The sequence below is a fragment of the Micromonospora sp. DT229 genome (assembly GCF_049844505.1).
Classification (GTDB): Bacteria; Actinomycetota; Actinomycetes; order Mycobacteriales; family Micromonosporaceae; genus Micromonospora.
Genome location: NZ_JBNCLD010000018.1, coordinates 1 through 57,671, shown reverse-complemented (window position 1 = coordinate 57,671; position 57,671 = coordinate 1). Strand labels below are relative to the sequence as shown.

Below are 57,671 nucleotides of genomic sequence, written 5' to 3'. Positions count from 1 at the left end.
TGGGGCGGGTAGCCCCCGGACCGGGCCCGTCAAGATAGCAAGGTGACCGCGCTCGTGGACTGGATCGCCCGCCGACCAACCCGTTGGCTCGCGGCCAGCGTGACCGTCGTCAGCACCGCAAAGACCTGCACCCGGCTGCGTACCACTCTGGCTGCCGTCGGGGTGCTCGCCGTACTGCTCGTGACCGGCTGCGCCGACGACCGGGCCGAACCACCTGGGGCCGGCGATGGGGTCGGTGGCGAGTTGACCGTGTTCGCGGCCGCCTCGCTGACGGAGTCGTTCACCCGCATCGGGGAGGACTTCGAGGCAGCCCGGGGGGTGAAGGTGATCTTCAGCTTCGCCGGTAGCTCCGCCCTGGCCGCCCAGATCAACCAGGGTGCCCCGGCCGATGTCTTCGCCGCCGCCGCGCCGGCCCCCATGGCCACCGTCGTCGAGGCCGGCAACGCCGCCGGTGAGCCGGTCACCTTCGTACGCAATCAGCTTGTCATCGCCGTACCCCAGGGGAACCCGGACGGGGTGACCAGCCTGCGCGATCTCACCGGGCCGGACCGGAAGGTGGCCCTCTGCGCCGAGCAGGTGCCCTGCGGGGCGGCGGCCCGCGCGGCGCTGGAGGCCGCCGGGGTGGCCCTGACCCCGGTCACCCTGACCCAGGACGTCAAGGCGGCGCTGGCCCAGGTACGGCTGGGTGAGGTCGACGCCGCCCTGGTCTACCGCACGGACGCCCGGGCCGCCGCCGAAGTCGAGCCTGTCGAGTTCCCGGAGTCGGCCGGGGCGGTCAACGACTACCCGGTAGTGGTGTTGACCGGCGCGGCCAACCCGACCGCCGCCCGCGCCTTCGTCGAACACCTCCGCTCCGAGGCGGGTAGCGCGGTGCTCGCCGCCGCCGGGTTCCAGGTGCCGTAGCCGGTGCGTCGACCCGACAGCCGCCACACCCGCCGGGTTCCGGTCGCCCTGCTGGTACCCGCCACGATCGGCCTGCTGTTTCTCCTGCTGCCCCTGATCGGGCTGCTGGCCCGTACCCCCTGGGCCACCCTGCCGCAGCGGCTCACCGAACCGGGGGTGCTCACCGCGCTGCGGCTGTCGGTGCAGACCGCCACCCTGGCCACCCTGCTCTGCCTGGTCCTCGGGGTGCCCCTGGCCTGGCTGCTGGCCCGGGTGCCGTTTCCCGGTCGCCGGCTGGTACGCGCCCTGGTCACCGTTCCGTTGGTGCTGCCACCGGTGGTCGGCGGGGTGGCGTTGCTGCTGGTCTTCGGCCGTCGCGGACTCGTCGGCTCCTGGCTGGACCAGACCTTCGGGGTCACCCTGCCGTTCACCACCACCGCGGTCGTCATGGCGCAGGCCTTCGTCGCCATGCCCTTCCTGATCATCGCGGTGGAGGGTGCGCTGCGCGGAGCCGACACCCGGTACGAGGAGGCCGCCGCCACCCTGGGAGCCGGTCGGTGGACCACCTTCACCCAGGTCACCCTGCCGATGGTGGCCCCCGGGGTGGCCGCCGGGGCGGTGCTGGGCTGGGCCCGCGCGCTCGGCGAGTTCGGGGCCACCATCACCTTCGCGGGCAACTATCCCGGGCGTACCCAGACCATGCCGGTGGCCGTCTACCTGGCCCTGGAGACCGACCTGGAGGCCGCCATCGTGCTCAGCCTCATCCTGCTCACCGTCTCCGTGGTGATCCTGGCCAGCCTGCGGGACCGGTGGGTGGGCACGCCATGACCCGGCTGCTGGACGCGCATCTGGTGGTCGACCGGGACGGTTTCCGACTGGACCTGCCGCTGACCATCGCCCCCGGGGAGGTGGTGGCCCTGCTCGGGCCCAACGGTGCCGGCAAGACCACCGCCCTGCGGGCCCTGGCCGGTCTGCACCCCCTCTCCGCCGGGCACCTGACCCTCGCCGGACGGGACCTGGACCGCCCAGAGTGCCGGGCCTGGGTTCCCACCGAGCGGCGGCCGATCGGGGTGGTCTTCCAGGACTACCTGCTCTTCCCCCACCTCAGCGCGCTGGACAATGTCGCCTTCGGGCCGCGTCGGCACGGCCTGGACCGGCGGCAGGCCCGGCAGCGGGCGGCCGGTTGGCTGGCCCGGATGGGCCTGACCGAGCAGGCCCGACGTAAGCCTCGCCAGCTCTCCGGTGGTCAGGCCCAGCGGGTCGCCTTGGCCCGTGCTCTGGCCGTCGAACCGGCGCTGCTGCTGCTCGACGAGCCGTTGGCCGCCCTGGACGCCCGTACCCGACTCGACACCCGAGCCCAACTGCACCAGCATCTGGCCGCCCACCCCGGAGCCACCCTGCTGGTCACCCACGATCCGCTGGACGCCCTGGTGCTCGCCGACCGGCTGGTGATCATCGAGGACGGCCGGGTGGTCCAGGAAGGCGATGCCGCCACCATCACGGCCGAACCCCGTACCGACTACGTGGCCCGCCTGGTGGGGCTCAACCTCTACCGGGGACACGCCACCGGCGGTCAGGTCCGGCTCGCCGAGGGGCAGGTCCTGACCACTGGCGACCCGTACGACGGGGAGGTCTTCGTGGCCTTCGCCCCGGCGGCGGTCGCGCTGTACCCGCACCGGCCGGACGGCAGCCCCCGCAACACCTGGCCGGCCACCATCATCGGCATCCAGCGGCACGGCGACAACCTGCGCATCCAACTGACCGGCCCGATCGAGGTGGCCGCCGACGTCACCCCGGCCGCCGCCGCCCACCTGAAACCGGCCCCGGGCCAACCGGTCTGGGCCGCCGTGCAGGCCGCCGAGACCCGGGCCTACCCGGTCGGAGGCTGACCTACTGCGGGCGTAGCCGGACCCGGCGCAGCAACTGGGCGTTGAGGGCCACCACGATCGTCGAGGCCGACATCAACACCGCCGCCAGCGCCGGGCTCAGCGCCACCCCGGCCCAGGCCAGCACACCGGCGGCCAGTGGCAGCGCGACCACGTTGTAGCCCGCCGCCCAGGCAAGATTCTGGATCATCTTCCGGTACGCGGCCCGCGACAGCCGGATCACCCCGGTCACCCCGCGCGGGTCGGAGGAGGCCAGCACCACCCCGGCGGACTCGATCGCCACATCGGTGCCGGCGCCGATCGCGATGCCGACATGGGCGCGGGCCAGCGCCGGGGCGTCGTTGACGCCGTCGCCGACCATCGCCACCCGCAGCCCTCGGCGTTGCAGGTCGGCCACCGTGTCGTCCTTGTCCGCCGGCAGCACCTCCGCGAACACCTCGTCCGCACCGGCCCGGAACCCCAGGTCGGCGGCGACGGCCTCGGCTACCGGACGGGCGTCCCCGGTGATCATTACGATCTTCCGTACCCCCTGACGGCGCAGGTCGGCGATGGCCTGCCGCGCCTCCGGCCGCACCTCGTCCTCCAGAGCCAGGGCACCGAGCACCTCCGCCCGACCGTCGTCCAGCCGCAGCAGGTGCAGGACGGCAGCGCCCCGCCGGGACCACTGCTCCTGCCGCCCGGCCAGCGTCTCGGGGAGGGTGACCTCGAACTCCCGCAGCAGGGCCGGCCCGCCCACGGCGTACCCGACCCCGTCGACCTCGGCGCGTACGCCCCGGCCGGTCAACGACCGGAAGCCCGTGGCCGTACGCCGCAGCCCCTGCGCCTGGGCGGCGGAGACGATGGCTCGGGCCAGCGGATGCTCGCTGTCTCCCTCCACCGCTGCCGCGATGGCCAGCACCGTCTGCTGCCCGCTGTCGTCCTGGCCGGGTCGCTCGGCGGTGGCGGCGACACCGGTGAGGGTGTGCGCGCCCCGGGTCAGGGTCCCGGTCTTGTCGAACAGCACCGTGTCGACCGTGCGCATCCGCTCCAGGGCCAGCCGGTCCTTGACCAGGATGCCGCCCTTGGCGGCCACCGCCGTGGACAGGGCGATCACCAGGGGGATGGCCAGGCCCAGGGCGTGCGGGCAGGCGATGACCAGCACGGTGACCGTACGCACCACCGCCTCGCGCGGGTCGCCGAGGAGGGTCCACACCAGCAGGGTGACCACGGCGGTAGCGGTGGCCAGGTAGAACAGCCAGGCGGCGAAGCGGTCCGCCAGCACCTGCGCCCGGCCACTGGACTGCTGGGCCTGCGCCACCAGCCGTTGAATGCCAGCCAGGGCGGTGTCGTCGCCGACCGCCTCGACGCGTACCCGCAGGGCCGCGTCCGTGGCGACCGTGCCGGCCACCACCCGGTCGCCGGTGGCCCGGGCCACCGGCCGGGACTCACCGGTGATCATCGACTCGTCCACCTCGGCCCGACCCTCGACGACCCGACCGTCCGCCGGCACCCGGCCACCGGGCCGCACCAGCAGGATGTCCCCGACCCGCAGGTCGGCCACCGACACCTGTTGGGCCTGACCGTCCGGGTCGAGCCGTTCCGCCTCGTCCGGCAACAACGCGGCCAGCGCCGACAGGGCACCCCGGGCCTGGCCGATCGCCTTCATCTCCTGCCAGTGCCCGAGCAGCATGATGGTGACCAGGGCGGCCAGTTCCCACCAGAAGTCCAGGTCGAACGCGCCGACCGCGGTGGCCAGGGACGCCAGGTAGGCGACGGAGATCGCCATCGCGATCAACAGCATCATGCCGGGGGCCCGGCCCCGGATCTCCCGCACCGCCCCCTGGAGGAAGGGCCATCCGCCGTACCCGAACACCACCGTGCCCAGCACCGGCCCCACCAGGCCGATCCCGGGGAAGTCCAGTTCGTAGCCGAACCAGTCCATCACCATGTGGCTGGTGACCACGATCGGTACGGTCAGGACCAGGCTCAGCCAGAACTTGCGCCGAAACGCCTCCGGATCGTGGCCGGCGTGCTTGTCGTGTCCACCGTGCTGGTCGCCGCTGGGACGGTGTGCGTCATGCGCCATCTCATCCCTCCTCTCCGCCACCATATACCGGGTGGGGGTATATGGTGGCGGATCTTGAGGGGTCTGGCCTTACTGGAGGTGGAACCGCTTGTCGACGGCCAGGGCCGCCAGTTGCGATTCGGAGAACGGCAGTTCGGTGCCGCCCTGCTGGTTGCTGCCACGGTTCATGGCCTGGGCGACGAAGACCACCACACCGTCCGGGTGGCGGTAGGCGGCCCACTGGTCGAACCGGTCCTCGCCACCGGGGCCGACCACCACCCCCACCTGTGCGGCGGCGACCGTCACCGGTTCGCAGTCGCCCTGCATGCCCCAGAACTGGCGGGCCAGGGCGCACGGCTCGGTCGCCAGTTGATTGCCGGCGGTGTGCACCTCGACCAGAATGTGGCCCGACCAGTCGCCCTTGGCCAGGGGCATGGAGGAGGTGTAGTTCCACACGTCGACTCCGTTGACGGTCTGGTCGTACTGCGCCTGGTGTGACGGAGCCTCCGGGGAGGTCGGCACGGTGTAGCCGGCCGGCACGACGGTGCGGAGCTGGTCGAGCAGTTCGGCTCCCCGGTCGTACCGGGTGCCGGCCCGCGCGGTGCGGTCCTCCTGCGGCAGACCGTCCGGCCCGGTCGGCCAGGGGGAGGCGGTGTCGTCCCCGGACGAGGGTCCTCCGATCAGGGGTGCGGCAGGGCTCCACCCGCCGCCCACACCCGGGCTGGCGAAGGTTCCGAAGAAGGCGACGGCCACGACCGCCGCCGCCGACCCCACACAGGCCTGGAAGGTACGGCGACGGGTGCGGGCCCGGCGGGCGGTGCCCAGCATGGCCTGCGTGCCCAGCGGCGGTGGCGAGGTGAGGCTCGTCATCTCGTCCCGCAACGCCTCGCGCAACTGTTGTCCGTCCATCATCGACCTTTCTCGGAGCCGCTGTACGTGGGTGACAGGAGGCCGCGCAGGGTGTCCAGGCCGCGTGCGGCCTGACTCTTGACCGTCCCGGGCGAGCAGCGCAGCAGGTTGGCGACCTCGTCGACCGGCAGGTCCTCCCAGTAGCGCAGGACCAGCACGGCCCGCTGGCGGGGCGGTACGGCGGCCAGGGCCTGGAGCAGCACCAGCCGGTTTTCCGGCGCCTCGGTGGGCCCCGCTCGCTCAGAGTGCGCCCCGTCCACCTGTTCCCGCCGCCACCAGCCCCGTCTTCGCTCGTCCAGGAAGGTGCGGACGATGATCTGGCGCAGGTAGGCGTCGAGGACCTCGTGCCGGGAGACCCGGTGCCAGGCCAGATACAGCTTGGTGAAAGCGGTCTGAACCAGGTCCTCCGCCCGGTGCCAGTCGCCGCAGAGCAGGTACGCGGTACTGCGCATCGCGGTGGACCTCGCCGCGAAGTACTCCGCGAACGCCGTGTCGCGATCGCCCATCCGTGCCTCCGATCCCTGAGTCGAGTTAGTCACGCCAGGTGCCGCTCGCGGGGTTGCATCACCTTGGCGAGTTGCCCGACTCGACCGGCGGCACCGCCGGTTGGGAGGGAGACGACACTGCGGTGCGTGGGGTGACGAATTCGGCCTCGGCCGATCGTCATCCGGGTGTAGACGCCCACCGGCACAACGGCAGCGAAGGAGAGCAGGATGCGTTACGCGCTGATGATTCATTACCCCGAGGCGGGGGAGGGGGAGCTTTCCGAGGAGGTCGTGGCGGAGGCGAAGATGGCCTTCGACGCGTACGGTCGGGCGCTGCGTGCGGCCGGGGTGCTGCTGTCGGCCGACATTCTGCAACCCGCCGCGGCGACGACCACCATCACCCGGAAGGACGGTGACCTGCGGGTGCAGGACGGGCCCTTCGCCGAGACCAGGGAGGCGCTGGCCGGGGTGTTCCTCCTGGAGGTACCCGACCTCGATGCCGCGATCGGCTGGGCGGAGAAGTGCCCGGCCGCGCAGTGGGGCACGATCGAGCTACGCCCGACCGCGACCGCCTTCGTCGACGGGGCCTGGACGAGTTGACCACCGGGGAGGCGGGGCGGGCAGCCGCAGCCGTCGCGGCCCGCGACAGCTACGGACGGCTGCTCGCTCTGCTGTCCACCTCGACCAGCGACATCGTCTGGGCCGAGGACGCCCTGGCCGATGCCTTCGAGCGGGCCCTGCGGACCTGGCCCGACCGGGGCGTACCCGACAACGCCGACGGGTGGCTGCTGACGGTCGCGCGCAACCGGCTGCGGGACCAGTGGAGGTCGGCGCAGTGGCGGCGCAGTGTCCCGCTCGACATCGAGCGGGACACCCCCGTACACCTCGACGACCTCGACCCCGAGGCGATTCCCGACCGGCGGCTGGAACTGATGCTCGTCTGTGCCCACCCGGCGATCGGACGCGCCGCGCACACCCCGCTGATGCTCAACACCGTGCTGGGCTTCACGGCCGACCAGATCGGCAGGGCCTTCTCGATACCCCCCACGACGATGGCCACCCGCCTGGTACGAGCCAAGCGGCGGATCAAGGCCGCCCGCATCCCCTTCCGCATCCCGGACCGCACCGACCTGCCCGGCCGGATGGCCGCCGTCCTCGAAGCGATCTACGGGGCGTACGTCATCGACTGGGCGACCACCGGCCCACAGGCCCGCCCGGTACCCACCGAGGCCCTGCACCTGGCCGAGGTGCTCACCACGGTGGTGCCCGAGGACCCCGAGGCCCACGGGCTGGCCGCCCTGGTCCAACTCTCCGCCGCCCGCCTGCCCGCCCGCTCCGACGCCCACGGGCGGTTCGTGCCACTGGCCGAGCAGGACCCGACGCGCTGGAACGATCACCTGATCCACCGGGCACACGAGCACCTGCGCACCGCCCACGCCGGTGGGCGACTCGGCCGCTTCCAACTCGAAGCCGCAGTCCAGGCCGTGCACTGCGCCCGGCGGCACACCGGCACCACCGACTGGCCGGCCCTGCTGGACCTGCACCGGGTACTGCACACGGTCGCACCCTCGCTCGGTGGCGACGTCGCCTTCGCCGTCGCCACCGCCGAGGTGCAGGGCCCGGCGGCCGGGCTGACCCGGCTGGACGAACTGACGAACCCGGCCGACGACCGGGCCCGACGATTCCAGCCCGCCAAGGCCGTCCGGGCCCACCTGCTGGAGCGACTCGGCCGCCACCGGGAGGCGGTGGCGGCGTACGACAGCGCCATCGACCTCACCCACGACCCCGCCGAACGGGAGTACCTGGCGCGCCGCCGAGCGCGGCTGACCCGGACACCCTGACCGGCCGGGTGCCCGGGACCCTCGCTCAGGCCGTCACGTCACGCCGACCCAGCACGGCCAGCGACACCCCGACCGCCAGCAGGCAGTAGCAGGTGAGGGTGAGCAGGGCACGGGTCACGCCGGGACCACCCGGCTCCGGATCCAGCAGGGACTCCAGCAGCAGGCCGGGAAACCAGTGGCCGGCCGGCACCCACGCCTCACCCAGCACCTGCTCCACCGGACCGGCCCAACCGACCGCGATGGCCAGCGCCACCGGCACCGAGGGGACCAGCACCCCCAGCGCGGTACCGAGCAGCGCCCAGCCGGTGACCGCCAGCAACACCCGGCCGTAGTCGGCGGCCATCGCACCCCAACCGGCGGAGGTGAACCAGGGTGCGGGGGAGACCTCCATGGTGCTCACGAAGACCGCCGAGGCGGCCACACTGGCCACCATCGTGACGGCGATCGCGATCGCCGCGAACAGCAGCAGTGCGGCCAGCTTCCCGGCGACGAGTCGCAGCCGACCCGGCTGCTGCATGAGCAGGGTGCGCAGGGTTCCCCGGGAGAACTCCGCACCCACCGCACCGGCGAAGACCGCCAACAGGAAGGCACCGGCGAAGGAAGCGGCCATGGTGAAGGCCAGCGTGCCCCCCTCCGGCCGGGCGAACCCCTCCAACACCGGACCCTCGGCCCCGGCGGCGGCGGGTTGGGCGTTCAGGATGCCGGCCGCAGCCGAACCCACCGCGAACAGCAGCCCCACCAGGCCGGTGGCCACCAGCAGCCGGGGCCGCAGGAGCTTGACGAGTTCGGCGCGGAAGGCCCGGATCATCCGGCACCCCCCAGCATCGACAGGAACTGGTCCTCCAGGCTGGCCCGGGTACGGTGCAGCTCCGCCAGGACGAGGCCATCGGCGTACGCCAGGCGGTTGATCCGGGCCCCCGCCGCCGGGCCGGTGTCGGCCTCCTCGGCGGGCACCTCCACCACCACCTCGCCGCCCTGCCGCCGCGCCCGGAGACCCTCGGCCACCAGGAGCGCCAGCAGCCGCTCGGTGTCGCCGGGATGTTCGGTGGCCACGGTCAGCCAGCACCCGGCGCGGGCGGTCAGCGCCCGGGTCGACCCCTGGTACCGCAGCACCCCACGGTCCAGCACCAGCAGCCAGTCGCACACCTGCTCAAGCTCACCGAGCAGATGGGAGGAGAGCAGGACGGTACGGCCCCCGGCGGCGATCTCCGCGACCAGTCGGCGGATCTCGGCCATCCCGGCCGGATCCAGGCCGTTGCTGGGCTCGTCCAGCACGACGAGTTCCGGATCCCCGAGCAGGGCGGCGGCGATACCCAGCCGCTGCTTCATGCCCAACGAGTACGCCCGGAAGCGGTCCCCGCCCCGCCCGGCCAGCCCGACCTGGTCGAGCACGAGCGGAATGCGTCCCTCGTCGTGACCGCCCAGCGCCGCCAGCACCCGCAGGTTCTCCACCCCGGTCAACGCCGGATAGAAGCCGGGCCCCTCGATGAGGGCACCCACCCGCCGCAGGTAGCGGGCGGGGTGGGTGACCGGCTGGCCGAGCACCCTGGCCGTACCGCCGGTGGGTCGCACCAGACCCAGCAGCATCGCCATCGCGGTCGTCTTACCGGCACCGTTCGGACCGACGAACCCCGCCACCGCCCCTCGGGGGATGTGCATGGTCAGCCGGTCCACCACCGTCCGGTCGCCGTACCGTTTGGTCAGCCCGTCAAGGACGACCGCGGCGTCGTCCGGCACCGCCGGTGCGCTCCCGTGAATGCTTGTTCTCATGACCTCCAGCCTCGGCTTCGGGCCGGATCATGTCGTCATTCCAGTGTGGAGACCGCCCTACCTCAGGTGTTCGGCCCGCCCCCGGCCGGCTCGACGCCGGAAGTACCAGGACCGGGGTGGACCAGGCCGCTCTGATAGGCGAAGACCACCAACTGGGCGCGGTCCCGTGCGTACAGCTTGGCCATCGCCCGGCTCACATGGGTGCGTACCGTGGTCGGGCTGACCACGAACTCCGCCGCGATCTCGTCGTTCGACAGGCCCGCCGCGACCCGCACCACCACCTGGCGTTCCCGCTCCGTCAGCGAGGCCATGCCGGCGGGGACCGAACCGGTCGCCTGGGCCGACTCGTCCACCGGCGTGGTTTCCACGTACGCCGCGATCAGCCGTCGGGTGACCCCGGGTGACAACAGGGCCTCACCGGCGGCCACCACCCGGACCGCCCGGACCAGCTCGTCCGGATGGGTGTGCTTGACCAGGAACCCGCTCGCCCCGGCCCGCAGCGCCGCGAAGACGTACTCGTCCAGGTCGAAGGTGGTCAGGATCAGCACCCGGACCCCGGCCAGCCGGTCATCGGCCACGATCTGGTCGGTGGCGGCCAGGCCGTCCACCCCCGGCATCCGGATGTCCATCAGAACCACATCCGGGACCGTACGCAGACACGTCTCCACCGCCGCCCGACCGTCATCGGCCTCACCCACCACCACGATGTCCGACTCAAGGGCCAGCAGGGCCCGGAAACCGGCCCGGACCAGCACCTGGTCATCGGCGAGTACGACCCGGATCACCCGAACCCCTCCGCACACTGCTCGGACCGTTCCGGCGACGCCGTACGCCCGCTCGGCCACTCGGCGGTGACCCGGAACCCACCCGTCGGGGTCGGCCCGGCCACCAGCGAGCCACCGGTGGCCACCGCCCGTTCCCGCATACCGGCGATGCCGACACCACCCCCCGGCACCGGCCGGGGCGAATCCGATCCGGTGTCCTCGACCACGACCCGCAACCCGGCCTCCTCCGCGTAGCTGACCGCGACCCGGGCGCTGGCCCCGCTCGCGTACCGGGCCACATTCGTCAGTGACTCCTGCACGATGCGGTACGCCGCCAACTGCGCCGGCCCCGGCACCCGACCAGGGGGTACGGCGAAATCCAACCGCACCGCCGTACCGGACTGCCGGGCGGAGCACACCAACTCGGGCAGATCCGACAGCCCCGGCGCCGGCCCGAACGGGGCACCCTCCTCCCCGGAACGCAGCACCCGGACCATCGCGTTCAACTCGTCCAGCACGGTCGCACTGACCGCCCGGACCACCTCCAACGCCTCCCGCGCCACCTCCGGCCGGCTGTCGATCACCCGCCCCGCCATGCCCGCCTGCACGTTGATCGTCGCCATCGCGTGGGCCACACTGTCGTGCAGATCCCGGGCGATACGCAGCCGCTGCTCGGCCAACCGCCGATCCGTCTCCCGCCGCCGTGCCTCAGCGCGCAGCCGCGCCCGCTCCCGCCGCCCCGCCCGCCGCTCCCGCACTCCCGTCAGCGCGTCGGCGGCGAACACCGCTGCGGCACACCAACCCACGAAGGCCAGGTCGACCACCCCCGGCCCACCGTCCACGACCGCCCCGGCCACCAACACGACGAGGGACATGCCGGCGGCGAACCCGTACCCGACCCACCGACTACGCGCCCCACCCAGTGCGAACAGCACCATCAGCCCCGCCAGCAGAACCGGCCCGTCGGGGAAGTTCCCCCCGACGTACCCGAGCAGAGCTACCGTCACCAGAACACCGGCCGGCACCGGCCACCACCACACCGCGACGGCGGCCACCCCGGCGCACCCGACGAGGAACCAGGCCACCAGATCGGCACCCCGCTCGGCACCATCGGGCGCGACCATCGCCGTACCGGCCACCATCGCCACCACGCCGAGCACCGACCCGCCGACCCCGGCGAGCCGAGGCAACCCGGTCGATCTCCGCGCGCTCGCCACGGGCTCATTCTCCCGGCGCGGCGGCACCCACCGCGTCAACACCACGTGGAGATCCGGACGATCGGCGTACGCACCGCGTCGAGATCAACCGGAGCCGGCGCACCGTCGCCGGAACTCGGCGAGCCATTCCCGCACCTGCGCATCATCGTGCAGGTACGGCTGATCCGGTCTGTGGCGAAGATCGAGGCCGGCGAGAACTCCCAGGGCCCACCACACCGCCTCGTCGACCTCCACGTCCGCCAGGTCCCGCCGGGCCCGCTCAGCCCAGCGATCCACCTCCGCACGAGAGCTGCCGCCGGACAGTACGGCCGCGAAGTGAACCTCCACCTCGACCCGGCTGGGTGGGAGCGGCTGCCCTGACGTCACGCCGGAATGCTCCCAGGTCGGCGTCCGGCAGACTCTGCCCCCACGGCTGCCGACTGTCAGGCGGACATACTGATCATGTGATCGAGAATGCCGAGTTGGCGATCGAGTCAGTACGACGCTACGCCGCAGCCCTGGAGCGCGTACGGTCGGACCTGCTCGACGCCTATCCGGATCTTGTTTGTGTCCTGGATCTGATGGTGGCAGTGAGGCATACGCGAACGTTGCCCCGGGAGGGCATGTCGAGCACAGGTATCGAGTACTCGGTTCACGGCGCCGGCTGCCGGATGACGGATCAGCAAGGCCGCGAGGTCGACGTCGACCTGGTCGACGGTGTCGAGGCATTCGACGCCTGGCGGATCAAATGGTTCCTCGACGAACAGTCGGACGCCCGACCGTCGATCGAGGAGCTGCGCACGGCATGCTCCTACCTTTCCCAGTTGGGCGAACTGCGAGAGGTCCAAGCCGGCCGGTGGTACGCCCTGCCGGCTAGCTGAACCGAGCCACCCAGCGCCCTTCCGGAAGATCATCTTGGTCGACCGGTCTGTCTCTGACCACTTGGACGAGAGCCGGCCGAAGGCAGCGAGGCGATTCGGTCTCGGAAGGCGAATCGGTGATCGGTGATCATGGCTGTGACCTGGTGCCCCCGGCAGGATTCGAACCTGCGACACACGGTTTAGGAAACCGATGCTCTATCCCCTGAGCTACGAGGGCGCGAGGGCCTAGTCTAGCGACCTGGGGGTTCACCTGGGGTGGCAGGGAGTGGCCCACGTTCACCCACGTCGTCGGAAACCCTGTTCCCGCAGCCCATGACCACCGCCCGACCACATCAACCCCGGTTTTCGACCGGCGGTGGGCCGCGGTGACCAAGATTGGCACGGGTTGACCCAGGGTGGTATCGGCTGGAGAGCACACGCCGCACACATCAGGAAGATCATCCTCGCCCTGGCTTGGTCCGGATCAAGACTGGTTCCGGCGGGTGTCTGGCGAGAGGTCGCGTGCTTGGGCGCGGCGCTGTCCCGGCCGAGTGGCCTTGAGGTCACGGCGAGCTTTTCGTTAGTCTATGGGCATTCTGTCCTATCCCCCTGATTTCGGATGACTTGTGTGGTAGGTCGTAGGTCGCCTCGGACAGTAAATTTTCTTGCTGAAAATTCTCTGAAGATCTCGTTGCGTGAAGGCGTTGGCTGGGCCGGTGGAGAGGTGGGCCCTTGATGCGCGCTTTATGACGGTATTCGGCGGCAGGTGTGATCTGGCGGCCCGCCTGATGGGTGCGTTCGGTGACCGTCCTTAACGGACGGTTGTCGATCATGCTCTTGTGTGGGCGTCGATGGGGTGTCTAGCGTGTCGATCAATTTCTTGGATCGACGGGGGGCGTTGTGATGCTTGCTGGCCGCCGTGGGGGCACTGCGTTTGACCGTTTTGGGGCGCGGGGGAGGGTCAGGGCGGGAGCCTTGGCGGTCGCGGTGTTGCTGGGGTTGTTGCCGGTGGTGCAGTTACGTGGCCCGGCGGTTGCGGCGGGGCCGGTGTTGGAGCCGGGTGATTCGACGTCGGTGGCGAGTGTGGGGGTGCGGCAGCAGGCGCAGGATCCGGATCCGGATGACGAGGTTACGGTGACTGATCCCCTTCCGGCGGGCACGTTTCCTGAGGGTGGTGAGGCGGTCCTCGACCTTCAGGGTGATGCCGGGGATCGGCAGGCGTTCGGGTTGACGGTCGAACCGGCCGGTGAGGCGCCCGCGGGTGAGGGTGTGGCAGGGCGTGGCCTGGCCGGTGGTGAGGTCGGGTCGGTGCGGGTGCGGTCGTTCGATCGGGCGACGTCGGTGGCGTTGGGTAACGCGGGCCCCCTGTATTCGCTTTCCCGTGCGGACGGGGCGGCTGGTGCGGGTGCGGTGCAGGTGGTGGTGGATTACTCGGATTTCGCGCAGGCGTATGGGGGTTCGTTCGCTGACCGGTTGACGTTGGTGCGGTTGCCGGGGTGTGCGGCGACGACGCCTGAGGTGCCGGAGTGTTCGGCGGATCCGGTGTGGGTGTCGGCTACCAACGATCCGCACGCGAAGACGTTGACGGCGGTGGTCGAGGTCGGCGGCGACGCGACGGCCGCCGGTAGTCGGACGGGTGTGTTCGAGGGTTTCGGTCCGGAGTCGGCGGTCGAGTCGACGGGTGTGTATGCGTTGGCGTCGTCGGCGTCGGGTGGGTCGACGGGTTCGTACACGGCCACGGATTTGAAGCCGTCGGGGTCGTGGCAGGTCGGGGAGAGCGCCGGGTCGTTCACGTATTCGTATCCGCTGCCGGAACCGCCGTTGCCGTACGGGCAGACCCTGGGCTTGGAGTTGTCGTACAGCTCGTCGTCGGTGGATGGGATGACGCACGGGACGAACAACCAGTCGGGTCCGGCGGGGTTGGGGTGGTCGTACTCGCCGGGTTATGTCGAGCGGACGTACAAGCCGTGTCGGACGCATAAGACGGAGATGTGTTGGGAGTCCCCGGATGGTGAGGACGGGGAGTCGGCGACGAATGATGCGGGGGCGTCGCATATCACGATCTCGTTGCAGGGGCAGTCGACGCAGATCGTGAAGACGACGGCGGGGGTGTGGAAGCCGGTCGATGATCTCGGGTGGCGGGTGGAGTTCCTGGCGGGTGGGGCCGAGGACGACGGTTATTGGAAGGTGTGGACGCAGGACGGTACGGAGTACCGGTTCGGGTTCGTGCGGGACTCGGTGTGGAAGATGTCGTTCCTCGGTGACGAGGCGGGCGAGCCCTGCTACGACGTGTATCCGGCGTCGTGTCGGGATCCGTGGCGGTGGAACCTGGACCGGGTTCGCGATGCCAACGAGAACGAAACGTATCTGCACTGGACGCGGGAGACGAACCATTACAAGCGGGCGTTGAGCGGGTCGATCCTGGAGTACGACCGCGGTGGGTATCTGTCGGAGATCGAGTACGCAAAGAACGTCACCGAGGCGGGCGCGGTTCCGGTCGGCCGGGTGGTGTTCGGGTGGGCGCACCGGTGTGTGGAGCGCACCGCCGAAGATGACCCGTTCAACAACGAGCCGGCGACCTGTCCGGCGTTGTCGTCGAACCCGAACTCCTACCCGGACGTGCCGGGTGACCTGGTCTGCGGGTCGTCGTCGTGTGGGAACTACACCCAGTCGTTCTTCACCAGCAGGATCCTGGACCGCGTCATCTCCTACCAGTGGAACGCCGGCACCGGAGAGTGGAACAACATCGCTCGGGTTCAGTTGCGGTACAAGGTGTCCAACCCCACCGGCCTGACCGAGCGGGCCTTCGTCCTGGACTACATACGCCCCAGCGGCCTGATCGGTGCGGACGCGAACAAGATCGACCTGCCGCCGGTGGACTTCGACTACGTCGACGGCGTGCAGCCGAACTTCCGCGACGGCCGCGTCGACTACGACGAGTCCGGACTCGGTGTGTCCGCGATGCGGATGCCCCGCCTGCTGGTGGTCCGTAACGGCTTCGGTCGGCGGACGGAGGTCACGTACGGGACGCAGAAGCCGTGCCCGCAGGGCGGGTCGAACCAGTCGGGCTACAACAGTTGGCACAACGGCAAGGTGGGTAACTGGGACGTCAACACCGAGGACTGCTACCCGATCTTCCACACCCCACCCGGCGCCGACCCCGGCTTCGGCATCTTCCACAAGTACCTGGTCAAAAAGGTGGTGGTGAAAGACCAGGTGGGTGGGTCACCGGACCAGGTCACCCAGTACGACTACACGGTCGGAAACCCAGCCTGGAAGAACCCCAACAACCCCCTCGTGCCCGACGAGTACGAGTCGTGGAGCACCTTCGCCGGCTACAACCGCGTCCGCGTGGTGCAAGGCTCCGGCACGGATCCGTCGAAGTACACGGTGTGGATGTCGAACTTCTTCCGCGGCATGTACCACGACATCTACGACCCCGGCAGCGGCGGCGGTATCAAACAAACCACCGTCACCGACTACGCCGGTGACACCTACGACGACCACTACGCCCGCACCGGCCGGACCCTGCAAACCCGCCACTACCGGATGACCACCTACAACGCCAACCCGGCCAACGCCTCCTACACCGAAGTCGCCAGCACCCGCTACGACCACGTCATCCAAGGCAGCTACAACGGCCCCGGCTACGCCAACCCCCGCCAAACCCGCACCGGCCTGGAGAACACCCGCGTCAAACTCGACGACGGCAGCTGGCGACACAGCGAAAAGAAGACGGTCTACGAGTCGACGTACGGGCTGCCGATCCGGCTTCATCAGTACAACCAGGTCGGCGTCGCGGACAACACCTGCACCTCGTACACCTACGCGCAACGTGACGCACCGAACTCCTACTACATGATCAGTTTCCCGGAGCGGGTGGAAACCTGGTCCGGCGACACCTGCGGATCGGGCACACTCCTCTCACGCGCGGTGACCTTCTACGACACCTACACCGTTGAAGGCTCCCAGACCCCGTTCGACGGTAACGTCGCCGAGACCCGCACCTACGCCAGCCCGACTGCCTACATTTCCAGTGGTCGCAGCACCTACGACAACATGGGCCGGATCCGCACCACGACTGACCCCGCAGGACTGACCACCACGACCAACTACAGTCCAGCGATCAACTGGCCCGACAACGGGATCACCAGTACCGCTGGCGGCGGCTTCAACCACACCGTAACCACTGTGATCGACCGGCACACCGGTCAACCGTCGAAGATCACCGACCTGAACGGCAAGGTCACCGACCTCGTCTACGACCCAGTCGGTCGCCTGGCAGAGGTGTACCTGCCAGGGCAGGCTAAGTCCTCCGAGGTGCCGTCGCTGCGGTTCAGCTACCAGATCATCTCAAGCGGCATCGGACAACCGACCGCCCCAGCACGCACCAAGACCGAGACACTTCAATCCCACATCGGCAGCCCTGTCTACCTAACCTCGTTCCAATACCTCGACGGCCTCGCCCGTATCAGGGAAGCGCAGCAGCCCGGCCCGAACGGCGGACGAATCGTCACCGCCACCACCTACGACGCACGCGGCAACATCGCCGCCACCACCGCCCCCTTCCACAACAGCTCCGCCGCCGGAGCCGGGCTCGTCAACCCCAACCTGGCCACCGTCCCCGCCATCCGCGAGACCAGCTACGACCACCTGAACCGGGCCACCACCCAGGTGGACAAGAAACTCGGAGCGGCGTGGCGACAAACGGCCACCACCTACCACGGCGACCGCATCACGGTCATTCCCCCGACCGGCGGCACCAAAACCGTCAGCCACACCGACGTCCGAGGCAACATCACCCGCCTGGACCAGTACACCTCGGCCACCAACCCGAACACCTACCAGAGCACCACCTACACCCATGACCTCCTCAACCAACTCACCAAAGCCGTAGACCCTGCCGGCAACATCTGGACCAACACCTACGACCTCGCTGGCCGCCCGACCCAGAAAGCCGACCCAGACTCCGGCACCACCACCACCCACTACGACCCTGCCGGCAGAATCGCCTACACCATCGATGGACGCGGACAAAAGGTTTCCGCCCAGTACGACGGCAAATCCCGCGTCGTCGGCCGCTGGGCCGGTGATGTCACCACAGGCACCAAACTCGCGAGCTACGTCTACGACACCATCGCGAAGGGACAGTTGACCTCCTCCACCCGCCACGACGTAGGCGGCAACTACACCACCGCCGTGACCGGCTACACCGATGCCTACCAACCCAGCGGCACCGCCGTGACCATCCCGGCGGCCGAAGGAGCACTCGCTGGCACCTACACCAGCACCCTCACCTACGACAAGGCCGGACACCTCACAAGCAGCAGCCAAGCAGCTGTAGGGGGCCTACCCGCCGAAACCATCACCTACGGCTACGACAACAACGGCTACCCCACCACCGTCACCGGCCTGGACACCTACGTCGCCGCCACCAGCTTCTACGCATACGGCCCCATCCACCAACTCCTTCTCGGTTCCGCCGGCAAGCGAGTCCGGCTGACCAACACCCTCGACCAGCAAACCGGTCGACTCGCCGCCAGCAGCATCGACCTGGAGAACACCCCCGGCTCCTTCACCCCCAAGTACGGCACCGCCTACCGCTACGACGCCATCGGCAACATCACCTCCATCCTCGGCAGCACCAACGGCACCGCCGACCAGATCGAATGCTTCCGCTACGACCCACTACGCCAACTCACCACCGCCTGGACCGGCAACACCCCATCCGCCACCGTCTGCGACCAGTCCCCCCAGCGAGGCGGCAACATCGACCCCTACTGGCGATCCTGGGAATTCGACACCGTCGGAAACCGCACCAAACAAACCGACCACAACCCCGTTGGCAACACCACCTGGACCTACACCCACCCCAACCCCGGCGCCAGCCGCCCCCACGCTCTCACCAGCGTCGCCGCAACTGGCCCCCTCGCCACCACACCAACCCGAACCTTCACCTACGACGCCAGCGGGAACACCCTCGCCCGTCACACCGAAATCGGCGCAGCGCAGCAACTGGCATGGGACGCCGAAGGCCGCCTCGACACCGTCACCGAAGGCACCGACGAAACCACGTACATCTACGACAGCGAGGGCAAACGGCTGATCAGCCGAGCCCCCGATAAAACCACCCTCTACCTGGGCGCTACCGAGCTCACCCTTGCCGCCGGCGCCACCCAAACCGACGGCACCCGCTACTACACCGCAGCCGGCCGCACCGTCGCCGTCCGTACCCACACCGGCCTCGTCTGGAGCGGGGGAGACCACCACGGCACCGAGCAAGTCCAGATCAACGCCGACAACCTGACAACGAACCGCAAGCGGCTCATGCCATACGGCGAAGACCGCACCACTCCTCCAAGCATCTTCCTCGGCACCCGCGGCTTCGTCGGCGGCACCCGCGACGACACCGGCCTCACCCACCTCGGCGCCCGCGAATACGACCCCACCCTCGGCCGCTTCATCAGCGTCGACCCCCTCCAAGACCTCACCGACCCCCAACAGTGGAACGCCTACAGCTACGCCAAGAACAACGCCACCACCTTCGCCGACCCCACCGGCTTCATCCCCTGCGAAGACAGCGACTGCAGACGAACCGCACCCAGAAACCCCCCGAGCGGCGGTGGCAACGGCGGCGGTGGTGGGAACGGCGGCGGAAACGGCGGTGGAAACGGCGGTGGCGGTGGCAATAGGGTCGACATTGGAAACTCCACCCTCGGCGGAGAGAACAGCGTTGCCAATCTGTTGACACCTAACTGGATTGCTTTCCAGGAGTTCAAGACCTACTTTGAGGATCTTCCGGCATTCGAACAGAGAAGAATATTCTCCAGGGTCTGGTGCAACAACAACCCGAAGGCCTGCGCAGCGTCTGATCCCGGTGGAATCGAAGCAGGAGCTGAATTCATCGCGCAAGTCAGCGGGTACGCCGACGTGCGAGACTGCACCCAAGGTAGCGCCTCGGGTTGCGCTTGGACGGCAGCGGGCCTTCTTGGGGGTGCAATCCTGAAGGGCGCATACAAGTTAATACGTGGCGCCGACAACGCCATTGACGGAGCGAGAGTCGCATGCAGCTTTAGCGCTGAGACTAGGGTCCTGATGGCGGACGGAACAACCAAGGCCCTCAGCGAACTCAAGGTTGGCGACGAAGTCCAAGCAAGTGACCCAGAGGCTGGCAAAAGCGGCAAACGTAAAGTCACGCACGTTTGGATCCACGAGGACGACCTGCGCTCCGTTGGTGTAGAAGGGATCACCCTCGCAACTACTGAGGACCACTCCTTCTGGAGTGAAAGTGATCGCCAATGGATGCGCGCCGACATGCTTCAACCAGGCGACCAGCTAGCCAACCCCGCTGGAGAACCCGTACAGGTCACTGAAGGTACCTCGAAGTTCTCCTGGCGCTCGCTCGCCTACAACCTCACGGTCGACGACATCCACACGTACTATGTGATCGTCGGCAACACGGCTGTCCTCGTCCACAACACGGGCGCGTGCCCGAGGACGTGGATAGATGGCAACAAGCTTCGCCACCATTACATGAGCAAGAACAACGATGGTCAAATGCATGCTGCTGATTTCGGAATCCTTGGCGACTTCAACAAAATTAACGGCGAGCGGTTTGTGGCCGCAGTTCAGAGTTTCGTCAAAGCGCCCGGCACCATATCGATGCGTGGAACTTTCCGCGGGCAGGATGCAATCCACTATGTGGATTCCAGGGGGCTCCATGCCTCATTCGCTGCAAGTGGACCTAATGCGGGGATGTATCTCGGTGGGTGGAGATCCGCGACGAACTCGGACCAGTTCGCCTACCTGATTAATGATGGTGTGCTGTAGGATCCAGCGGAAAGGCGATCGCATGGAGGAACAACCCACTGTTGAGCTTAGGCTCACAGTAGATGAGGCGCTTGTGATGTCCGACTGGATCCATCGCCTGCAGGAGCAAGGAATCCCGTTGAGTGACGAGGCGGTTTGGATGCCTTTGTATCGAATTGGCGGTGTGCTTGAAACAACGCTGCCGGAGATATTTGATCCAAGCTATCACGACCGAGTTCAAGCCGCGCGAATGCGACTTTTGGAGAAGCTTGGAATGATTGAAAGGCCAAGCGAGTAGGAGGGATTGTTCAAATAGCGGCTGATCGACCGATCAAGCGAAAGGCGCCAGATGACGACCCAGATCACCTTGGGCAGGAGCCGGCCGCTGGGCCGGTGTCATGGATGAGCAGGTGCTCGCGGTGCTGGTGGATCGAGCCCGTGGTGACAGGGTAAAGCTACGGGTACCTCAGCGTCGACAGCTACCCCCCGGCGTATCACCGTCAAGGTGACTCGGATCTTCGACTGGCCATCGCCGGGAGCACCCGAGCGGGAGGCAGGGGTGCCTTCCCCGGCAAGGCGCCCCTGCCTCCCGCTGTCCTTCCGACCGGCTACATGCTCCCGACGCCGCACTGCGCCCGACCAACCCTTTCAGTAGGGCCAGAAGCGGATACGCTCCCGGCCCTACGTGGTGGTGGAAAGCCGGATCCCGCGAGGGACCGCGCTGCGGCCTGGCGAAGAGCGAACTTGCCCGGTAGGTCGGACTCTGCGGCCGATAGTTCGCGATACACAGTACGGCGATGGGTAGCTGTCGATCCGGCCCTGATCGGCCATGGTCGGGGGTGCTCCGTGGGTGCTCGGACGTCGGGGGACTGGCCCGGACGGACTGGACTGGGCCGGATTTCCGACCCTAGTACTCCAGCCGGGGATGTTGACCTCGGCTGAGCTGCGGGTCAGTGTCGGTGCGGGGACGAGGGCAGCCACCGTCGATCATGGATAGTTGTGTGGACCAACCATGACGCAGCGGTGGCTGCCGGATACAGGGTAGACGCCCAGCGGTGGCGGGTGTTGTTCGACGACCTGATGCTGACGGTCGGGCAGCGTTTCCGCAGGCCGGAGCCTCGCCGCCGGGTGCGGGCCTTCGTGCGGGGCCTGCTGGCACCGTTGCCGCGGAAGAACTGCTGGACGATCGCGGAGCACGCCGGGGACGCCGGCCCGGACGGGATGCAGGACCTGCTGACTCGGGTGACGTGGGACGACACGGCCGTGCGTAGCGACGTGCGCGAGTTTGTCGGGCACCACCTCGGTGAGGTTGAGGCCGTGCTGGTCATCGACGAGACCGGTGACCTGAAGAAGGGACGGCACACCGTCGGCGTTCAGCGGCAGTATTCAGGCACCGCCGGGAAAATCGAGAACTGTCAGCTCGCGGTGCACCTGGTCTACGCCACCCAGCGTGCTCACGCGATGCTCGACACGGCCCTCTACCTGCCGAAGTCCTGGTGCGACGACCCCGAACGACGTGCTGAGGCCGGCATCCCGGATACCGTGCGGTTCGCGACCAAGCCGCAACTGGCAGCCCGGATGATCGAGGCCGCGGTCACCGCCGGACTGCCGTGCCGATGGGCGGCCGGCGACGAGGCTTACGGCAACGATCCGCGCCTGGCCGCCCGGCTCCGTCAGCTGCGACTGAGCTACGTCCTGGCCGTCGCCTGCTCGCACCAGGTGATCACCGGCATCGGCACCTACCGCGTCGACGCCCTCGCTGCGGAACTTCCCGCCACCGCGTGGCAACGGGTGTCCGCCGGCCCGGGCGTGAAAGGCCACCGCTACTACGACTGGTCCTTCACCGCCCTGCCTAACGCCACCGACGACCAGGGCGGGCACCACTGGCTGCTGATCCGCCGCAACCGCCGCACCGGTGAACTGGCCTTCTACCGCTGCTGGTCACCCCAGGCCGTCGCGCTCGGCACCCTCGTCGCGGTCGCTGGCCGCCGCTGGAAGATCGAGGAGTCGTTTCAGGCCGCGAAGACCGGACTCGGCCTGGACCAGCACCAACACCGCCGCTGGACGTCCTGGTACCGCTGGACCACCCTGACGATCCTCGCCCACGCCTTCCTCGCCGCCGCAACCTGCGGCCACCGCCACCGCTACCAGCCAGTCGGGCTGATCCCGCTGACCGTCAACGAGCTACGCCACCTGTTCCACATCCTGATCATCGAACCCACCCGCCGACGCTGCGACCCGCTGCTCTGGTCAATCCGCCGACGCCGACACCAAGCCCGCTCTATGACCAGCCACTACGCCCGACAAGCCCTCATCGAGCCGTGATCACGATCCCCGGCTGGAGTACTAGCCGGGGCGGGTCGGACAGGTTGCCTTATTCATCGAGGCATGTGACCGCGAATCAGAAGTTATGTGCCCAACTCGAATGGACCGAGCGGGGCCCTGAAAATCCTGCTCTTGATCCATCAACACCGACCAGGGCAAACGTCGATTGCTGATCTCCAACAAGAGACCACAGCAGCGCCCAAAGAGATAGGCCGATGTGGGGAAAGGCAGAAATCTGCAGGTAATCAGCCTGCAGAGCTGGCAGAGACCAGTCCTAGGAAGATCATCATGGTCGGGGCTCGGCCCGGATCAGATCGGTCCGGGCGGGTGTCTCATGAGAGGCCGCGTGGGCGCGGCGCTGTTCTGGCCGGGCGACTTTCAGGTGTTGGCCAGCTGCTCGTCATTGTCGCTGCTCAGGTGGTCTGGATTGTGGTGTGTTGACTGTCGCGGGCGGCTGTGAGGTGGTGTAGTTCCTCCAACGCTGAAGGCACCTGACTGGCGAGCTGCTCGGCTCGAATGAGGTTGGTCGCACCGGTGCGGCGGTAAGCGTCGTAGGCGTCGAGGAGCCGTGCAGCCTCAGTGCCGGGCCAGTGCTGGTCGAGGGTGGCCACAACGTCGGGCAAACGGAGCAATCCATGTGCGTCAACGGTGAGGGCGGTTTGGCGGGCAGCGCTGGATAGCACTGCCAGGGTGCGGCGGGCGCGATCGATGCGGTCGGTGTCGGCGGTGGGTGTCGCCGCCTGGCGTTGGTAGGAGAAGTCGCGTAGATGGCCGATATCGGCGGCCAGGTTGGCGGTGTGGGGCACTTCCGGCAGGGACGCTGCACGGGTGCCGGCCACGATCGGGACGTCGATGTGGGTTCGACGCAGAACAGCGTGCAGCTTCATGGTGTGCAGCCGTTCGAGCCCATCGGCACCGTCTCCGTCGGGGTGGGTGAGGTGGAGTGAGGTGCGGATGCCGGTTTGGTGGCTGACTTTGTCGGTGAGTTGGCGCAGGGCGATGGCGGGCGGGGATGCGGGTTCGAGTCCCCAGGCGACGAGGTCGAGGTCGCTCCAGCCTTCGATGAAGTCTCCGCGTGCGGCGGAGCCGCAGAGGGCGGCGCCAGCGCCGGGGTGCTTGGCTAACAGGGCGTTGGCAGGTTGGCTGAAGTTCCATACCGTTTGGCTGAGGGTGTCGCTGTAGTCGAGCGGGCCGCTGCGGCGCCAGGCGATGATTTCCTCGGCCCGTCGGACGTACTTGTGGAAGCTGGCGTGGCTCGCGGCGGTCAGCGCGTCGGATAGGTCGTGCCATTGAGCGGCGACGAACCCTTCGGTCTGCCGCGCGGTCGCGGTCGTGTCCGTGGTGGCGAACAGGAACCAGTCGACAGTCTTCTGCGCTGGCGTGCCGTGGTGGTCGGTGAAGCGGTATGCCTCCTGTCCGAGGTAGGCGACGTAGCGCATGTCGTGCAGTGCGGCCTCTTCCGATACTTCTCGGGCGGCGGCGATCAGCGGTGACTCGCCTGGCTCGATGCGCCCTTTCGGGGCGACTACCTGGCGCTCGCCGGTGGTACGGATCTGTTCCAACAGCAGCATCCGCGGATGTTGGAGGTCTGCGCAGACGACGATCGCGCCGGCGGAGGCGTACAGCCGTGTCATGAGGGTTCCGTTCTCGTGATGGAAGGGCAGGTCGCGGCGTAGACGTCGTCCAGCGTCGCCGTGAAGTGGGCGAGGTCGTGGCGATTGTCGATCCAGTGATCGGCGATCTGCCGCCAGCGGGACAGTTGCTCGTTCAAACGCTTTCAAGCGTCCTTGGCCTTGACGAGAGCGCGGGCCGCAGCGTGGTCGTCGTTGAAGGCAGCCGTCAGGCGTTTCACGCCGCCGACCCTCGCCAACCAGCGTCTGCTCATGATCATCGGGGAGATATATGGCCATCCACGGAGAGAACCCTGGCCATCAGCGGGGCGGTAAATGGCCGCCTATGGGGATCTTTCACTGGCCGCCGACGCCCTTCCGTGGCGTCGGCGGGCCTGTCCAGCGCCAACAGCTGCCGACGAAGCACGTAAGGCGTCTTTTGCGATCTCCACTGCGTTGTGGAGTGTTCGGAGGGTTGCCTCGGGCATTGAGCCGACCCTGAGCCCGGCTGTTGTCACGACGTGGGTGAGAGCCTGCTCATGTGGCTCTTTGAGGTGCAGGGTGGTGCGGTGGCCGAGGACTTCCCGGGCGGTATATCCGTCAGGCGCTTCGAGGGCCTCGGTTGCCACGTGGTGCAGGAGGTGTTGGGCTGTGGTTTCGTCGTGCGCGCTGGACAGCGTGGTGGCCGTGAGACCCCATCGGACTCGATAGACGGCGTATCCGGCGACGGGCTGGTGTGCGACGAACTGCTCGACCATGGCGGACACCTGTTGGCCGAACGTTCCCGGCGCTGCGCACATGGTCCTCAAACATGAGCCGACCTGCTGTTCCCACGGCTCGGTGATGGTGCTGTCATCGAGGACGCTGCGGGCGGTGTCGGTGTCTCCGTGCAGGAGGTGGGCGATGATCGTCGCTTGCCGTCCTTCCATGAGGTGACCACCGATGCCGTTAAGTGTGTTGGCGTGCGCGGCGGCGTCGTCCCAGCGGCCGGCGAGGGCGAAGACGCGGATGCCTTCGCTGAGGTGTTGTAGCCAGGTCCACCGGCGAAGCTTGCCGAGCTCATCACGCGTGCCGGCCAGGTTGGCCAGTGGCAGTCTCTGACCGTCGACGACCAGGTTGGTACCTGCGTTGATGGCCTGGTACATCGCTTTGAGCAGGTGGAGTGCGGGCTGGCCGTTGTCGGCGCGGATCTGGAGGCGGGCGAGGTTGAGGACGGGTTCGAGCAGGTAGCTGGCCTGTAAGGCGGTAAGCGAGGGCCGTTGGCGGTAGATGTTGATGTGCTGCCAGCACCATTGGCGGGCCAGGTCCGGCAGGCCGCAGTCGCTGGCGATCAGCGCGGCCAGGTTTAGGGCGTGTGCCGCGTCGGCCATGCCGTTGTCGTTCTGCGCGGCTGCGATCTCCGCGATCTCGGCGACTTCGGTGACGCGGTCGGTGAGGGCGGGGCATGCGGGTCGAGGTCGGCCGAGCAGGGGGAAGCGGCGGATGGCGGCGTGGATAGTGGTGGGCTGGACGCTGGTGTTCATGGTCAGCTCCGGGGCAGGAACGCTTCGAGTGCGGCGCGGGCAAGGATGCCCTGGGTGCGGGCGGGTAGCCCGAGCCGGTTCCAGTGGAAGATCACGATGTGGCTGATGACAGCTCGTAGCCCGCGGTGCAGGGTGCCGGCTGTTGCGGCGGCGGCGAGTGCGCGGCCGGCATGGGTGTACGCGGCGTGCCATGGAGCGGCGGAGGGCACCACACCGCCGGCTGCGAACAGGGCGTTGTCGGTGTCGGGCGCTATTGCGAGCAGTCCGCGCAGGCTGGCAGTGAGCGCGTGGATCCGGGTGTCGGTGATGTCGTCGATCGGGCGTAGCTGGGCGACTCGCGCGAATACGTCGCCGCGTTCGAACCAGTCCAGCCCGGCGGCCTGGAGGAGGCCGCCGAGCAGGAGGAGGGACAGTTCGCGGCGCCCGAGGGCTGGCTGTGGTTGGCGTAGGTAGGTGAGGACGCCGCGGCTGTCAGCACAGAAGAGGTCGTGCACGATTCGGATGCCGGATGTGCCGCCGAAGGCAGCACTCTCCGGCTCGTACAGGCTGGGCCACCACTTGGCGATCTCACCGGCTGCGGTGAGATCGTCGAGGACGTGGTTCACGGCGTCGACGTGCGCGTCGGCGAAGCGGATGCGCCAGCAGGGATATTTGCGGAGGAACCACCAGCCGCCGCACGCGCCCATGGTCACAAGGTGGTCGAGACCGGGCCCGAGCGAGGTGACCGCAGTCGTCTCCGCGGTGCTCCAATCAGTGAACTCGACGCGTACTTGGTACCACTGGCCGGCGGCGTGTTCCGCGAGCGCGGCGCGACCGGCACGGTGGTAGGTGTCGACGGCGTCAGCGAGGTCGGCGGGATCGATGGCCGCGGCTGCTGCGGCTGTCTGCACAGGGGTGCCGGCGAGCACGGTGAGCACGCTGGCGGCCAGTGCGGTGGTGGTCAGGTGATCAGCAGGCATGTGTCCCATCCCGTGCCGGTCGTGCCGTGTCGTGCGGTCTCGGCTGCCAAGTGGACGCCCGTATGGCCGGTCAACAGTCCGGCGTTGCCGTGCTGGTCATGGTTGTGGGCGGCCGTCTGTATGGCCGTGGCCAGGGCGGGCAGCTGTTGGGTGAGGGCGGGGTTCTGGGCGTCGGCGGCAGCCTGGTGTGCGGTGGCGTAGAGGCCGGCGAGGCCGTGGCAGAGGCCACGGTCGGTGAGCCGGTTGAGGTGAGCATCGGTGAGGCAGGCGGTGAGTGCGTGTTCGGCGTCCGCGCGGCGAGCCGGGTCGTCGGTGGCGATCGCGGCGAGCTGGAGTGCACGGGCGATGCCGGGCGTGCCGTAACACCACGAAGGCCGGCCCGGTGCGGACTGGCTTACGCGCCCGGCCCGTAGGTCGTCGAGCGTGAGCCACTGCGGCCACCAACTGCCGCCGTCGGCGTCGTGCTGGCGCCATCGGTCGAACCATTGGGTGAGCTGGTCGATGGCCTCGGCGTGGTGCTCCACGACGTGGCCGTGACGCATCGCGAGGGCAAACAGGGCGAGGATTCCCGCGGCCCCGTGCGCCATACCGAGGTTCGCGTGTCCACCCGGCGTCGGCAGCGTCGGGTCGGGGTCGTGGGCGGCCCACCAGCCGGGCAGCAGGAGGCCGTCCTGCTCGCGCGGGCGGACCAGAACCGTCAGGTAACGCAGCACATCGGCGAAGGTGTCGCTACGGGGCATGCGCTGCATCAGCAGGGCGCCGATGCCGGTGAGGCCGTAGAACAGGTCGTATTCGCCGAGCGAGCCGGTACCGCCGTGCTGCATGCGGGCGGTGGCGGCGGTGAGGCGGCGGCGGGTCAGCCGGGCCAGGTGGTGCTCGAGGGTCGCCGCGGCTGTCTCGTAGCGGTCGTCTGCCCTGGCGGCGCAGTGCAGGAGAAATGCGATGGCGGGGGTGCCGTAGTACAAGCCGGTGTGTGGGCCGCCATCGAGCGGCCCGGTCGCCGCTGCCCGGATCTGCGCATGCGCGTCTGCCCAGGATCCGGTACCGGCGACGGCGCGTTCGAGGTGTAGCAGGGCGATCCCCGCCGTGCCGGTGGCCAATGACTGGCGGACGGCATCCGGGCCGTTCATCGGCGGCGGTTCAGGACCGGCATTGGCCCTGGTGCTGGTCGCTGGCCTGTTCATTGCTGACCCGTCCGGGCCAGGGCGCGCAGCGCGGCGGCGCGGGCCAGACGGTTGGTGCTCTGTTCGAAGGTGGGATCGATGCCGAGTGCACGGATGTGGTGGTCGCGTAGCAGGGTTGGTAGGAGACCGGACGGGTCGCGCTGTGCGGTGAGGGCGCGGAAGTAGCGGCGTAGGGCGGTGTCGCGGATCGACCACGCGTTGACAAGCGCCTCCTCTACGATGTGCGGCTGCCGCATGTCGATAGATGGGTCGGCCAGTCGTAGCGTTTGCTCGCACAGTGCGCGGTCCAGCGGCCCGGTTCGTTGCGGCAGGCACCGCAGCAGGGCGCGATATCCCGCTTTTTCGTCGGTGGCGAACGCGGCGGCGAGCCGAGCCATGGACGCGGCGGCCAGCGCCTGCGCCGACAAGCCGAGATCGGCGGCGGCTGCTACCTGGGCGATCACGCAGGCGGTGTCGGCGGCGAATACGTCCTCGGCTGCGGCAAGCGCCTCGTCGCAGCCGTAGCGGCCGGGGTGGTCCTGGTGCGGTACGAGCGACAACTGGCCGGGCAGGCCGCGGGCGGTGAGCTCGGCGGCGAACGCGGCCAGGGCTGCGGTGACGGTCGGGTGGTGCTCGGGCGCGGCCAGTCGGAGTACGAGGATGAGGTGCTGGTCGGCGTCGATGCGGACCAGATCCCGCTGGCGGCGAATCCACCACCGGTGTACCTCGTCGCTCAGTGCCGCGGTGAATGGAGCGAGGTGCCGGATGATGTCGTCGAAGCGGGCCGGGTTGCCGGCCAGCCGCGCTTGCACCACGTCCGTGGTGCCGGGCACCTGAAGCCGACCGGGCGGCGCGAGGTGGGGCAACGGCCGGGGCGGTGGCGCGATGGCGAGCATTGGAATCAGCAGCTCGGCGGCACGGCCGACCCACCCGTGATCGCCGGGCGTGGCGTCCTCGTGCAGCTCCACCCGTCCGGCCTGTGCCAGACGGTGGCGCAGCAGCGTCCGGTCGAGGCGGTGGTCGAGATTCAAGGGCTGGCGGAACTCACCGTGACAGAGCACGACGTGGGCAGGGACTCGCCAGCGCCGCTGCCACGCCTGCAGCGCGGACTCCCAACCCTGCCCAGTCCCTGGCGACAGGTCGCGGGTGGTGAGCAGCCATCGGGCGGCAGCGAGCATCGTCCGGCGATACCGCACCCGTGGCAGGTACGGCAGTGTGCGGGCGGCACCGACGTCGAGCGGACCGAACACCGCGGTGCGCGCGTCGGCGACCTCGGCGAGAAAGCGTGCCAGCGGGGGGCTTTGCACGACGGTGTCGAGTGCGTGCGGGATGTGCGGGATGACGCGGCGGCCGGTGGAGATCTGCACCAGGTACATCTGGTCGGCGTCGGCGGTGACGGCCAGATCATCGAGGCTGATCGGATTACCGGTGGGATGCTCGGCGAGCGCGACGATGTCGGGCAGGAGCTGGGCAACCCGGGTCACGTTCTCGTTGTGCGGGCGGCGCGGCGGGAACGACAGCTGCACCGCCACCGCGTCGCCGCTGTCAGAGCCCGGCGCGCAGGCGGCAGCAAGCTGAGCCTGCTGATGCTCGTCGAAGAGGTAGATGAATCGGCCGGCCATGCTCGTCGGCATGCTTGGCGCCGCGGTGAAACGCAGCCGGAAGTCACCTCTGTCGAGGGCCTCGATCGACGCGGCGTGGACCGCCACGCCGAGTTCGATGCGTGCCGGCGGTACGACGTCTGCCGGTTCACCCACGGTCAACGCTTGGACGTCCGCGTCGGTCAGCGTGATCTCGCCGTGTCCGTCGAGCGCTGCCCGTTGCACCAGGGCGAGGAACGCCGCGTCGCGTTCGTTGACGCTGCGCCAGCTGGGATGGGCGCGAGGCGCACCGAGGTAGCCGGTGGGGTAGCCGAGCCCGGAGTCAGCGAGCAGGTCTCGCACCGTCACGAGCGCGCCTTGGCCGTAGCGGGCTCGGAATCGGGACCGGTAGTCCTGCCAGGCAGTCGTCCCGAACGGCTTCGTGCTGACCCGCAGCAGGACGTGTGCGGCGTCGACAGCTTCCGTCACCACCTCCTCGGGAACGCGGATCTGAGCATCGAGGTGGGTGTCGACGGCAAGCGTGTGCCGGCTGCCGGCAACGATCTGGCGCATTCGCTCCGCGACCGACGTCCGGGCTGCGGCCGCCTGCCGTAGGTCGTCGGTGTCGTTGTGCTGATTGATCAAGTGTCGGACGATCTGAAGATTGCGGAGCAAGGCCGCAACATCCCCGAACTGCTCGCCCTCGGCGGCTGTCACTGTCTCGATCACGTGCGTGAGGCCGTCGACAGCCGTCATCGGCGGCCGTAGAGCGCTGATGAGAGCGCCCTGCCGCAACAAGTCGTCGAGGACAGTGTTGATCTGTTCGGGCCGGGCCGTCGGGAACCGCTCGGCCAGCGTGGCGACGAGATCTTCATACCGGACGGGAACGGTGGCGCTGGCGAGCGCCGCCTGGACAGGCACCGTGTAGCGAACGGACGCGTCGCGCAGAGGTACCGCCTTGCCGTCGCCTGGGTCGGCACGGCGGGCGGTGATGAACCGGCCGTCACGAACAACGCCGGTGTTATCGGCAATTACGGGCAGTCGACGGCGCAGTTGCGGATGCTGCTCGAGTCGATCGATCACGGCCCTAAGCCATTCGCTGTCGACCCGTGCCACCGCGCGGTGTTGTCGTCCGACCGTAACGCTGCCCGTCCCGACGGCAGCGATCGTGACGCCGGCGAACAAACCGAACGGTGTGGTCCGCCGCTGCCACCGCAGCAGATAGCCGGCGACGGAGATGACGGCCCGGCGAACGACTTTGGCCGTGGCCGTGTCGGGGCTCGCGCCGACACGGTCGAGCTGATCGGCGAGAGTGGGGCTCGCCAGGGCCAGGGCATCACGAACGTCAGCGCGAGCCCACGTCTTCATCAGCCAGGGCAGGCCCTCCCGCAGCACGGCAGTGTCGCTGGCTAGGTCCAGGTGAGAAGGCACATTAAGGTCGCCGGGATCCGTTGTGGCGCGCACCATGATCACGCCGGAACTGCGGAAGATAGGCGGAGCTGGCACGGCGTACGTCTCCTCAACGGAAGGACCGCACCGTCGGCGCCCTGTTGGACGCCGACAGCATGGTCGGGATGAGGCCCGGATCAGACCGGGTCGCAGGATTTGGTCGTGCAGGCGCTCGTGCTGCAGCTACTGCCGCAGCCGTCGCTCGTGCTGCACATCATGATCACCAGTGGGGTCGTGGACTCCACGACTCGCATGTCGAGCACGAAGTCGTCGTCGGTGGTTGCGGTGGGGGCGTCCGTGCGCTCGAGTTCCAGCAGCGGGGCCATGGTCTTCACGCTCCTTGAGTAGGTCGAACAGGGGTGGGGTGCACCTGGCTGGGGCGGGCTAGCTCGCCGTCGGCCAGGAGATCGTGAGTAGTCCGTACGTCTTCGTCAGCGCCGCTACGTTGCCCGGCACAGGGTCAGCGCTGGTACCGGCCGGCCAGTAGGCGAACGTCGGTGCCGGCCTGTGGCGTGCCTTTTGATGCCAGGACTGGATTTGCTCTGTCATAGCCGCTGCGGCGTCCGTGCCATGGGCCCCGAAGGCGCGGGCCCCGAGCTCGGCGCCCGAGTCGCCGTCGGCCGAACGCCAGGCCAGGTAGGCGAACGAGTCACCGCGCACGACGCCGAACGGAAACCAGCGGGACTCGTCGGCCAGCTCGGTACCGTCGTCCGCCGCGAGCAGGCAGAAACCGGGCAGGAATCCGGCCAGCCACAGGTGCAGATCCGCGAAGGACTCGCTGTGCCCGACCGTGACCCCCGACCAGACCTCGCTGCGTTCGGTGTTCAGCACACCGTCCAGCTGACGGACGTCGTTTGGGACACCGACGTCGAATCGCAAGCTGACGAACCGCCCCTGCCGGTCGGGCAGCCGGAAGATCCGTTCGGGCCGCGCGCCCTCGCCCTGCAGGGGCACGAACCCCGCCACCTCACTTGAGGTGCTGGTCAAGTGGTCGCCGTCGCGGCGCAACGCGATCGTGCGGGTCACCCCGTTCATCCGCAGCGGCACCACGATCACTCCGTCCGGGGCGAGGTGAGCCAGCCAGGCCGGAGGGATGTCCCACGCACCGACCGTGACGAGGATTCGATCGAAAACGCCCTCGCCGGGCAGGCCGCGCACCGCGTCGGCCCGCAACACCCGCACCCGGTCGTCGTAGCCGGTCTCGCGCAGCAGCACCCTGGCCCGGTCGGTGATGTCGGCGTCGATGTCCACACTGACGACGTGGCCGTTCACCCCGACCACCTCGGCCAGCAGCGCCGCGTTGTAACCACCCGAACCGATCTCTAGGACCCGCATCCCGGGCCCGACACCGGCTTGCTCGATCATGCGGGCCTGGATGTACGCGGCGCTGACCGAGGACAGGTGCGCCCCGTACTCGTCCGTCTTCGTGATCACCGATCGGTCTACGTCGTAGACGACCTCGAGTGGTGTGCCAGCGGGCACGAAAGCATGCCGCGGGACCGTACGGAACGCCGCTTCCACGACCAAGGAAGTGATCATGCCGTCAGTCATAAGCCGATCGACGAGGGCATCTCGCAGGCTCCTGGCTTGTTCCGAGGACTCCGATGTGTCAGCTATGTGCGTCACTCTGCGTTCCAATCTCTGGGTTCTCTTGCCATTTGCTCGTGACAGGGTGCCGGGTGTAAGCAGCGCGCCACGCAGGGCAGGGCTGCACTCGGCCTACGGTCCGGAAGATCCCGCCTCGGGCAAAACGATCACCTGCTCGCCGGATGAAAACGGGACGCTGAAGGCCAGCGCCACGGCGCTGCGTGCTGAGGGTCTACCAACCGGTGCCGGTGGGAATGCCGACTCGTTGTCCGACCCTGTACGACCTGAAGCTGATCTGTGCTTCGGAAGCCATACCGTGTAGGCACACACCGGCCTGTACCAGGGCAGAGGGCCGGTGGACGGAGAGACCTTTGGGCAGGTGCTACGCAGGGTTCGCCGCGAGCGACGCTTGTCGCTGCTGTAGACCATGGCCTCGAAGTCGATCTCCGCGACTCCCCGTGGATTGCCCTCATCCTCCAACCCTCACTCGCCGGGTTGCCAGATTGAACGCGCAAGATGCGGACGGAATGGTTGTCCGCATACCCGCCTCCATCGACGTGCGCATCCGGCCCGACCCGCCCGGGCGATGATGGTTGCGCCCTACCGATCGCCGAGTGACCCTATGTCTGCACGGCTTCAAGGTGATCGGAAACAAGGGCCGGAGGAGGCGGTGTCATGGGCCAGACCCCACGGCCACTCGAGCCGTCCATGTCCGAGCGCCACTTCTTTGGCGCTGAGCTACGTCGTCTGCGTGAGCAAGCCAACCTTTCGCAGGCGCGGCTGGGCGCCATGATCCGATACAGTGCCGACCTGGTTCGCCGGGTCGAGACAGCAGACCGTTTTCCCTCTCGGGAATTCGTCGACGCGTGCGACAAGGCGCTGGCGACTGACGGTGCCTTGATGCGGCTGCTACCACTACTCGAAACCAGGCGGAACAGTGAGCGTAGGCCCTCAGCCGCAACACCGAGCAGCCATGTCGTTGCAGGTAGCCTGCTGCCGGTCCCCGCATCGGTGTCGCTGGCTGAGATGGTCATCCGCGTTCCGGTCCAGCCAGGTGTCCTCGACCGCGCTGCGTTGAGCTGGTTGAACAATCCGGCGACTCACTCGCGGTCCCGTACCGAGCAATCCAATCCGCTGCGTAACGTCACGGAGGAGAGGCTCTTGTCCGCCGAGACTGCGCTGATGATGTTTCGGCAGATGGACCACACCCACGGTGCCGGACGGGTCCATGCACAGGTACAGCGATACATCGAAGGCGAGCTGAACTGGCTGCTCGCGAACAGTTCAGCCTCAGAAGCCGCCGGCCGGCGCCTCTACACGCTCGCAACGGGGTTCTTCGAACTGTGCGGCTACCAGGCTGTTGATACCGGCGCACACGGTCTCGCCCAGCGCCGTTACCTACGCGCACTGCGGCTGACCCAGGCCGCCGCCGACCGCCTCTACGGAAGCTACCTGCTCGCGGTGAACATTGGCCACCTGGCGTTGCACTGCGGTTACCCCGAGTCGGCTCTGGGAGTGGCGCTTACAGCGGTGAGGGGAAGTGAAGCTCAGGCGACGCCAGCTGTGAGCGCCGCCCTGCACGCCGTCGTCGCACGCGCACACGCCCGACTGGGACGCGAGAGCGACTGCCTTGCCCACCTCGACATCGCAGAACAGCAACTGGACCAAAGTAGTCCTGATGGTGAGCCGTACTGGATCCACTACCTCACCCCGGCATATTTGGCTGATGAGATCGCCCACTGCTTCCACGATTTGGGTAGACCAAAGCAAACCCAACGGCACATCAGGGACGCTCTGGCCGCGTTGAGTTCCACCCACATCCGCCGACTCGCCATCGACACCGCACTCCTGGCGTCGTCGCTGGCTGCTGCCGGACAGATTGATGAGGCGTGCGCGACTGCACGGGAAGCAGTGGATTACGCCGCGAAGATCTCCTCGCACCGCTGCTTGCAGCGCATCGTCGAGGTGCAGACCGACCTCGAGCCCTACAGGTGCGAACCGGAGGTTCGCGAGTTCGGCGAGTACGTGCGGCATCAGTTGCCGCTGGCAGCGGTGTGATCCCTCAACTGGTCACTGCGGCCGTCATCACCGCACGGTAATGAGCCAGTTCCGCCTCCAACGCCGTGCCAGCCTCTGCGGACGTTGCCACAGAATGACCGACATCGGGAAGAAGTAGCAGTCGGTGGGGCACATCGCGCGCGGCCAACTGGTCGGCGAGTACGCGAACGTCCTCGACCACGGCCACGTCATCGGCGGTGCCGTGAATGAACAGCACAGGTCGTTGGACATTGGAGGCCCGAACCCGGCCGGCCCCGCCTCGCAGCCGCATGGCATGGGCGCGTTGGAACCGTGGCACCGTCTCGGCCCACCGATCTGGATCCACGATCGCCGACACGGCAGTGGCAGCGGCGAACGGGCCATTCTGCGTAGCCGCATGCAGTGCGGTATAGCCTCCAGCGCTGGCACCACGGATGAAAATCCGGCCTGGCAGTGCCCGCCCTGCCGCCAGCAGGTGAGCAGCCACTGCCGCGCAGTCATCGACATCGTCCAGACCCCACCGGCCATACAGCGATTCCCGAAAAGCACGGCCGTAGCCGGTGCTGCCGAGGTAGTCGACGTCAACGACAGCGAACCCCCGGCTGGTGAAAAACTGCGCCTGCCAATCCAATCGCAGGAGGCAGGAGGCGGTCGGTCCAGGATGAGCACGAACGATGACGGGTGCCCGCCAGTCCGCTGTCGAGCCCGTCGGTGGATACACCAGGGCCGACACCTCGCGCCCACGTGCGGCCTGGACCCGCAGCTCCGTGGGCGTCGACACCTGTGCTCCGGAGAGTTCGGCGTGCTCTGACTTGGCGAGCACTTCCACCCGAGGCTCGTCATCAGACAGGTTCACCAGCGCGACCTGCGAGGCCGCCGTCGGCGATGAGCCAATCAGCGCCACGGTCGTTCCTTGCGTCGCCAGGTAGGGCTTGATTGATGTGTAAGGGAGATCGACAGGACGAACTGAGCCATGAGGGCCGATAAGGACCAGACGATGTCGTGGACCTTCCTGTACCGCCACGACGATCCGGCCATCGTCAAGAAAGGCATAGGAGGCGTATCCCAGCTCCCACGGCTCCGCAGCGCACTCACCCGCGATAGGCGCCACCGCCTTGACCTCACGGCCATCCCACCGGAACAGGTTCCACCAGCCGCCGCGATCCGACACGAAGTACAACGATCCGTCGGGCCCCCACCTGGGTTCAACCGCCGACTCGTCCCAGCCGCCGGCGACCTTTACCGGGCTCTCGATGTGCCCCTGAGACGAATACGAACCGACCCACAGCTCACACGCGTCCCACGGCATGTCTTGCTCGCTCCAAGCAGACCAGGCGAACAAGCTCGGGCCTTGCCGAGGTGCACTCAGGAACCCACTGCTCCGAGTGACCGTGCGCAGCCGCCGTGAACCGGAGAGCGGCATCGCTACCAACTCGTCTCCGCGCTCTGTCTCCCGCACTGCTAGCAACTCACCGTTCCCGACGGTTAGGTCTCCCACCGATGCTGGACTGACCAGCACAAGTTCATCGCCCCGATAGCGACTCCGGTAAAGGCCACCTGCGCCGACGCACCAGATCGCCCCATCCGCGATAGCAAACGATCCGCCACCGTATGCGTGAATGTCGTTAGTGACATCGAAACCTGCGGGGCTGATGTCGCGCGTGCCCTCGTCGCGTCTCCACTGGGTCAGCGTCGCGACCCCACCTGCGTCGGGACGTTTCTCCAGCCAATACAGCGCGCCGTCGTAGGCGCGGAGCTGGTCATAGCTCACTGAGGCGCGGACGGCGTCCGCCACCGCGACTGAGGGGATGCTGTCCGCCAGCCTCACACGCGCCTCCTTGGATCCATTACGTGTCGTGGCGCTACCGCCAGCGGTCCACGTCAAACTGGCCTCCTTGCTGCGATGGCAAGGGAAGCCTCCGGGGCCGCGCGTGGGGAACCAATGCGGGGACCCAGCGTACGGCCGACTGTACGCCAACCCTCGCGCTCTTCCGCTTGGCGTCATCCCCCTCCCATAGAGATGCCCTACTTGCACGACAAGGTCGATGCGGACAAACCCCTCCGTCCGCATCACTGGTGTCGACCCGTGCGTGTAATCCGAGCGACCATTCCGAGGCGGGAAGACCACCTTCGCTTTGATTGACTCCGCTCAGCGTGGGGCGATTGAGCGCCACCTCGGGTGGGCTGAGCAATATCACGTTCTGCGGGGTCGGGACCGCGCCATTAATGGTCAGGTCAGTGCCGCTGCACCTTGACCATATCTGGAGAGGAATGTTGTGCCTGTTGCCCGGAGGTTGGCGTGGTTGCTGGCTATTCCGCTGTCCGCGACTGTGCTTTTTGCTGCGTGGGGTGTGACGTCGACGGCGCGGCAGGCGGTGAGTGCTGATCGTCTTCAGGTGTTGGTGGCGGTGTCGTCTGCTGTCGGTGAGGTGCTGTACGAGCTTGATCGGGAGCGTCAGGTCGCGGTGTCGGTGGTCTCGGATGCCGGTGGCGGGTTGAACGCGGTGCTGGAGCAGAGCGCGGTGTCCGACCGTGCGATTGACGCCTACCGGCAGCGCCGTGCGGAGCTCGACATGTCGCAGCCTGCGGTTGGGCGGCTGGTCGGTCCGTTGGATGAGCAGTTGCGGCTGCTGCCGGCGTTGCGGGAACAGGTCAAGGCACGGTCGACGTCGTTGACGGCGGTACTGGTGCGGTACCGGGCGGTGATCGCGTGTGGCTTGGCGGTGCGGGAGGCCGTGGGTCAGGTGGGCGGCGCGGATGGTGTGCTCGCCGACCATTTGCGGGTGGCTGCGGCGTTGTCGCAGGCATCGGAGTACGCGGGTGTCCAGCAGGCGGCGGTGGTGGCGGGTAGTGGCCGGGTGGTGTCGCAGGCGGTGCAACGGGACCTGGCGGCGACGCGGGCCGGGTTCGACGAGGCGCTGCTGGTGGTGTCGCAGCGTTCGCCGACGCGGTGGCGGGCATGGCTGGATCAGGCGTTGACCGGCGAGCAGGTGCTCACCGCGCAGCGTATCGATGACGGGATCGCGAGGACGCAGGTCGGTCAGCGTCTGCGGGTCGCGCCTGGCCGCTGGGCGGCCGCCAGCGGTGAGCGCCGGGACCGGTTGCACCAGGTGCAGTCTCGTATCGATGACGACATCCTGGCCGAGGTCGGGCGGCAGCGGACGCGGCAGTGGGTGACCAGCGGCGTGCTGTCCGGGGTGGCGGTGGTGCTGCTCGCGGTGGCGGCGGTGTTCGCGTGGTGGCAGGGCCGGGTGTTGGCGCGGCGGCTGCGTGGAGTGCGTGACGCCGTCACCGGGATGGCCCGGGATGAGCTGCCCGCTCTGGTGCGCCGGGTGGAGTCGGCTGACCCCACCGATCCGGGCTCGGTGCCGGCGCCACCGCGCGCCCTGGCGCCGGCGACGGTCCGCGACGAGGTGGATGAGGTCACGGCCGCGTTCGACAGCCTCGCGGGAACCACGTACCGGATCTCGGCGGACCTTGCCCGGCATCGCCAGGTGGCGGTCGGTGCGGTGGAGGCGGTCGGGCGGCGGTGTCAGGCGATCACCAACCGGCTGCTGGGTGAGCTGGATCGCGCGGAGCGGGACGAGAAGGATTCCGCGACGCTGGAGACGCTGTTCGCGGTGGACAATCTGGCGGCGCAGCTGCTGCACGGCACGCAGAGCCTGCTGGTGTTGTCGGGTCGGACGCTCGGGATGGCGTATGAGGAGCCGGCCGAGTTGGTGACGGTGGTGCAGGCGGCGCAGAGCCGGATCCAGGACTACCGGCGGATCGTCTTCGGGCTGGTCGACGACCGTGTGCTCGTGCCGCCGGCCTTGATCGACGATCTGGTTCATCTGTTGGCGTCATTGCTGGACAACGCCGCCCGCTACAGCCCCGACGACGTGTTCGTCTCCGGCCACCTGATGGGTAACCGGGCGATCCTGCAGGTCACCGACACGGGCAACGGCATCGCACGCGATCTTCTCGACCAGCTCAACCGGGAGTTGGCGGCACCGTCACCGATGATCGGGGTGGAGCACATCCGCCGGCAGGGCATAGCCACGGTGGCGCTGCTGGCCGCCGCGCACGGGTTGCGGGTGCGGCTGCTGTCCGCGTCACCGCACGGCACGGTCGCCGAGGTCGAGGTCCCCGCCGACAAGCTTCTCGTCCGGATCCCTGAACGCGTGGCGCTGCCGACCGGACCGATCGCCGGCAGACGCCCCCCAGGCGGCACCCCCGCCTCCCACATCGCTTTGCCCGCCACCGTCGCACCTCATCCCGGTGGACCGTCCCGCCGGTACGACCGGCCGGCGCCCGTGGACGCGCCGACCCAGGCCCTGCCGCAGATCCCTGCGCAGCGGCTCGGCCCGGGCGGGCAGGAACCACCTATCTACCTGCAGGCCGGTGAACGGCATAGCCCATCGGCGTGGTTCGAGGAAGGCGGCACCGTGCACGTGTCCGCCGAGACCGTGCCGTTCCGCGGCGGTGCGACCACTTCGAACGGGCTGCCCAAGCGGCAGCCGACCACCGCGTTCACGCCTGCTGTCCGGTCTGCTCCTGTCGCGGCGCGTTGCCGTCCGACGGCGGGCCTGGCGCAGACCGCAGATGCCTACCAGCGCGGCCTCGGCCGCCGTTCCCACCAGCCGAGAGAAGAACAACGATGAGTGACAACAACTTGAGTTTCCTGCTGAACAACAATGTGCGTGTGGTCGCCGGGGTCAGTCACGCCGTCGCGGTGTCGGTTGACGGGCTGCTGCTGGCCTGGACCGAGGGGCTCAACCGGGATGCCGCCGAACGCCTCGCCGCGGTCGCGGCCGGGCTGAACAGCCTGCTCAACGGTGCTGCCCGTGACTTCGACGCGGGCGCGGTGCGGGGCAACATCACCGACACCGACCGGGGTTACCTGATCCTGACCAGCCTGAGTCGGGGGGCGTCGCTGCTTGTTCTGGCTCGCCGGGATGCGGACCTCGCGTTCGTCACCGGGGAACTGGAGCGCTTCGCCGAGCAGGTGGGTGATTCCTACCTGAACCCGTCGTTCGCTGCCGCGGCGGCCGGCGCACGATGACCATGCCCGCCAGGCCGGTCCGTCCGTCCACGAACGCGCCACCGGGGTTGAAGATCGTGTTGACCGGGCCACTCGGGGTGGGTAAGACCACCCTGGTAGGGGCGGTGTCGGACATCGCCCCCGTGACCACCGAGGCCCGCATGTCGGCCGGTGGTGACGATGTGTCGCACCGTCCGGGCAAGGTGACCACGACGGTGGCGATGGACTTCGGTCGCCTCGCCGTCGGCGACGTCACGGTGTACGTGTTCGGCACGCCGGGGCAGGCACGGTTCTGGTTCATGTGGGACGCGATCGTGCGCGGTGCGATCGGCGCGGTCGTGCTGGTCGACACCCGCCGGCTCGCGGACTCGTTCCGGCACCTGGACTACATCGAGAACCGGCGGCTGCCGTTCGTGGTGGCGGTCAACCAGTTCCCCGACGCGCACGTCTATTCGCCGGGCGAGATCCGTGACGCGCTCACGCTCGCCGGTGATGTGCCGATCGTCGAGGTCGACGCCCGGGATCGCGACAGCGTCCGCCACCTGCTCATCGCCCTGGTCGAGCACGTCATCGCCACCACACAGGCCCCGGCCGGCGTCGCTTCCTGACCACCTGGCCCGGTTCACCTCTCAACAAAAAAGAAGGAGCACTTCATGCAACGTGTCCGTGCACGGCTGCGACACGCGTTGGTCGCCGTCACCGCCACCAGCCTGCTCGCCGCCGGTGTGGCGTGCGGCAGCGGCAGCGGCGGTTCCGACCGGGTGCGGATCGGACTGCTGGTGTCGCTGTCGGGCATCTACACCAGCGTCGGGGAGGACATGCGGCGCGGCTTCCAGCTGTACCTCGACACCCACGACGGTCGGCTCGGTGGCCGTGAGATCGACCTGGTCGTCGCCGACGAGGGTGACGGCCCCGCCACCGCCGTCCCCGCCGCCCAGAAACTCCTCGAACGCGACCGGGTGGTGGCGTTGACCGGGCTGGTCGGCGGCGCCACCGTCGACAAGGTCCAAACCCTCACCCACGAACGACGCATCCCCCTGCTCGGCGCGAACGCCCGCCCCGAATTCGCCCCCGTCGCCGGTAAACCCCGCGACCTGTCCTACACCTGGCACACCTCCTACAACTCCGACGAGCCGGGGATCGCGATCGCCGCCCACATTAAAGCCGAGGTGGGTGACGGCACGGTGTATGCGATCGGCCCGGACTACCAGGGCGGCTGGGACGAGCTGCGAGGCTTCACCGACACGTTCACCACCCTCGGTGGGAGACTCGCCAACCCGGACGGGAAGACCGTGTTCACACCGTTCCCGGCCACGGAGAACTTCCTGCCGTACCTGAACAAGGCCGCCGAAACCCGACCGGCCGCCGTGTACACCTTCTACGCCGGTGGTCCGGCTGTCGCGTTCGTCAAGCAGTACCGGCAGTCCGCCCTCAAGGACGTACCGCTGTACGCGGCCGGGTTCTTGACCGAAGGATCCGTGCTCGACGCCCAGGGCACAGCCGCCACCGGCATCCGCAACGTCCTCAACTACTCACCGACCCTGCCCCACGCGGCGAACCAGCAGTTCGTCGCCGCCTGGTCCGCCGCCGGCTACCCCGGACAACCGACCACGTTCGCGATGGCCTCCTACGACGCCGCCGCAGTCCTCGACCGCGCCCTGGCCGCCGTCGACGGACCGGTCACGGGAGAGACGGTGAACGCGGCGATCGGGCAGGTGGGGCGGATCGACAGCCCGCGTGGGGACTGGCAGTTCCATCCCACCGAGCACCGGCCGGTGCAGCGCTGGTACCTGCGCGAGGTCAGAGCCGACGGACCGGTCCTGTCCAACGTGCTGCTGCAAGACCTGACCACCCTGCCCGCCACCTGACCGAACTCCGTCCGCTCGACCAAAGGTAAGGGGTGCCTTGCGCGTGGACACTCTCGTGATCACCACCGTTGACGGGATCGCCTACGGGCTGCTCCTGGCGATCGCCGCCGCCGGGCTGACGGTGGCGTTCGGTGCCGGTGGGGTGCTGAACCTCGCGCACGGCACCCTCATCGCGGCCGGCGGCTACATCACCGCCAGCTGGACCGCCGGCACATGGGGCAGCCTCGCCACCGCAATCCTCCTCGCCACCTGCGCAGGCGCGGCCGGAGGAGGGCTGCTCGCCGCAGCGACCGCCGGGCTGCGCGGCCGGGGCCATCTGGATCAAGCGTTGTTGACCTTCGGCGTCGCGTTGATCGGCGGGGATGTGCTGACCACGGTGTTCGGGTCGGACGTGCTGCGGCCCCGGATGCCCGCCACGCTGGAGGGCACCGTGATGGTCGCGGGCTACCGGTATCCGGCCGACCGGCTCGCCGTACTCGCCGTCGCCGTGCTGGTCGCCACCGTCGGCTATCTGGTGCTGCACCGTGCCCGCGCGGGCCGGCTGGTCCGGGCCACCGTCGATGACCGGGCGATGGTCGCCGGCATCGGTGTCCACCCCCGCACCGTCGACGTCGCCGTACTCGTCGCCTCGGGGGCCCTGGCCGGGCTGGCGGGAGCGTTGACCACACCGATCCTCGGCGTCGGCCCGAGCACCGCCGACACGGCGCTGCTGCTGTCGCTGATCATCGTGGTCTGCGGTGATCTCGGCTCCGTGCCCGGCGCCGTGGTCGCCGCGATCGGCGTCGGGGTGGTGCAGACCGTCGGCGTGGTCACCATCCCGGCGCTGGCGCCGTACCTGCTCATCGCCGCGATGGCCGTGGTGCTGCTGGCCCGCCGCCGCCCTATCCCTGGCCAGGTGACGTGATGACCGCGTTCGCCCAGGTCACCGCCGTCGCCCGGCTCCGGTCGCTGCCCATGCTGGCGCCGGTCGTGGCTGCCCTGGCGATCATCGTCGTGGCGGTGGCACCGGATCCGTACCTGCACACCACCGTCGCCCGGATGCTGCCCCTCGCGCTACTGGCGGTCAGCGTCGCCGTGGTCACCGGACATGCCGGCCTGCCCACCCTGGGCCAGGTCGCCCCCTACGCCGCCGGTGCCTACCTCACCGCCCGCCTCGCCCTGGCCGGCATCGACCTCGCCGTCGTGCACCTGCTCTGCGCGGCCGTCGTCGGTGCGGTGACCGCGGGCCTGGCCGGGGCGGTCCTGGTCCGCTACAGGGGCACGGTGTTTCTGATGCTGAGCCTCGCGGTGGCCGAACTGACCGCGATCACCGCCGGGCAGTGGCGGGCGGTCAGCGGCGGCACCGACGGCCTCGCCGGGATCCCCGCCCCCCGCCTCTCGCCCGGCCTGCCACCGCTGCTCGGCGACCGCACGGTCCTGCTCTATACCGCCGGCATCGCGATCACGACGATCGCTGTGGCCGGATGGCTGCTGCGCGGTGACCGGCGGATGCTGCTCACCGCCGCTCGCGCCAACGAAAACCGGGCCCGCGCCAGCGGCCATCCCGTCTACGCCTACCTGTGGATGGTCCACACCGCCGCCGGAGGACTGGCCGGAATCGCCGGGGCCCTGCTGATCCACACCCACCGGTGGATCACCCCCGCCGATGTCGGATTCGGCGTCGCCGCCCTGGTCCTGCTCGCCGTCGTCATCGGCGGCGCCCGATCCCTGGGTGGTGCGTCTGCCGGTGCACTGATCGTGCTCGTCGTCCGTGACGTCGTCGCCGTCGAGGTTCCCGGCCACGCGCCGCTGCTGCTCGGCGCGTTGTTCGTGATCGGCGTGTACGCGTTACCCGACGGTCTGGCCGCCCTACCCGCCCGCCTTCGCCGCCGGCATCGGCGACCCGCAGGCCCGCAGGCTGCGGCGTCGCCGACCGCCGCCACGAGCGCCAGGAGTACGTCGTGAGACCCGTCCACCGCGTCGAACCGGACCAGCCGTCCTCACCGCGCAGCCGCCGCGATCCCGACCACGCCCACCTCACCGGGCTCGTTGCCGCCGGTCTACGCCAGGCCTACGGGCCGCTCACGGTGCTGGACCTCGACACGTTCACCATCGCCCCCGGCGACCGGCACGCGGTCATCGGACCCAACGGCGCCGGCAAGTCCACTCTCCTGGGCGTGCTCGCCGGCACCATCCGCGCCCAGAGCGGCCAGCTCACCTACAACGGCCACACCGTCACCCGGCAGGGGCCGGCGTGGCGTGCCCGTGCCGGCATCGGCCGCACCTTCCAACACCCCGCCGTCTGGCCGGACCTCACCTGCCTCGACTGCGTGCGCGTCGGCGGCTGGCATCACCGCCGCCACCCGGACCGCACCCCGATGGAGGTGCTGAACCTGGTGGGTCTGGCCGACTACGCCGACCAGCCCGCCAACGCCCTGCCGCACGGGCACCGGCGGATGCTCGACCTGGCCGTCGCGCTCGCCGGGCAGCCCCGGATCCTGCTGCTCGATGAACCCGCGGCCGGACTCACCGACACCGAAACCAGCCGTCTGATCGACATCCTCCACGCACTACCCAGCTGGATGGCGGTGATGATCATCGAGCATCGTCTGGACGTCATCGCCGCGTTCGCCGACTGGATCACCGTGCTGCACCAGGGCCGCCGTCACACCGACGGCCCCGCCCACCTCGTACGCGCCGACCCACGTGTCGCCACTGTCTACCTCGGCACCGGAGGCAGCGATGCTGCACACCCGTGACCTGACCGCCGCCTACCCCGACGGCCCGCCCGTCCTCCACGACGTCACCCTCGACCTGCGCCACCCCGGCATCCACGCGCTGGTCGGCCCCAACGGGGCCGGGAAGACCACCCTGCTGCACACCCTCGCCGGACACCTCCACCCCACCAGCGGCAGCATCCACCTCGACGGCCGGGACGTCACCGGCTGGCACCCCACCGCCGCCGCGCGAGCCGGGATCGCGCTCGCCCCCCAGGGCCGCCGACTGTGGCCGTCGCTGACCGTCGTCGAACACTTCGCCATCACCCGGCCCGCCGCAGGCCGCGACGAGACGTGGACCGTCGAGGAACTCCTCGACACCTTCCCGCCGCTGGCCGCCCGCATGCAACACCGCGCCCACCAGCTCTCCGGCGGCGAGCAGCAGATGCTCACCATCGCCCGCGCCCTACGCACCGCCCCCCGCCTGCTGCTGGCCGACGAACCCACCGAAGGCCTCGCGCCGATCATCGCCGACCAGATCACCACCGTGCTCCGGGACCTGCCCACCCAGGGCGTGACCGTCCTCGCCGCACTCCCGCACGCCGCAGCGGCGGCGACGGTCGCCGACACCCTGCACGTACTCGCCTGCGGGCAGCTCGTCCGCCACACCCACACCAGCGCCGCGGCCACCGATGCGCTGCGCCGTCACCTCACCCTCACCCACCCCGGCGACGAACCCGCGGAGCCCCACCAATGACCCCACACCCCGCCACCGCCGCGACGCCCTCACCGCACCCGGACCGTTCCCGCGCCGCCACCCTCGCCAGCGCGACAGTGGCCGTCCTGCTACTGGCCACCGCCAGCGTCACAGCCGTATCACCTGTCCGACCGGCACCCTCCACCCACCCGCGACACTGCGCGGTCTCCGCGTCACCACACCCCGACCTGCCCGCCTCCGCAGCCCGCCACCCGACCGGTAACCAGCCACCAAGGTGGCATACCCGCAGCCCAGCCGCCCCGCCGTGGACAACCTCGCCGCCACCATCACCACCCGCCCATGCAACACCATGTCAGGCCCACCACTGCCTGCCTGACACCTGCCTACGAAGGAGATGCCCGATGACCACCGCCTACCAGTTCCGCAACGCCCCCCAGCAACTCGGCCCCCTCCAGCAGGTCCTCGACCCCATCACCCGCCACGACCTCGCCAAAATCCCCATCCGGCCCGGCTGGCGGGTCCTGGACGCCGGCGCCGGCGCCGGCTCCATCACCCACCATCTCGCCGACACGGTCGGCTTCACCGGCACCGTGATCGCCGTCGACCTCGACACCCACCTGCTCAACCCCACCAACGTCATCGACGTCTATCAGCGTGACCTGCGTGACGGACTCGACCTGCCGGTCGAACCCGGCAGCCTGAACCTCGTCCACAGCCGCTGCGTTCTGCAACACCTCACCAACCGCACCGACCTGCTGACACAGATGATCACGCTGCTGCGGCCCGGTGGGTGGCTGCTGCTCGGCGACATCGTCTACAGCCGCGCCCTGACCCACCACGCCCCTACCGACGACGACAACGACCTGATCCGCCGGAGCATCCACGCGATCCTCGACACCCTCACCGTAGGGGGCACCGACCTGGACTGGGGCAACCTCACCCACACCCACCTGCTGGACGCCGGGATGACACACGTACACAGCCGCACCCGCGCCGACACCTGGACCGGCGGCGGACCCGGCTGCCTTCTGCTGGCCGACAACGCCCGCCAACTCCACGACCGACTTCTACACGCCGACCTCACCCACGCCGACCTACGCCGCTTCGGCGAACTGATGAACGATCCCACCGTCGCCCTACGCGGCTACCAATACACCTGCACCCTCGCCCAGAAACCCGAAGGGTCGAGGAACCGGTGACCCGGGTGCACGCCCCTTCGCCACCGATCACGTTTGGTCGCGCTCGAGGGTGCACCCCGCCGCCCGGTGCCGACGCTACAAGGCAATGGGGGCCCGCGCCGCGCGGTGACAATCCGACGATCGGCGGACGCATCTCGCTCACAGGCCAGCACCATCAGGCCACGAACGCCCCGGAGAAAGATCATGACAACCATGTCGCCGCCCAGCCGCCCTGGACACCGAGCCGCTGCTGGACCTGCGGCCTCGGTCGCCGCTACGCGGAGCACCCCGGCCGATGGCGGATGCGGCAGAAGCGGTCCGGCAACCGGCGGCCGGTCCGGGGCCAGGACGCCGGCGACGGTCGCGTCGCTCGTGGGACGTCTCACCCACGTTCGCCGCCTCATCTACGAAACCCTGCTCGCCGACAGACAGCGCCAGTGGACCGTCCACGGGCTCACGTCAGCCATCCCGCAGGTGAACGAGTGCATCGTGCGAGACAACCTGAACCTGCTGCTGGCCGAGGCGATCGTGCACCAAGTCCCGCACCAGCGGGCACTCACCGTCGCGCTCACCGAGCGGGGCGAGCAGACGCTGATCGCGGCGCTGGCGCGTGCCGGCACAGAGCCACCGGCTCGCGCCCGCACGACGGGCTGATATCGCCACTGCACCCCGGGGCGCAGGTCGGCACCGCGACCGGGACATGGTGGCGGGCGAGGGTAGCCGACGTGGCGGCATCGCGGCCACGCATGGATCGGCGATCCCAGGGCACCGGCTACCGCTACATGTGATCGAGTCAATTGAGGGAGTTCTCGGCGTTGCCAAGATTTCGGATCATGTGCGAGGGCACGTCGCCGTTGCTGATGCACAACGGACGGCTTGTGGATCCACTGGACCAGATCGTCAAGCAGATCAAGACCGTGTCATCGAAAAAGAGCAAAACCGACCAGGACCATGCGGAGATGGCGCAGCTGGAATGGCTCGGCGGCATCTACTACCACCCGCAGACAGGACCGTTCCTACCCGCGCCGAACCTGCAGAAAAGCCTGGTGGAAGGCGCGCGGCTGAGCAAGGACGGCAAGAAGATCGAGCGTGGCGTGCTCATCGAGACGATGATGATCCCGGTGCAGTACGACGGCCCCCGCGAACTCGACCACCTGTACGCGGACAAACGGTTCGTGCATCGCGCCCCGGTCAAGGTCGGCGTCAACCGAGTCATGCGGACCCGGCCCGCCTTCCCGCAATGGCGGATCGAGGCCCTCGGCCAGTTCGACGACGAAGTCATCAACCTCGACGCCCTACGGCACGCGGCCCAGACAGCCGGAGCCATGATCGGCATCGGTGACGGCCGGCCCACGTACGGGCGGTTCACCTGCGAGTTGGAGGGGCAGTGACACACCCAGCGGCGACGTCCGGGCACACCAGCGGCGCGGAGCGGCCCGGACGCCCACCACGCTGGCGGATCCTGTACGAGCGGATGGCGACGCTGCGAGACAGTGAGCTGCTCCCGTACGAAGAGATGGCCAACCTCCTCGACCTGGACCTGGCCAACACCAGCCACTACCAGGTCACCCTCGCCAGCGCCCGCAAAGCCGCCGACCAGCTACGCGTCGACGGGAAGAAGGTGTGCCGGCTCGTGCGCGGACACGGCTACCAAGTCGCCGACCCCGGACAGGCGATCGAACTGGCCCGCCGCCACCAGACCCGGGCGGTCGCCGAGATCCACGCCGGCCACACCACCATCGAGACCATCGACCGCGGCAAACTCGACGTCACCACCGCCCGACTGGTCGAGGCGATGGCGATCGGCTTCGCCCGGCAACACCACATGATGCGGCAACTCGACGTCCGCCAGTCACGGCTGGAAACCGCGATGGACGCGTTGACCGCCACCACCCACGGCACCGCCACCCGCGTCGAAGCCGCCGAAAACGGCCTCACCGAACTGACACATCGGGTGAACGAACTGGCGAAAACCATCGGACAGCCGCCAGTCACACCACCAAGCTTCCTACCTCCCGCAACCGGGTCGTAGGAAGGCCAGACCAGGCCCGCTCAGGGCAGGTCTCGGCTGGGCTAGCCCGGCCAAGTCCGGCCTCGACTCGCCACCGGCACGCCTCCGCTGAGGCAGGGCAGGTCACGGCACACCAAGGAAGTCCGGGACGCGACGCGCGACCGCGCGTCGCGTCCCGGACACGCAGACGCCCGCATACGACAACGGATCCGCAAATCGCGAAAGGAACCCACCGATGACACACCTGCTGGTCGCCGCCTTCGCCGGCTCTCGTGAGGCGGCAACGGGATGAGCCTGCCGACGATCCGTGCCGTGAGCTGGAACCTGCTCTCTTATGGCAAGTCGGCGATACCGACCCGGCGCGGGCAGCACGAGTTGCTGCGCTTCCTACGACCGGATGTGGTGTGCCTGCAGGAAATCTATGCCGCCGACGCTGACCTGGCCGAACTCGACCGGCTCGTCGGCACGATCGCCGACGCGCTCGGGATGGCCGCCTTCACGGTCCCCGCCAGACATTCCGACTGCCACCTCGCGATCTTGTGGCGGACCGAGTACGACATGCTGTCACAGCTCGGAAACTGTCCGACCACCTGCCGATCGTGGTCGACCTGGACCCACAGGCACTGACAGACCCGGCCTCGGCCACCACGAGCGATCAGAGCAAAGCCGGGTGAGAGACCGAAACCGCCAAGCGATCCTTGATCGCGTACGACCCCACTGATCCATTCGGAATCACTCTCCAGGGCCGGGCCATGGGCCGGCACAAGCAGGCGCGCGAGAGCCGGGATGGACTTCACATCAATCCTCGCTCAGAAACCCGAATGACCCATGGACCAGAGGAAGCACCGAACCGCCCGGCGGTCACGGCAGCCGCAGAGCCGGATCGGTGACAAACAACGATCCGCTGCGGTGCGAATCGGTCAGACCGACCTGCGCACCGCTGCGACACCACAGGCCACCAGGAAGGTGACCACCATCAGTCCGATCCGTAGCCAGGGCACGTCCCCAGTCGGTCGTATGACCGACACCGCCAATCCCAGCTGTGCCAGCAGAACCAGGCAGATGACCACGCTCAGTGCCCGGTAGGTGGTGCCGAACTCCGACCAGAACACCCAGGTGCCGCCGACGGCCGGGACGATCATCAGCAGGCTCAGGCCGATCAGCGGGACGGCGAGCTTCCACCGTGTGCGGGCGTTCACCGTTCCTCCCGGCCGTCACCGGTAGCCCCGTCCGGAGGCGTCGGTTCGACGGTCAGCAAGGTTGATCTGGGGTGGCGGCACCCCGGGCGACCGTCTCCAACCGCTGCAGGCCCTGCGTCATCCGGTCGTACACCAGTTTGTGCGGGCTGGCCATGATGACCAGCAGACCTTCCTCGGCGAAGGTCAGATCACAGTGCCGCTTGACGTAGGCGAGCGTGTCACCGACATCGCCCGACGCCCGATGCAGCACATTGTGCAGGCCGTCCAGGCCAGCCGGATCTACGTAGAAGCCGTTCATGTTCCCCGCTGAACGTCGTTCGGCTTTCGCGAAACCGCACCGTACGGGAACCCGATCAACGCCGTCAATGAATCCGGAGCGTACAGACAGTCACCCGACAACAGACCGCGCTTGCCCGGGTCCGCCCGGCACCGACCGCGCGCAGGCCCTCGAACACCTGAATTCCCGGGTGATGAACTGCGGATCCTGGGTTGCTTACCCGGTTCGGCGACGCCCGTTTTTGATCATGTTGGCCACCGCGTCGGCGGCATCGTGATGAAGTTGTTTGCTGACGCTCTGGTAGGTGTCGCGGGTGAGAGTGGTGGTGGAGTGGCCGAGTTGTTCGGAGACGACCTTGATGTCGACTCCGGCGTCGAGAGCGAGGGTGGCGGCGCTGTGGCGTAGGTCGTGCAGACGGATGGGTGGTAGCCCGGCCTTGCGGATGAGCCGGCGGAACCGTTGGGAGACGCCGATGGGATGCCAGGGACGGCCGTCGGGGCGGACGAAGAACAGTCCGGTATCGGGCCATGCGGAACCGGCGGCCAGACGCCAGGCGGCGCGGCGGGCTTTGTAGGCGGTGAGGACCTTGACGGTATCGGCGTCGAGGACGACGTCCCGGTTACCGGCCCTGCTCTTCGGGGCCTTCTGGACGGGGGTGTAGCCGTGGGTGGCGATCTGGTTGTTGATCGTGGTTTCGCGGCGATGGAGGCGTACCTCGCTGTCGCGTAGGCCGCAGGCCTCACCGCGGCGGGGTCCGCGGTAGGCCATGAAGTGCCACATGGGGTGCAGGTCGGGAGCGTGGACAGCGGCGTACTCGAGGAACTCGGCGACCTGGACGTCGGTCCACACCATGATCGGCCCGGGGACCTCACCGGTGGCCTTCCAGTGTCGGACACGTTCGTCTTCCCAGATGATCGGTACGGGCCGGTCGCCGGGGACCTTGACGAGAGTGGCCGGGTTGGTGCCGACGATCAGTTCGTCGGCGAGGGCGTCGTTGATGGCTTTGCGCAGGCAGGCGCGGATGCGCTGACGAGTACCGGGGCCGGTGGTGCGCACACCGGTGACGGACTGGCGCACGGCCGGGTCGGGGCTGGTTCTCGCGGCGATGATCGCGTCGTTGCGGCGCTCGATGGCGGTGAACATCTCGCGGATGTGGCTGGCGCGGAGCTTGTCCAACGGGATGTCGCCGAGGTGGGGGATCAGGTGGACGCGGACGAGTGATTCGTAGCCGCGGATGGTGTTGTCGTCGATGGTCAGGTGGGTGAGCCAGCCGGTCAGGTAGTCGGCGACCGTGGGGATGTCGGTGAGAGGGCCGTCGCCGTGGAGCAGTTGACGGATGCGGTCGGTTTCGGGCAGGGGCCGGCGGGCGCGCACGGCGGTCTGCAGCAGGTCGGCGATCTCGGTACGCCGCCGCCGGTCGCCCCGAGGGACGAGGGACAGCAGTTCGCGGGCGTGGTCGAGTTCGTCGGCGGCGACGCGCCGGCTGGGCAGCCCCGACCGACGAAGCAGCCGACGTCGACCGTCGCCGGTGGGTGGGAGTTCCAATTGGTAGGCCCAGTGACCGTGGTCAAAGCTCCAGGCACCGTTCGTGCGGCGGAGTTTCGGGCAGTCGTTACCGAAGGGCTTGCCGGTGTCGGGGTGGCGGCAGCCGCAGCGTTTGAAGATGCTTCCGTCAGGCATGGCGGGATTGCTGCTCCTCGGGTGGGGAAGTGGTGCGTCGGTTTGTCGACCGACATGAACCCGTGAAATCCGCGCACGATCAAGTCCTCCGAACCGGCTCTGTGCGCGGGTCCTGCCGAGTCGGTCGTACGGGTTTGTGGGACGGCAGGGGCCCGCCAGCTGGCGGGCCCCTGATCGGTTCGTTTACTCGATGTCGTAGGTCGGGTGGATCTTCGGCTTCGGTGTGACGCCGCGCGTCCTACGGGCTGGTGGCGGTCCTGGTTCCGATGGCTGCCGGCCGCGTTCTAGGGGCCGGGTTCACTGTTCGGCGCTGTGGGTGTGTCGGGCAGGTGCAGGGCGGCCAGCAGGGGTGTGGTGGGTATCCGGTAGCGGGCGCCGACGCGGAAGTGCGGCACGGGGAACGCGTCGCGGCGGATCAGCTTGTAGGCCGCGGAGCGGGACATGCCCAGCACCGAGGCCGCGGTCGCGAGGTCGGTACTGGTTCCCAGAGCACGGATCTGCTCGACGGTCCATGCCCGCGGCGCCGCAGCGGGTGTGACTGGTGCTCGTCGGGTGCGTCCAGATCGCATGGTCATCTCCTCCCAGGGGCGACGTGAATACGCGGGTCGAATCGTCGACTTGGCCGTGCATAGGGGGTCCAGGTGGACGGGCCATACGCGGGTATCGCCCACAGGTGGGGGCACAGCAGCAGCCGCAGCGCCGCAGCGGCTTGTTGGGGTACGACGCCGTTGCCGAGTACCCGCAGCGCGGCGGTGCGTGGTAGCGCGAGGGTGGGGTCGGTGACCCAGTGCGGGTCGAGGCCCATGAGCCATTCCACGAACGGTGGTGCGAGGACGGGCGCGCCGTGCCGTCCCGGCTGGGTCGGTACGGGCGCGGGTCGGCCGAGCAGCTTTTCCCACCGGGCGATCGCGGTGGCGTAGACGCCCCACCGGTGGGTGTCGGGCGGGTCGAGACCGACGATGGTGGTGCGCAGGTCCGCGCCGCCGTCGCCGTGGCGGCCGGGGCCGTGGGCGTCGGAGGCACGCGGGGTGGGCAGCGTCCGAGCCGGTGCCCGCACGGCGGCGGAGGGGAGAGTGAGGTCGCCGTGCGAGCCGCGTTGCCCGGGGCTGCCCTTCGTGCCGTCGGTGGCCTTGGGGGTGGGCAGGAGCACCTGCGACAGCGGTGGCCGCCATCCGGTGCCGGCGCGGCGGCCGGGGGTGCCGGTGTCGCTGGCCCTGGGGGTGGGCAGCAGCCCGTGGCGGGTGCCGGCGGGTTCGATGAGGTCCGGTAGTCCGTATGGGTGGCCGGGGCCCTTGCCGTCACGGGCGCAGGGTGTCGGCAACGTCCGTACCCCTTCTGTCGGGTGGGGTGGGGGTGGCGACCTTCTTATCTGGACAGTTCAGGTTCTGGCGATTCTGCGAGCGGCTCGCTGAGCCCCTACGTTGTCCAGCGTGCGTGTGACGAAGGTTGTTGATGCCCGGCCCGGGCGGCCGGCGGTGGAGCTGGTTGACGACGCCGGCGTGCCCGTAGCCGATGTGGCCGGGTTCCTTTGCCTGTTGACGGTGCGCGATTATTCGCCGAATACGGTCCGTGCCTATGCGTACGACTTGCAAAAGCTGTACCGGTTTCTGCACGAGCGTGGCTTGACGGTCGAGGAGTTCCGGCCTGCGTTGGCGGTGAGTTTCATCGAGTGGTTGCGAACCCGTTCGTCGAGCCGCAAGGCCCAGCGGCTGGACCTCGCGTTGACCGCCGGGAACGGCCGGTTGTTGGCGGCCAAGACCTGTAACTGGGTGCTGGCGGCGGTGTCGTCGTTCTTCGAGTACCTGATCAGCATCGAACGCTACGGCGGTGCCGATAACCCGATCGTGACGATCCCTGATCAGGCAGCGGCGCGGGTTCCGGGCCGACCTCGGGCGCCGCTGGTGACGTCGCGTCCGCAGCGGCCGGTACGTCGGGCGTTGCGGATCAAGACGGTGGAGTCGCTGCCACGACCGATGTCCGACGACACCTATGTCGCCTTGCTGGGTGTGCTGCGCACCCGGCGGGACCGCGCTCTGCTGGAGCTGATGTGGGAAGGCGGCCTGCGGCCAGGAGAGGTCCTGGGCCTGCGGCTGGAGGACATCTCCTATGGACGCCGGCGAATCGTGGTGCGCCACCGGACCGATCACCCGGCAGGAGTGCGACAGAAATCCCGCCGGGACCGGACCGTCGACCTGCTGGAAGGCCGGGCGTTGCCGGCCGTCAGCGATTACGTCATGCACGAACGCCCCGCCGACGCCGACACCGGCTATGTGTTCCTCGTCGGCGGTCGCGGCCAGCGACGATTAGAGGCGTTGAGCTACGACGGCCTGGTGCGCATGTTCGCCCGGGCCGCCCGGCGTGCCGGCGTCCGCGACGCCTGGCTGACACCCCATGCGCTGCGCCACACGCACGCGACCCGCATGTTCGAAGGCGGGATGCGGGATTTGACCCTGATGACCCGGCTTGGGCATGCCAGCCCCGACTCGACGAAGATCTACACGCGGGTCAGTGATCCCGACGTGATCAAGGACTACCGGGCCGCGATCGGGGACACCGCACCATGAGCGGGGCCGTTCTGCGCCTGCCGGCGTCACCGCCACCGACCCTGGTCGGTGGTCCACGACATTGTCCGGCCGAGGAGTACACGTCGTTCGTCGAGCACAGCGGCATCTACAGCCCTGACCGCAAGGTCCGGCTGCATCGTCGGCATGTCCGCTTCCTGCGCCAGTTCCCCGAGCTGGAGAGCTGGTTCGACCAGCCGCTGCGGCAGCGGCTCGGGTGGCGCAACAAGGACACCCAGACCCGGCGCCTCGGCCCCGGGGATGACTTCGACGTCACCGCAGGCTGGATCAACTACAACGCCCGCGACTACCTGATCTACCTAGCCTTAACCGGTCGGCTGCGGCTGGATTGGGGCTGGCTGCTCGGCGTCGGTGTGATCAAACCGTGGCCGATCGCCGACCAGCTCGGCCTGCCACTGACCGCCCAGGTCGACCGACTCCGCGAGCAGGTGACCGCGCTGGGGCACAACCCCGACAGCAGCACGTTCCGGGTGTCCTGGACCGTGATGCGACTGGTGCTGCACCGCGGCGACCCTGACCTGCACGCGATCACCGCCGACGATGTCGAGCAACTGCGGTCGACGATCCGCACCCTCGATCAGATCCCCGGCATCGACGAGGTCCTCAGCCTGCGGCACCTCACGACGATCAAGAACGCGTGGGGCACCAACGTGTTCCGCACCGGGATCGCGTTGTTCCACGCCGGAATCACCGACCGGCTACCTCAGCGCAACGCGCCCAAGCCGTTGCCGCCGATGAGTCCGCAGCCGCGGATCGCCGCGGTGATGGACCGCTACCTGATCGAACGCGCCCTCATCGTGCGGCCCGACTCGATGAGCGCGAGCCGGGCGGCGATGCGACGCCTGGGCAGTTGGCTGACCCAGCAACGCCCGGCCGTGGAGAGCCTGGCCGAGCTGAGCCGCGCCGACCTGCTGGACTTCATGACCTGGCTGGCCGGGCAACGCAAGGTCAAGCACCCCGAGCAGCCGCTCGGCGACGCCTACCGCCGCAGCATCATCTCCGAAGTCACCGTGTTTTTCCGCTACGGAGCCCACGCCGAGTGGTCCGATATGCCCGCGCGTCCCGTGCTGACTCGCCTGGATGTGCCCCGGGCGGTCCAACGCGTCCCACGATTCATCCCGGCCCACCAACTCGAACCGCTGATGACCGCGATCCGCGCCGTCGAGTGCCCGCTGCAACGGTGCGCGCTGCTGGTCGCCCGGTGGAGCGGCGCCCGCCGCGGAGAGATCCGCCGACTGCATCTCGACTGCCTCGACGCTTACCCCGACGGCACCCCGCGGCTGCGGCTCGCCGCCGGCAAATCACTCAAAGAACGTACCGTGCCGATCCACCCCGAAGCCGCTGAAGCGATCCGCGCCGTCCATGAACTGCGCGCCGGACACCACGATCGCGGGATCCACGACAAGGACCTCGGCAAGACCGTGCGCTACCTGTTCCTCAACAACGGTCGGCTCGTCGATGTCGAATACCTGTTCGCGGTGCCGCTCGGGCGCATCTGCGAGGAACTCGGCATCCTCAACGCCGAGGGCAAGCCGGCCATCCACCCTCACCGGTTCCGGCACACGTTGGGCACCCAACTGGCCGAGAAAGGCGCCCGTACCCAGACGATCATGAAGATCCTTGGGCACCTCAGCGCGGGCATGTCCATGACCTACTCGCAGATCTCCGACCCGGTCGTGCTGGCCGACTACCAGGCCGTCCTGCAGCCTGGAGCGGCTATCGCCGGCCCTCTGGCGGACACTCTGCGGCGCGGCCAACTCGACCAGACCGCACTCGACTGGCTCCAGACCAACTTCTACAAGACCGAACTTGAACTCGGACGCTGCCTGCGCCTGCCTCAGGAAGGGCCGTGCGAATGTGACCTCTACCTGAGCTGCCCTAAGTTCGTCACCACACCTCAGTACATCCCCCGGCTGGAGGACCGGCTGCACACCGAAGAGCAACTCATCGCCGACGCCACCGAACGTGGCTGGGCCCGAGAGATCGAACGACACCGCTGTGTCGCGGACCGCATCCGCAGCCTGCTGCAGGAACTAAACACGTCTCGGTCGTGAGCGTGCTTCCCGTCCCTGCCAGCCCAACCAGGAGGAATAGACCAATGACGCAAACTGAGTCACCGCTGGAAGACCGCAACGCGCCCGGGTCTCCCAGCGGGAACACAGACGACTGGTTGGTAGACGCCCGGACCTCCTACGACACGGTCGCCGATAGCTACGCCAAGTTCGTACGCGACGCCCTTGCCAAGGAGCCATACCTTCGTGCAAGTCTGGCGTTATTCGCTGAGCTGGTCCACGCCGCCGGCGACGGGCCGGTGGCTGACGTGGGCTGCGGGCCGGGACACGTCACCGCCCACCTGCGCAATTTGGGCGTCGACGCCTTCGGCATCGACCTATCACCCGCGATGATCGACCTGGCTCGGCGGGACCACCCCGATCTGCGGTTCGAGGTGGGCTCGATGACCGATCTGCAACTCGCCGACGCCTCGATTGCCGCCCTGCTTGCCTTCTGGTCATTGATCCACATACCCGATGACGCCGTCCCTTCGGTTTTGGGCCACTTCCACCGGGTGCTGCGTCCGGGCGGGCCGCTTCTACTCGGCTTCCACGTGGGCGACGAGTCGAGGCTGAAGACACAGGGCTACGGCGGCCACCCCATGAATGTCTACGTTCACCGTCGCCAGCCCGACCGAGTCGCAGCGTGGCTACGCGACGCCGGATTCACCATCAAGGCCCAACTGCTGATCGGCCCCGACGCTGACGTTCCTGGGGCAATCCTCATCGCAGTCCGTTAGCCCTGACCAGGCCGACAACCCGGTCGGACAGCATTGCTGGCGACGAGCCAGCGCTGCTGTGATCTGCACCACTGTGGCCACTGCCTGTCCAGATAAAGCAGGAACAGGCGGTCTCGGCGGTGGGCGGCGCCGATGTCGGATGCGCGTAGGCATAGCCAGCGCGTGTCGTACCCGATCTCGGCCAGGTCACGGTGGACGACGTCGTAGCCTCGCCGCAGGAGGGCGGCGACGTTCTCCACGAAGAGCAGCCGCGGTCGAAGGACGCGAACGGCTGCGGCGATGTGGTTCCAGAGGCTGGAGTGTTCGCCGGTGATGCCGGCCCGCTTGCCGGCGTTGGAGATGTCCTGGCAGGGGAATCCGGCGGTGACGATGTCGACGGGCGTGACCGTCGACCAGTCGACGGTGCGGATGTCGCCGAGGTTGGCAACGTGTGGCCAGTGGTGGGCCAGGACGGTGGCGGCGTGTCGGTCGGTTTCGGCGTACCAGGTGAGCTGGCCGCCGAGCACCAACTCGACGGCCAGGTCGAGTCCGCCGTAGCCGGTGCACAGTGATCCGATGCGCGTGACGGTGGTGTGCGCAACGCTCACGCCACCTCCCCGCACCCGATGACCGCCGGGGTGTCGTGGGGGCAGGTCCACGGCCCGCAGCCCGGCGGGTCGGCCGGCCGTGGGTGTGGACGTAGCACCACCTGGTCGAGGGGCACCCGCTGCCGGTGCAGGAAGAACTGTCCGCGTAGTGGGTGCCCGTCCGCGGTGGCCCGCGCGCAGCCGTGGCGGATCGCCGCGTCGAACGCGACGGCTGCTGCCCACTCTTTCGGGCTGTGGGCTTTCAGGTCGGCCCAGAAGCGGTCGTCGTGGAACGGGCATCCTACGCACGATGACTTCGGGGTGTCGGCTAGTACGGCAGCCGCCGTTCGGGATCATGGCTGGAGTTCGAGGTTGAGGCGGCGTGTGTAGTGGGATTGTCGGG

49 protein-coding genes and 1 tRNA gene are annotated in these 57,671 nt (G+C 68.7%); 26 read left to right on the top strand and 24 right to left on the bottom strand.

Annotated features, from left to right (window positions below; all coding sequences use genetic code 11):
• Positions 1-135 precede the first annotated feature (135 nt).
• The 3 genes from modA to ACLQ2T_RS23430 are packed head-to-tail and all read left to right on the top strand — an operon-like array spanning position 136 to position 2,771.
• Complete coding sequence (modA, locus tag ACLQ2T_RS23440) at positions 136-903, top strand: molybdate ABC transporter substrate-binding protein (protein ID WP_425768578.1); 768 nt, start codon at positions 136-138, stop codon at positions 901-903.
• A 3-nt stretch (positions 904-906) separates the two neighbouring features.
• A complete protein-coding gene (locus ACLQ2T_RS23435; RefSeq protein ID WP_425768509.1) occupies positions 907-1,710 on the top strand; it encodes an ABC transporter permease in 804 nt (267 codons plus the stop codon).
• The gene (locus tag ACLQ2T_RS23430) at positions 1,707-2,771 is read left to right on the top strand and encodes an ABC transporter ATP-binding protein (RefSeq protein ID WP_425768508.1); all 1,065 of its coding nucleotides are present in this window, start codon (positions 1,707-1,709) and stop codon (positions 2,769-2,771) included. The genes ACLQ2T_RS23435 and ACLQ2T_RS23430 overlap by 4 nt, the downstream gene beginning before the upstream one ends.
• Before the next feature lies 1 nt (position 2,772).
• Here ACLQ2T_RS23430 and ACLQ2T_RS23425 read toward each other — a convergent pair whose 3' ends face one another.
• The 3 genes from ACLQ2T_RS23425 to ACLQ2T_RS23415 all read right to left on the bottom strand — a co-directional run bounded on the left by ACLQ2T_RS23425 (position 2,773) and on the right by ACLQ2T_RS23415 (position 6,227).
• Positions 2,773-4,833: a heavy metal translocating P-type ATPase gene (locus ACLQ2T_RS23425; RefSeq protein WP_425768507.1), complete on the bottom strand. Its 2,061-nt coding sequence runs from the start codon at positions 4,831-4,833 to the stop codon at positions 2,773-2,775.
• Between the two features lie 69 nt (positions 4,834-4,902).
• Positions 4,903-5,724: a hypothetical protein gene (locus tag ACLQ2T_RS23420; RefSeq protein WP_425768506.1), complete on the bottom strand. Its 822-nt coding sequence runs from the start codon at positions 5,722-5,724 to the stop codon at positions 4,903-4,905.
• The gene (locus ACLQ2T_RS23415) at positions 5,721-6,227 is read right to left on the bottom strand and encodes a SigE family RNA polymerase sigma factor (protein ID WP_425768505.1); all 507 of its coding nucleotides are present in this window, start codon (positions 6,225-6,227) and stop codon (positions 5,721-5,723) included. Before ACLQ2T_RS23415 ends, ACLQ2T_RS23420 begins: the two co-directional genes overlap by 4 nt.
• Positions 6,228-6,434: 207 nt before the next feature.
• Here ACLQ2T_RS23415 and ACLQ2T_RS23410 point away from each other — a divergent pair, with 207 nt between their 5' ends.
• Both ACLQ2T_RS23410 and ACLQ2T_RS23405 read left to right on the top strand, forming a co-directional pair.
• Entirely contained in the window at positions 6,435-6,806 is a 372-nt protein-coding gene (locus ACLQ2T_RS23410; protein ID WP_425768504.1) for a YciI family protein, read from the top strand.
• The gene (locus ACLQ2T_RS23405; RefSeq protein ID WP_425768503.1) at positions 6,803-8,047 is read left to right on the top strand and encodes an RNA polymerase sigma factor; all 1,245 of its coding nucleotides are present in this window, start codon (positions 6,803-6,805) and stop codon (positions 8,045-8,047) included. Before ACLQ2T_RS23410 ends, ACLQ2T_RS23405 begins: the two co-directional genes overlap by 4 nt.
• 25 nt (positions 8,048-8,072) lie before the next feature.
• Here the strand turns inward: ACLQ2T_RS23405 and ACLQ2T_RS23400 are convergent, their stop codons facing one another.
• The 5 genes from ACLQ2T_RS23400 to ACLQ2T_RS23380 all read right to left on the bottom strand — a co-directional run bounded on the left by ACLQ2T_RS23400 (position 8,073) and on the right by ACLQ2T_RS23380 (position 12,164).
• Entirely contained in the window at positions 8,073-8,855 is a 783-nt protein-coding gene (locus ACLQ2T_RS23400; protein WP_425768502.1) for an ABC transporter permease, read from the bottom strand.
• On the bottom strand, positions 8,852-9,817 hold the full coding sequence (locus ACLQ2T_RS23395; RefSeq protein WP_425768501.1) for an ABC transporter ATP-binding protein: 966 nt from the start codon (positions 9,815-9,817) through the stop codon (positions 8,852-8,854). The genes ACLQ2T_RS23400 and ACLQ2T_RS23395 overlap by 4 nt, the downstream gene beginning before the upstream one ends.
• Positions 9,818-9,879: 62 nt before the next feature.
• Entirely contained in the window at positions 9,880-10,602 is a 723-nt protein-coding gene (locus tag ACLQ2T_RS23390; RefSeq protein WP_425768500.1) for a response regulator, read from the bottom strand.
• Positions 10,599-11,798 carry a sensor histidine kinase gene (locus tag ACLQ2T_RS23385; protein ID WP_425768499.1) on the bottom strand — a complete coding sequence of 400 codons (1,200 nt, stop codon included), beginning with the start codon at positions 11,796-11,798 and terminating at the stop codon, positions 10,599-10,601. The genes ACLQ2T_RS23390 and ACLQ2T_RS23385 overlap by 4 nt, the downstream gene beginning before the upstream one ends.
• A gap of 84 nt (positions 11,799-11,882) precedes the next feature.
• The gene (locus ACLQ2T_RS23380) at positions 11,883-12,164 is read right to left on the bottom strand and encodes a hypothetical protein (RefSeq protein ID WP_425768498.1); all 282 of its coding nucleotides are present in this window, start codon (positions 12,162-12,164) and stop codon (positions 11,883-11,885) included.
• 77 nt (positions 12,165-12,241) lie between these two features.
• On the opposite strand from ACLQ2T_RS23380, the gene ACLQ2T_RS23375 reads away from it, so the two are divergent.
• Positions 12,242-12,658 carry a DUF6896 domain-containing protein gene (locus ACLQ2T_RS23375; RefSeq protein ID WP_425768497.1) on the top strand — a complete coding sequence of 139 codons (417 nt, stop codon included), beginning with the start codon at positions 12,242-12,244 and terminating at the stop codon, positions 12,656-12,658.
• Positions 12,659-12,799: 141 nt separating this feature from the next.
• Here ACLQ2T_RS23375 and ACLQ2T_RS23370 read toward each other — a convergent pair.
• A tRNA-Arg gene (locus ACLQ2T_RS23370) sits at positions 12,800-12,875 on the bottom strand.
• A gap of 737 nt (positions 12,876-13,612) precedes the next feature.
• On the opposite strand from ACLQ2T_RS23370, the gene ACLQ2T_RS23365 reads away from it, so the two are divergent.
• The 3 genes from ACLQ2T_RS23365 (at position 13,613) to ACLQ2T_RS23355 (ending at position 22,771) form a co-directional block, all read left to right on the top strand.
• Complete coding sequence (locus tag ACLQ2T_RS23365) at positions 13,613-20,467, top strand: polymorphic toxin-type HINT domain-containing protein (RefSeq protein ID WP_425768496.1); 6,855 nt, start codon at positions 13,613-13,615, stop codon at positions 20,465-20,467.
• A 22-nt stretch (positions 20,468-20,489) separates the two neighbouring features.
• A complete protein-coding gene (locus tag ACLQ2T_RS23360) occupies positions 20,490-20,744 on the top strand; it encodes a hypothetical protein (protein WP_425768495.1) in 255 nt (84 codons plus the stop codon).
• A gap of 782 nt (positions 20,745-21,526) precedes the next feature.
• Positions 21,527-22,771: an IS701 family transposase gene (locus tag ACLQ2T_RS23355; RefSeq protein ID WP_425768577.1), complete on the top strand. Its 1,245-nt coding sequence runs from the start codon at positions 21,527-21,529 to the stop codon at positions 22,769-22,771.
• A gap of 413 nt (positions 22,772-23,184) precedes the next feature.
• On the opposite strand, the gene ACLQ2T_RS23350 is transcribed toward ACLQ2T_RS23355, so the two are convergent.
• From ACLQ2T_RS23350 to fxlM, 8 genes are all read right to left on the bottom strand, one after another.
• On the bottom strand, positions 23,185-24,405 hold the full coding sequence (locus ACLQ2T_RS23350) for an NUDIX domain-containing protein (protein WP_425768494.1): 1,221 nt from the start codon (positions 24,403-24,405) through the stop codon (positions 23,185-23,187).
• Positions 24,402-24,542, bottom strand: a complete 141-nt coding sequence (locus tag ACLQ2T_RS23345; RefSeq protein WP_425768493.1) for a hypothetical protein — start codon at positions 24,540-24,542, stop codon at positions 24,402-24,404. Before ACLQ2T_RS23345 ends, ACLQ2T_RS23350 begins: the two co-directional genes overlap by 4 nt.
• Positions 24,543-24,725: 183 nt before the next feature.
• Positions 24,726-25,904 carry a hypothetical protein gene (locus tag ACLQ2T_RS23340; RefSeq protein WP_425768492.1) on the bottom strand — a complete coding sequence of 393 codons (1,179 nt, stop codon included), beginning with the start codon at positions 25,902-25,904 and terminating at the stop codon, positions 24,726-24,728.
• A 2-nt stretch (positions 25,905-25,906) separates the two neighbouring features.
• Positions 25,907-26,863 carry a thiopeptide-type bacteriocin biosynthesis protein gene (locus ACLQ2T_RS23335; protein ID WP_425768491.1) on the bottom strand — a complete coding sequence of 319 codons (957 nt, stop codon included), beginning with the start codon at positions 26,861-26,863 and terminating at the stop codon, positions 25,907-25,909.
• Entirely contained in the window at positions 26,845-27,993 is a 1,149-nt protein-coding gene (locus ACLQ2T_RS23330; protein ID WP_425768490.1) for a lanthionine synthetase C family protein, read from the bottom strand. Before ACLQ2T_RS23330 ends, ACLQ2T_RS23335 begins: the two co-directional genes overlap by 19 nt.
• Before the next feature lie 50 nt (positions 27,994-28,043).
• Positions 28,044-31,073 carry a lantibiotic dehydratase gene (locus ACLQ2T_RS23325; protein WP_425768576.1) on the bottom strand — a complete coding sequence of 1,010 codons (3,030 nt, stop codon included), beginning with the start codon at positions 31,071-31,073 and terminating at the stop codon, positions 28,044-28,046.
• A gap of 119 nt (positions 31,074-31,192) precedes the next feature.
• Complete coding sequence (locus tag ACLQ2T_RS23320; protein WP_377679418.1) at positions 31,193-31,381, bottom strand: FxLD family lanthipeptide; 189 nt, start codon at positions 31,379-31,381, stop codon at positions 31,193-31,195.
• Positions 31,382-31,439: 58 nt separating this feature from the next.
• The gene (gene fxlM, locus ACLQ2T_RS23315) at positions 31,440-32,681 is read right to left on the bottom strand and encodes a methyltransferase, FxLD system (RefSeq protein ID WP_425768489.1); all 1,242 of its coding nucleotides are present in this window, start codon (positions 32,679-32,681) and stop codon (positions 31,440-31,442) included.
• Between the two features lie 636 nt (positions 32,682-33,317).
• Here fxlM and ACLQ2T_RS23310 point away from each other — a divergent pair.
• Positions 33,318-34,700, top strand: a complete 1,383-nt coding sequence (locus ACLQ2T_RS23310) for a helix-turn-helix domain-containing protein (protein WP_425768488.1) — start codon at positions 33,318-33,320, stop codon at positions 34,698-34,700.
• A 4-nt stretch (positions 34,701-34,704) separates the two neighbouring features.
• On the opposite strand, the gene ACLQ2T_RS23305 is transcribed toward ACLQ2T_RS23310, so the two are convergent.
• Positions 34,705-36,507, bottom strand: a complete 1,803-nt coding sequence (locus ACLQ2T_RS23305) for a S9 family peptidase (RefSeq protein WP_425768487.1) — start codon at positions 36,505-36,507, stop codon at positions 34,705-34,707.
• 580 nt (positions 36,508-37,087) lie between these two features.
• On the opposite strand from ACLQ2T_RS23305, the gene ACLQ2T_RS23300 reads away from it, so the two are divergent.
• The 13 genes from ACLQ2T_RS23300 (at position 37,088) to ACLQ2T_RS23240 (ending at position 48,800) form a co-directional block, all read left to right on the top strand.
• Complete coding sequence (locus ACLQ2T_RS23300; RefSeq protein ID WP_425768486.1) at positions 37,088-39,322, top strand: nitrate- and nitrite sensing domain-containing protein; 2,235 nt, start codon at positions 37,088-37,090, stop codon at positions 39,320-39,322.
• The gene (locus ACLQ2T_RS23295; RefSeq protein WP_102656661.1) at positions 39,319-39,723 is read left to right on the top strand and encodes a roadblock/LC7 domain-containing protein; all 405 of its coding nucleotides are present in this window, start codon (positions 39,319-39,321) and stop codon (positions 39,721-39,723) included. The genes ACLQ2T_RS23300 and ACLQ2T_RS23295 overlap by 4 nt, the downstream gene beginning before the upstream one ends.
• A gap of 2 nt (positions 39,724-39,725) precedes the next feature.
• On the top strand, positions 39,726-40,310 hold the full coding sequence (locus ACLQ2T_RS23290; protein WP_425768485.1) for a GTP-binding protein: 585 nt from the start codon (positions 39,726-39,728) through the stop codon (positions 40,308-40,310).
• Between the two features lie 45 nt (positions 40,311-40,355).
• The gene (locus ACLQ2T_RS23285; protein WP_425768484.1) at positions 40,356-41,570 is read left to right on the top strand and encodes an ABC transporter substrate-binding protein; all 1,215 of its coding nucleotides are present in this window, start codon (positions 40,356-40,358) and stop codon (positions 41,568-41,570) included.
• A 43-nt stretch (positions 41,571-41,613) separates the two neighbouring features.
• On the top strand, positions 41,614-42,474 hold the full coding sequence (locus tag ACLQ2T_RS23280) for an ABC transporter permease subunit (protein WP_425768483.1): 861 nt from the start codon (positions 41,614-41,616) through the stop codon (positions 42,472-42,474).
• Entirely contained in the window at positions 42,474-43,514 is a 1,041-nt protein-coding gene (locus tag ACLQ2T_RS23275; RefSeq protein ID WP_425768482.1) for a branched-chain amino acid ABC transporter permease, read from the top strand. Before ACLQ2T_RS23280 ends, ACLQ2T_RS23275 begins: the two co-directional genes overlap by 1 nt.
• Positions 43,511-44,308, top strand: a complete 798-nt coding sequence (locus ACLQ2T_RS23270) for an ABC transporter ATP-binding protein (protein WP_425768481.1) — start codon at positions 43,511-43,513, stop codon at positions 44,306-44,308. The genes ACLQ2T_RS23275 and ACLQ2T_RS23270 overlap by 4 nt, the downstream gene beginning before the upstream one ends.
• The gene (locus tag ACLQ2T_RS23265; RefSeq protein ID WP_425768480.1) at positions 44,292-45,023 is read left to right on the top strand and encodes an ATP-binding cassette domain-containing protein; all 732 of its coding nucleotides are present in this window, start codon (positions 44,292-44,294) and stop codon (positions 45,021-45,023) included. Before ACLQ2T_RS23270 ends, ACLQ2T_RS23265 begins: the two co-directional genes overlap by 17 nt.
• A 362-nt stretch (positions 45,024-45,385) precedes the next feature.
• Entirely contained in the window at positions 45,386-46,183 is a 798-nt protein-coding gene (locus ACLQ2T_RS23260; protein WP_425768479.1) for a class I SAM-dependent methyltransferase, read from the top strand.
• Between the two features lie 351 nt (positions 46,184-46,534).
• Complete coding sequence (locus ACLQ2T_RS23255) at positions 46,535-46,816, top strand: hypothetical protein (protein WP_425768478.1); 282 nt, start codon at positions 46,535-46,537, stop codon at positions 46,814-46,816.
• Between the two features lie 179 nt (positions 46,817-46,995).
• Positions 46,996-47,553 (top strand): hypothetical protein, encoded by a 558-nt coding sequence (locus ACLQ2T_RS23250; protein ID WP_425768477.1) that lies wholly within the window; start codon positions 46,996-46,998, stop codon positions 47,551-47,553.
• Positions 47,550-48,194: a hypothetical protein gene (locus ACLQ2T_RS23245; RefSeq protein ID WP_425768476.1), complete on the top strand. Its 645-nt coding sequence runs from the start codon at positions 47,550-47,552 to the stop codon at positions 48,192-48,194. The genes ACLQ2T_RS23250 and ACLQ2T_RS23245 overlap by 4 nt, the downstream gene beginning before the upstream one ends.
• 267 nt (positions 48,195-48,461) lie before the next feature.
• Positions 48,462-48,800, top strand: coding sequence for an endonuclease/exonuclease/phosphatase family protein (locus ACLQ2T_RS23240; RefSeq protein WP_425768475.1), 339 nt, complete (start codon positions 48,462-48,464; stop codon positions 48,798-48,800).
• Positions 48,801-49,093: 293 nt separating this feature from the next.
• Here ACLQ2T_RS23240 and ACLQ2T_RS23235 read toward each other — a convergent pair whose 3' ends face one another.
• The 5 genes from ACLQ2T_RS23235 to ACLQ2T_RS23215 form a co-directional block, all read right to left on the bottom strand.
• Positions 49,094-49,372 carry a hypothetical protein gene (locus ACLQ2T_RS23235; protein ID WP_425768474.1) on the bottom strand — a complete coding sequence of 93 codons (279 nt, stop codon included), beginning with the start codon at positions 49,370-49,372 and terminating at the stop codon, positions 49,094-49,096.
• 52 nt (positions 49,373-49,424) lie between these two features.
• Positions 49,425-49,670 carry a hypothetical protein gene (locus ACLQ2T_RS23230; protein ID WP_425768473.1) on the bottom strand — a complete coding sequence of 82 codons (246 nt, stop codon included), beginning with the start codon at positions 49,668-49,670 and terminating at the stop codon, positions 49,425-49,427.
• A gap of 195 nt (positions 49,671-49,865) precedes the next feature.
• Positions 49,866-51,329, bottom strand: a complete 1,464-nt coding sequence (locus ACLQ2T_RS23225; RefSeq protein WP_425768472.1) for a tyrosine-type recombinase/integrase — start codon at positions 51,327-51,329, stop codon at positions 49,866-49,868.
• Positions 51,330-51,613: 284 nt separating this feature from the next.
• A complete protein-coding gene (locus ACLQ2T_RS23220) occupies positions 51,614-51,772 on the bottom strand; it encodes a hypothetical protein (protein ID WP_425768471.1) in 159 nt (52 codons plus the stop codon).
• A gap of 128 nt (positions 51,773-51,900) precedes the next feature.
• A complete protein-coding gene (locus ACLQ2T_RS23215) occupies positions 51,901-52,650 on the bottom strand; it encodes a hypothetical protein (protein WP_425768470.1) in 750 nt (249 codons plus the stop codon).
• 109 nt (positions 52,651-52,759) lie between these two features.
• Between ACLQ2T_RS23215 and ACLQ2T_RS23210 the strand changes: the two genes are divergently transcribed.
• The 3 genes from ACLQ2T_RS23210 to ACLQ2T_RS23200 are packed head-to-tail and all read left to right on the top strand — an operon-like array spanning position 52,760 to position 56,702.
• Positions 52,760-53,893 (top strand): tyrosine-type recombinase/integrase, encoded by a 1,134-nt coding sequence (locus ACLQ2T_RS23210; protein WP_425768469.1) that lies wholly within the window; start codon positions 52,760-52,762, stop codon positions 53,891-53,893.
• Entirely contained in the window at positions 53,890-55,965 is a 2,076-nt protein-coding gene (locus ACLQ2T_RS23205) for a tyrosine-type recombinase/integrase (RefSeq protein ID WP_425768468.1), read from the top strand. The genes ACLQ2T_RS23210 and ACLQ2T_RS23205 overlap by 4 nt, the downstream gene beginning before the upstream one ends.
• 44 nt (positions 55,966-56,009) lie before the next feature.
• Positions 56,010-56,702: a class I SAM-dependent DNA methyltransferase gene (locus tag ACLQ2T_RS23200; protein WP_425768467.1), complete on the top strand. Its 693-nt coding sequence runs from the start codon at positions 56,010-56,012 to the stop codon at positions 56,700-56,702.
• Here ACLQ2T_RS23200 and ACLQ2T_RS23195 read toward each other — a convergent pair.
• Entirely contained in the window at positions 56,699-57,289 is a 591-nt protein-coding gene (locus ACLQ2T_RS23195; RefSeq protein WP_425768466.1) for a DNA cytosine methyltransferase, read from the bottom strand. The two genes, ACLQ2T_RS23200 and ACLQ2T_RS23195, sit on opposite strands and share 4 nt — an antisense overlap.
• Positions 57,290-57,671: the final 382 nt, after the last annotated feature.

Bases quoted from the DNA above. Each gene is read 5' to 3' on its own strand.
- ACLQ2T_RS23430 (WP_425768508.1), top strand. From the start codon at position 1,707: ATGACCCGGCTGCTGGACGCGCATCTGGTGGTCGACCGGGACGGTTTC.
- ACLQ2T_RS23425 (WP_425768507.1), bottom strand. From the start codon at position 4,833: ATGGCGCATGACGCACACCGTCCCAGCGGCGACCAGCACGGTGGACAC.
- ACLQ2T_RS23420 (WP_425768506.1), bottom strand. From the start codon at position 5,724: ATGATGGACGGACAACAGTTGCGCGAGGCGTTGCGGGACGAGATGACG.
- ACLQ2T_RS23415 (WP_425768505.1), bottom strand. From the start codon at position 6,227: ATGGGCGATCGCGACACGGCGTTCGCGGAGTACTTCGCGGCGAGGTCC.
- ACLQ2T_RS23410 (WP_425768504.1), top strand. From the start codon at position 6,435: ATGCGTTACGCGCTGATGATTCATTACCCCGAGGCGGGGGAGGGGGAG.
- ACLQ2T_RS23400 (WP_425768502.1), bottom strand. From the start codon at position 8,855: ATGATCCGGGCCTTCCGCGCCGAACTCGTCAAGCTCCTGCGGCCCCGG.
- ACLQ2T_RS23395 (WP_425768501.1), bottom strand. From the start codon at position 9,817: ATGAGAACAAGCATTCACGGGAGCGCACCGGCGGTGCCGGACGACGCC.
- ACLQ2T_RS23360 (WP_425768495.1), top strand. From the start codon at position 20,490: ATGGAGGAACAACCCACTGTTGAGCTTAGGCTCACAGTAGATGAGGCG.
- ACLQ2T_RS23355 (WP_425768577.1), top strand. From the start codon at position 21,527: ATGCTGACGGTCGGGCAGCGTTTCCGCAGGCCGGAGCCTCGCCGCCGG.
- ACLQ2T_RS23350 (WP_425768494.1), bottom strand. From the start codon at position 24,405: ATGACACGGCTGTACGCCTCCGCCGGCGCGATCGTCGTCTGCGCAGAC.
- ACLQ2T_RS23340 (WP_425768492.1), bottom strand. From the start codon at position 25,904: ATGAACACCAGCGTCCAGCCCACCACTATCCACGCCGCCATCCGCCGC.
- ACLQ2T_RS23335 (WP_425768491.1), bottom strand. From the start codon at position 26,863: ATGCCTGCTGATCACCTGACCACCACCGCACTGGCCGCCAGCGTGCTC.
- ACLQ2T_RS23330 (WP_425768490.1), bottom strand. From the start codon at position 27,993: ATGAACGGCCCGGATGCCGTCCGCCAGTCATTGGCCACCGGCACGGCG.
- ACLQ2T_RS23325 (WP_425768576.1), bottom strand. From the start codon at position 31,073: ATGGTGCGCGCCACAACGGATCCCGGCGACCTTAATGTGCCTTCTCAC.
- ACLQ2T_RS23320 (WP_377679418.1), bottom strand. From the start codon at position 31,381: ATGGCCCCGCTGCTGGAACTCGAGCGCACGGACGCCCCCACCGCAACC.
- ACLQ2T_RS23310 (WP_425768488.1), top strand. From the start codon at position 33,318: ATGGGCCAGACCCCACGGCCACTCGAGCCGTCCATGTCCGAGCGCCAC.
- ACLQ2T_RS23295 (WP_102656661.1), top strand. From the start codon at position 39,319: ATGAGTGACAACAACTTGAGTTTCCTGCTGAACAACAATGTGCGTGTG.
- ACLQ2T_RS23290 (WP_425768485.1), top strand. From the start codon at position 39,726: ATGCCCGCCAGGCCGGTCCGTCCGTCCACGAACGCGCCACCGGGGTTG.
- ACLQ2T_RS23285 (WP_425768484.1), top strand. From the start codon at position 40,356: ATGCAACGTGTCCGTGCACGGCTGCGACACGCGTTGGTCGCCGTCACC.
- ACLQ2T_RS23275 (WP_425768482.1), top strand. From the start codon at position 42,474: ATGACCGCGTTCGCCCAGGTCACCGCCGTCGCCCGGCTCCGGTCGCTG.
- ACLQ2T_RS23265 (WP_425768480.1), top strand. From the start codon at position 44,292: ATGCTGCACACCCGTGACCTGACCGCCGCCTACCCCGACGGCCCGCCC.
- ACLQ2T_RS23260 (WP_425768479.1), top strand. From the start codon at position 45,386: ATGACCACCGCCTACCAGTTCCGCAACGCCCCCCAGCAACTCGGCCCC.
- ACLQ2T_RS23250 (WP_425768477.1), top strand. From the start codon at position 46,996: ATGTGCGAGGGCACGTCGCCGTTGCTGATGCACAACGGACGGCTTGTG.
- ACLQ2T_RS23240 (WP_425768475.1), top strand. From the start codon at position 48,462: ATGAGCCTGCCGACGATCCGTGCCGTGAGCTGGAACCTGCTCTCTTAT.
- ACLQ2T_RS23230 (WP_425768473.1), bottom strand. From the start codon at position 49,670: ATGAACGGCTTCTACGTAGATCCGGCTGGCCTGGACGGCCTGCACAAT.
- ACLQ2T_RS23225 (WP_425768472.1), bottom strand. From the start codon at position 51,329: ATGCCTGACGGAAGCATCTTCAAACGCTGCGGCTGCCGCCACCCCGAC.
- ACLQ2T_RS23220 (WP_425768471.1), bottom strand. From the start codon at position 51,772: ATGTCCCGCTCCGCGGCCTACAAGCTGATCCGCCGCGACGCGTTCCCC.
- ACLQ2T_RS23205 (WP_425768468.1), top strand. From the start codon at position 53,890: ATGAGCGGGGCCGTTCTGCGCCTGCCGGCGTCACCGCCACCGACCCTG.
- ACLQ2T_RS23200 (WP_425768467.1), top strand. From the start codon at position 56,010: ATGACGCAAACTGAGTCACCGCTGGAAGACCGCAACGCGCCCGGGTCT.